Here is a 57,671-nt window from a genome sequence, read left to right as displayed (position 1 = left end):
ATTACCGCGGCAAGTCGCTGCAGATGTATGCCGTTCCGGTGGATGTCAGCACCCAGCTGCGGGAGCTGTTCTTCGACAAGAAGAGGAGTATCATCCTGACCTCGGCCACCTTGTCTGTGGATAAGTCATTCCAGTTCATGATAGATAATCTGGGTCTTGGCGAGGCAGCAGAGCAGGGGCGTCTGATGACAGCACTGCTTCCGTCTCCGTTCAAATACCGCGAACAGGCGCTGCTTGTCATTCCGCGTGATTTCCCGAGCGTCAAGGGAAGCATTGGGGATGCCCGCTTTGTAGATACGCTGGTCCATTCTCTGGCCGAAACTGCAGTGGCCACACGGGGGCGGATGCTCGTACTGTTCACATCCTACAAGATGCTGCGCCAGGTTTATGATCCGCTGAAAGAGGCGTTGGCTTCGCAGGATATCATGGTGCTAGGCCAGGGTGTAGAAGGCGGCAGCCGGAGCAAGCTGATCCGGCGGTTCCAGGACAGTTCGGCGTCTGTCTTGCTCGGTACGAGCAGCTTCTGGGAGGGTGTAGATATTCCCGGGGAGGCTTTGACCTGCCTGGCGATTGTCAGACTGCCCTTCCAGCCGCCAAATCATCCGCTGGCTGAAGCGAAATCAGAGCTGCTGCAGGCACAGAAGAAGAATCCTTTCATGAAGCTGTCTGTCCCGCAGGCCGTGATCCGATTCAAGCAAGGCTTCGGAAGGCTGGTCCGCACCGCACAGGACCGCGGAATTGTTATTGTATATGATACCAGAGTCATTGAATCTTATTATGGGAAGTATTTCCTGTATTCGCTGCCCGGTCCCAAGATGGAGCATATGCTGACTGATCAGATGGTGCCGCGGATTGCAGAGTGGCTGGAAGAAGGCGGGGTTTAATATCCGTTCCCCGGTTGATATTATGTATAAGTAATTATGGTTCTGAAGTCCCGCGCTCCACGGCTGCTGCCCAATTGGGCAGTACCGGAGCACGGTTCCTATAATCGGATTATCACATCAAACTTTTAGGAGGAGAAAACATGAAATCGGATAAAATATCGGAGGCCGTCGTCCGCAGACTCCCAGTGTACCTGCGTTTCCTGAACGATCTCCAAAAACGTGAAATCTCTACAGTTTCTTCTCAGGAGCTGGGACAGAAGCTTGATCTTAATCCCGCCCAGATCCGCAAGGACCTGGCTTATTTCGGTGATTTCGGCAGAAAGGGCATCGGTTATGACGTCTCTTATCTGATTGAGAAGATCCGTCATATTCTGAAGCTGGACCAGCAGATTAACGTAGCTCTAGTAGGTGCGGGTAATCTCGGCCACGCCTTGTCGAATTACAATGCCTACTTGAAGGATACGATGAAGATTACAGCTATATTTGATGCTTACGAGCCTAAGGTAGGCCAGCAGATCAACTCGTTGACTGTGCAGCCGATGAGTGAGCTGGGGGATACCATCCGTGCGCAGGGCATCCGTATCGGAATTATTACCGTTCCGGACAGTGAAGCACAGAACGTAGCGGATATTCTGGTGGATTCGGGCATTGAGGCCATCCTCAATTTTGCCCCTGTTATTCTTAAGACTCCGGCTAATATCCGGATTCATGCCGCCGATTTCACCACTGATCTGCAGAGTCTGGCTTATTATTTACATGACGGAAAGGACGAAGCTGAAGATGAGCAGCAATAAAACGATTATTAAAGACGGCCGTTTCCTGGTTCCAGGCAGCGACAAGCCGGTTCTGAACGGTTATATGACCATAGAGAATGATCTGATTACTTACATAGGTGAAGCGAAGCCTGTAATCGAAGAGGATGCCCGGGTTATTGACGGCAGCCGTCTGCTGTTTATGCCGGGTCTCGTCAACACCCACGGCCATGCAGCGATGTCCCTGCTGCGCGGGTACGGTGATGATATGGTGCTTCAGGCTTGGCTGCAGGAAAAAATGTGGCCGATGGAAGAGAAATTCACCGGTGAGGATGTGTACTGGGGAACCTCTCTGTCTGTTCTTGAGATGCTGAAGGGCGGCACTACGACCTTCCTTGATATGTATGATCACATGGACCGGGTTGCTGAGGTCACCGAGCAGTCCGGCATCCGCGGCGTGCTGATGCGCGGTGTCATCGGACTCTGTCCGGAAGAGGTCCAGAATCACAAGCTGGCTGAGGCAATTGCTTTTGCCCGTAACTGGCATGGTAAGGCTGACGGCCGAATTACTGCGATGCTCTCGCCGCATGCGCCTTACACCTGTCCTCCGGAGTTTTTCATGAAGTTTGTCCAGGCGGCTCATGATCTTGATCTGCCAATGCACACGCATATGTCCGAAACCCGCCATGAGGTGGAGCAGAATGTGGCCGATTACGGCCTGCGTCCGGTCGCTCATCTGGAGAAGCTGGGAATGTTCACCCGGCCGTCCCTGATCGCCCATGGCGTTCATCTGAATGATGAAGAGATTGAGATTCTGGCCCGCCACAATGTCGGTGTATCCCATAATCCAGGCAGCAACCTGAAGCTGGCCAGCGGAGTAGCCCGTGTTCCTGAGCTGCTCAGAGCAGGAGTTAAGGTCTCCCTGGGTACGGACGGTGCAGCAAGCAACAACAACCTGGATATGTTCGAAGAGATGCGTCTGGCCGCGCTGATTCACAAAGGCGTAAGCGGTGATCCGACAGCAGTACCGGCTCCAGAGGCGCTGCTGATGGCGACCGAATATGGTGCGCAGTCTATTTTCCTGAACCAGGTGGGCAGGCTTTCAGCAGGGATGAAGGCCGACTTCATCGCGATTGATATTGATCAGCCGCATTTGCTCCCGCATACCGATCTTTTGTCCCATGCAGTATATTCAGCCAGTGCCAAGGATGTCGAGCATGTCTGGGTGAACGGCAAACAGGTTGTGAAGCACGGACAATGCCTGACACTCGATGAAGAAGCCATCCGCCGCAAAGCACAGGAAACGTTCGAAGCTCTGCTTAAACGGTAATACAGGCTAAATGGAAAGGAAGCTGTATGTTGAAGAAGAGGAGAAAATGGCTTCCGCTGGGGATCTCCCTGGTTCTGCTCCTTCTGTTCGGACTAAGCCAGTTCTATGCCTACATTATGAAGGATCAGTGGAACGAGCGGAGTGAAGCCAAAGAGATTGCCAGAGCACGGGCCGGCTTAACTGAGATATCCAAAGCACAGAAATCCGTCTGGGATGAAAATGCGATTTACTGGGTGCTTACCGGAAAAAATGATGCAGGGACTGAAATGATGGTTTGGGTCCGCTTTACCAGGGAAGGCCAGCCTGCCGGAGGCGAAAATGATTTATACGCGGAGGAGCTCAGCAAAGGGACTTCTGAGGCGCAAATCCGTGATATTATAGCTGACCAGCTTCCGGGTATTACGATTAAGCGGCTGCTGCCCGGAGTATATAATGGAGAATATGCCTGGCAGCTGTTTTACAAAAAGGACGGCAGGTTCTATTACAGCTTCTATCGTTTCACAGACGGCAGTGCTATCGGTGAAGGGTATAGCCTGCCCAACCGGTAAGCGGCAGCCAGTATGGTTTACAGCAGGAGCGGGGGGACAGTTGAACTGTTCTCCCGCATTTTTTATGCATATAAGCCGGAATTTAAATGCTTCTTCAAGGGAGAGAACAGTCTATAGCCATTCTTGGACTTGTGACTCACCGGGAGCTATGGCTTAATAATACGGGAGGGGAAAATTCCAACCCGTTTCGATGGCTTGCCAGCTGGATAGCATCAATTAGTATATACGATGATACATACCGGATTGCCATATCGGAAGTATGTGTTCCCGGCATCTGTTTCAACCATAATTGACATTCAGGAGGATCATAAAGTTGGAAATTCTAGCCTATTTAGATCAGGCGGTAACGTTGTTCAAAGAGGAAATGGGGGCGAATTTGTCCGGGATTTATCTGCACGGTTCGCTGGCCATGGGCTGCTTTCATCCGGATAAAAGTGATATTGATCTGCTGATTGTCGTACACGACAAGCTTCCTGTAGAGGTTAGCCGGAAACTGGCCAAGAAAGTGATAGCTTATCACGACAGTCTGCCGAACCGGCGCGGGATTGAGCTAACTGTTGTACTGAAGAAATATCTGAAGAATTTTGTGCATCCGGCACCTTTTGAGTTTCATTTCTCGGACTTTCATCTGGACCGCTACAGAAATGATGAGAATTATTTATGCGGCGGTTATGAGGACAGGGATCTTGCGGCTCAATTTGCCGTCGTCTATCAGCGGGGATTTATTTTGTACGGTGAACCTATCCGCGAAGCGTTTCTGCCGGTAGACCGCCAATACTACCTGGATTCTATCCTAGGTGATATCGGAGATGCGGCTCAGCAAATCATAGATTCTCCTGTGTACTACACACTGAATTTGTGCCGGGTGCTGTATTTTGTGCGGGAAGAAGTAGTGTCTTCCAAAAAGGAAGGCGGGGAGTGGGGCCTGCAGCATTTGCCGTCCAGCTATCACGGGCTGCTGAAGCACTGCCTTGAAGAATATAGCGGTGTGGCGAGTGACAGTAGTTACGACCCGGAGTTATTAATTGATTTTGCAGAATATATGGCCGGCGAAATCAGACAGCACCAAGCCAAAGTGTAAATTCAAGCGGAGTGAAGCGGACTGAGAAGCCCTTATTTCTTCTAAAAAGCCTATTCTGGCATCGAAGCGGACTGAGATTCCGTTATCTTGTTCATTTGAGCCCGAAATGGGGTGTGATCGGTCAATTAACGGAATCTGAGTCCGAAACACTATGTCCACATCATCCAAAAGAGAGCGCCGCAGGCATTTATATGCTTAAGGGCGCTCTTTCTCTGTTATCCTTACGGCAAAGCTAATTCTGTACATATTTTTTGCCGATAAGAAAGATAATCTACTGAAACATCCAGAAATTAGTATCAAAAATTTTAAATATATTCACACTTTTATGTAAAATCGTATATACACCTATGATATACTACTACTTGTATCAAGACATGCTTAAGAGCATGTCAGTCTCGGATGGGCGCTAGACACGCTGGTTGGTCTTATTATAGATTTATGTTCGGTCATCATTGAGAGGAGGACGTTTCTTGAAACTGCGTCTTATGCCTGTACTGCTAACGTCTCTGCTGTCCGCTGCATTGTTATTCGGGGGCTGGTATTCCTATCGTCAGTTCGCCGTGCAGGAGCCGCTGCAAAAGCTCGTATCATCCTATGAGGGAGTGAAGGATTCCCATATTAGTATTAAACGCAATGAGGTTACTTTGAAACTTGATCTGCAGCCGGGAACGAAATTACGTGAGCTGGTGCAGTATGTATCCAAAGAGGGCAGCTCAGCTATCAATGGCCGGACACTAAAATTGGATGTTGAACAGAATTCCAGCGCTTTGCTGGATGAGTATTGGGATAAAGCCATGTTCTCTGTAGCAGAAGCTATGGAGAGCCGGAAGTATACATTAATCCCTGCCAAGCTGGATGGTCTGAAGGTGCAAGACAGCAAGTACAGCGGGGTTACAGCAACAACTGAAATTGATGACAACAACGTGTATGTGAGTCTGAGCAACGGGTCAGAGAGTAAGTTCATCATTCTGCCGCGTGCGGCGGCCACGATGGGAGTGTGGAACAATGCCTAAGTATTGGAAAGAAGTCCTGGCCGGATTTGTTCCGGTGATGCTGATTTTTATGGTTTTTGTCGGGATTAATATTTTCCCTGTAATTATTGCCTTCGGCATGGTTGTTGCCCTCCTGTTTATTGCCCACGCCCGCGGCGGTCTGACGGTGAATGCAGGCGCAGATAAGAAACGCAAGAAGAATGGCCCGTCCAAGCTTACTTTTGAAGAAATCGGCGGCCAGGACAACGCTAAGCAGGAGCTGCGGGAAGCACTGGACTTCCTGATCCGGCATGAAGAAATCAGTAAATTTGGGATTCGCCCGCTGAAGGGGATTCTGCTGACAGGCCCTCCGGGAACCGGGAAGACGCTGATGGCCAAGGCTGCCGCACATTATACCAACTCTGTTTTTGTGGCTGCATCAGGCAGTGAGTTTGTGGAAATGTATGTCGGTGTCGGTGCCGGACGTGTCCGCGACTTGTTCAAGGATGCCCGCACGCGTGCGCTTAAGGAAAATAAGCAAAGCGCCATTATTTTTATCGATGAGATTGATGTGATCGGCGGCAAGCGTGAAGGCGGACAGCAGCGGGAATATGACCAGACGCTTAATCAGCTGCTGACCGAGATGGACGGGATTTACAACAATGAAACCCCGCGCATTCTGCTGGTAGCGGCAACGAACCGCAAGGAAATGCTTGACTCTGCACTGCTGCGTCCGGGCCGGTTCGACCGTCACATCCAGGTTGACATGCCGGACAAGAAAGGCCGCAAGTCAATTCTCGATCTGCATGCCAAGAACAAACCGCTGCATGAAACGGTAAGTTTGGATAAAATCGCCGAGGAAGCTTATGGCTTCTCGGGTGCACAGCTGGAAAGCGTAATGAACGAAGCGGCGATTTACATGATGCGTGAGAATCTGACCCAGGTAGAGCAACGTCATCTGTCTATGGCCATTGACAAAGTGATGATGGGTGAGAAGACCGACCGGGAAACGAATCATGAGGAGAAACAGCGGGTAGCGATTCATGAGCTGGGACATGCTATTATGGCTGAACTGCTTCGTCCGGGAAGCGTTAGCCAGGTGACCCTGACTCCGCGCGGACAAGCTCTCGGGTATGTACGACATAATCCGCAGACCGAGCAGTATCTGTACACGAAGGATTATCTGGAGAATCAGATCATGATTGCCCTGGGCGGAGCAGCTGCCGAAGAGATGTATTACGGCGGACGCAGTACCGGTTCACGCGGAGACTTTGACCAGGCGCTGAATATAGTGGAGACGATGATGAAGTCAGGACTTACCTCCCTCGGGATCGCGAATCTGCAAATGGTAACCACTGAAGAGCTGATGAAAGAGAATAGTAAAATTCTGGATGAGCTGATGGTCCGCACGAATGACCTGCTTAATAAGCAAAGAAATGTATTTGATTACTCTCTTGACATTTTAATGAAGGAAGAAGTTCTCTCCGGAGAGCAATTTCGTTGTCAATTTCGTGACAGTGTCCTTTTACCGGCATAATTCTTTATGCCGGTTATTTTTTTTTACTTTTCAGACATGCTAAGATATTATTATATGTCGGGCTACATATTTTTTTCGACAGACAAGGTACAATACAAAAGTATAGATACCTGAAAGGATGGAGACTTTTAAATGAATTTTAAAAAGATCGGTGTCATCGGCGGTGGCACAATGGGACAAGGGATTGCTGAAATGCTGGCAGCCAAGGGCCTGGATGTAATGCTGGTGGAGAAAACTGCAGAAAGACTGAACTACTCCTACGAAATGATCGAGACGAGTCTCGACAAACAGCTGGAGAAATGGGCCATTACCCAAGCGGAGAAGAAACTGATTCTTAGCCGTATCCAAAAAGTGACACATTTTGCTGAACTGAGCTCCTGCGATATGGTTATTGAGACCATCGTAGAAGATCTGGAAGCGAAGCAGAAGGTATTCAATCAGCTCGATCAGGTGTGTCCGAGCCACATTATCCTTGCCAGCAACACGTCAACTTTAAGCTTGACTGAGCTTGCAAGCTCGACAATGTATCCGGAGCGCGTAATCGGCATGCACTTCATACATCCTGTAGGCAAGGTTGATCTGGTTGAAATCGTGCGCGGACTGAAAACTTCCGACAGCACTTTTGAAGACACCAAAACCTTTGTTGACGAGATCGTTGAGAAAAAAGGCGTAATGATCTATGAATCCCCGGGATTTGTAAGTTCACGTCTCATTTGTCTGTTCATCAACGAGGCAATGCACGTTCTACAGGAAGGTGTCGCTTCTCCTGAAGATATTGACGATGCTATGCGCATCGGCTACCAGTTCCAGAATGGGCCTCTGGAGATGGCAGACCGTTTCGGTCTGGATTCCGTTCTTGCTGCACTTGAGAATATGTTCCGTGAATACGGCGAACTCAAGTATCGTCCATCTACAATTCTTAAGAAGATGGTACGTGCAGGACAACTGGGTGCGAAATCAGGCGAAGGCTTCTTCAAGTATGACAAGGATGGTGACCGTGTATGAATATCTTAGTTATTAACTCCGGCAGTTCTTCATTGAAATACCAGCTGTACAATATGACAGATGAATCTGTACTTGCCAAAGGTCTGGTAGAACGTATCGGAATGGATTCCTCCATTCTGAACCACAAGCCAACCGGCAAACAGGAAGTAACCGAAGTAAGCGAAATTCTCGAACACAACACGGCAATCCGTAAAGTGCTTGCTTGTCTGACTGACAAGGAACATGGTGTAATTGCCTCCACCGACGAGATCAATGCCGTAGGACACCGAGTAGTACACGGGGGAGAATTCTTCAAGGCTTCCGCACTTGTAGATGCAGATGCGAAGACGAAGATCCGCCAGCTGTTTGACCTTGCGCCGCTGCATAACCCGGCTGCTATGATGGGGATTACAGCGACTGAAATTAATATGCCGGGTGTGCCTCAGGTAGTTGTATTCGACACTGCCTTCCACCAGACGATGCCTGAGAAGGCTTATATGTATGCCATTCCGAGAGTGCTGTACAACAAATATAAAGTCCGCCGCTATGGCGCGCATGGTACCTCCCATGATTTCGTCAGCAAAGCTGCTGCAGATTATCTGGACCGTCCGCTGGGTGAACTGAAGATTATCACTTGCCACATCGGTAACGGTGCCAGCGTGACTGCAGTTGCTGGCGGCGTGTCGGTGGATACTTCCATGGGTATGACTCCGCTGGAAGGCCTGATGATGGGTACACGCAGCGGTGACCTTGACCCGGCAATTGTTCCTTATGTGATGAACAAGGAAGAACTGTCTGTCGGTGAAGTGAACTCCATGCTGAACAAGCACAGCGGACTGCTGGCTATTTCTGGCGTTAGCAGTGACATGCGTGATATTATTGACGGTGCGGAGAAAGGCGAGGCTAATTCTACACTTGCTTTTGAAATGTATGAGTACCGTTTGCGTAAATACATCGGTTCTTACGCAGCTGCCATGAACGGCGTAGATGTAATCGTGTTTACTGCCGGTGTGGGCGAGAATGCTTCCCTGCTGCGTGAAAAAGTACTGAACAATCTTACGTTCCTCGGAATCGAACTGGATGCAGAAGCTAACAAGGTCCGCTCCGGCGATCCGCGCCGCATCTCTACGGCTGGTTCCAAGGTTCAGGTGCTTGTGGTTCCGACAAACGAAGAGCTTGTCATTGCACGTGATACTTACAGTATTGTGCAAGGAATTAACGGCTAAATTAGAGGAGAGATCTTAGGCATGGCTAACAAGAGTGTAATCAAGAACGTGAATGAGCATGTCGGAGAGAGTGTTGTCATCGGCTGTTGGGTTAACAACAAGCGCTCCAGCGGTAAAATTCAGTTCCTGCAGCTTCGGGATGGTACAGGCTATATCCAGGGTGTTGTGGTGAAATCGGAAGTGCCTGAGCAGGTCTGGGATGATGCCAAGAGCCTTACCCAGGAAAGCTCGCTGTATGTTACCGGAATCATCCGTGAAGAGCCCCGCAGCCAGTCAGGGTATGAAATGACGGTTACTGGTATAGAGGTATTGCATCTTACTGAGAATTATCCGATTACTCCGAAGGAGCATGGCGTCGATTTCCTGATGGACCACCGTCATCTCTGGCTGCGTTCTTCCAAGCAGCGGGCAGTAATGGTGATTCGTGCGGAGATTATCCGCGCGGTTCAGCAATTCTTCAATGAGAGTGGATTCACTAAGGTTGACCCGCCGATTCTGACACCAACGTCAGCTGAAGGAACAACCAACCTGTTCCATACGAAGTATTTCGAAGAGGATGCCTACCTGACCCAGAGCGGACAGCTGTATATGGAAGCTGCAGCAATGGCGCTCGGACGCGTCTATTCCTTCGGACCTACCTTCCGTGCGGAGAAATCCAAGACCCGCCGCCACTTAATTGAATTCTGGATGATCGAACCGGAAATGGCGTTCACGGATCATGAAGAAAGCCTGCGTGTGCAGGAAGATTTCATCAGCTTTGTGGTGCAGTCTGTGCTGACGAACTGCCGTGCCGAGCTGGAAGCGGTTGGCCGCGATGTCTCGAAGCTGGAGAACATCAAAGCGCCATTCCCGCGTATTTCCTATGACGATGCGATCAAGTTCCTGAATGAGAAAGGCTATGAAATCGCCTGGGGCGATGATTTCGGTGCACCTCATGAAACGGCAATTGCCGAAATGAGCGACAAGCCGGTCTTCATTACCCACTATCCGGCTTCGTTCAAGGCCTTCTACATGAAGCCGCATCCTGAGCGTCCTGAAGTGGTGCTGTGCGCGGATATGATCGCTCCTGAAGGGTACGGGGAGATTATCGGCGGATCGCAGCGTATCGACGATCCGGCGCTGCTGGAAGCCCGTTTCAAGGAACATAATCTTTCGATGGATACTTACAAATGGTATATGGATCTCCGCACTTACGGTTCCGTTCCTCACTCCGGCTTCGGTCTGGGGCTGGAGCGTACCGTGGCTTGGATTTGCGGGCTCGACCATGTGCGTGAAACGATTGCCTTCCCTCGTACACTGTACCGTCTTTACCCGTAAGGATGGGCAAAGGGGGCTTAAGTATGGACGGAAAAGGTTGGAATACCTGGGGCGAAGGCGTAGCTTTCGGCCTGGAGAACGGAATGGCCGTCATTCCTTATGCACTCTTGAAATATTACCGGAAGCTGAATCTGACCGGCAGCGAGGCGATGCTGCTGATTCATCTGCTCTCGTTCCGGCAAGTGGAGGGAATTGATTTCCCTTCACTTGAGGAGCTGCAGGCCGTAACCGGACGCAGTATCTCGGTTATTGCCGGAGAGCTGCAGAAGCTCATGAAGGAAGGCTTCATCAGCATCGACGGAGACAACGACGAGCTGCGCGATATCCATTATGAGCGCTACAACTTCTCCGGACTGTACGGCAAGCTCGGTGCTTATCTGGCCGAAGTCTCGCAGGAGAATTCGCAGGAGAAGCGCAGCCGTGCTGAGACTGAGCCGGGTTCCCGGGCTTCCGCCCATTATTCCGGTGCACCTGCTCCGGAGGGCGGTTATGGCCGGCCGGCCGCACCGGCAGGCAACGAAGCAGAGGATAGCCGTAATCTGTTCAGTATTTTCGAGAAGGAATTCGGCCGTCCGCTGTCTCCGATGGAATGTGAGTCTATTTCCGGCTGGGTGGATGAGGACCGGTATCCTGAAGAGCTGATTCTGCTGGCGCTGAAGGAATCTGTCTTCGCCGGGAAAGTTCATTTCCGCTATATTGACCGCATTCTGCTGGAATGGGCCCGTAACCGGGTGAAGAATGCCCAGGATGTCAAAGCCTATTCCCAGAAATTCCGCAGCGGCGGAAGATGAACTCATACCGTTACAATGCCTGTCATAGAATGAACTGAACTCAAGGGCACTGCTTTCCAGCTTACACCGGAGACAACCCCGCAGCTTACTGCGGGGTTGTCTTTTTGTATATATATGGAGTTCCAAGAAAAGGAGTGCAGAGCATGAATGAACATAAGGAAACAAGGCAGATCCTGACAAAGGAAGAACTGGCAGAACAGTTGAGAGCCTGCGGGATTAAAGAAGGGCAGCAATTGATTGTGCATGTATCACTCAGCAGTCTGGGGTTTGTCATTGGCGGGGCAGAGACATTAATCCGTGTGCTGCTGGAGCTTGTCGGCGGGAACGGTACCCTTATGATGCCTTCGCAGACCTGGAAGAATCTCGATCCCCAGACCGGGGTGCACTGGGAAGAGCCCGTGGAGTGGTGGCCGCTCATTCGTAAGCACTGGCCTGCGTACGACAAGGAAATTACTCCGGCTATCGGGATGGGGGTGGTAGCTGAAATGTTCCGGAAATGGCCGGGAGCCGCAAGGTCGGAGCATCCTGCCCGCTCTTTTGCAGCAGTAGGCAAACATGCGGAGTATTTGACAGCAAACCATGAGCTGAGCAATATCTTTGGCGCCGGTTCACCGCTGGATAAATTGTATCAGCTGAACGGGCATATTCTTCTGATTGGCGTTGGGCATGACAAGAATACATCTCTGCATCTGGCCGAGACCCGTTCCGATTATCCGGGAAAGCAGATGGTTAATGAGAGCAGTGCTCTTTTGGTGGATGGTGTCCGCAAGTGGGTAACTTACCCGACACAATCAGTGGATGACAGTGATTTCGTTCAGTTAGGACAGGAGTATGAGCAGGCGGTGAATCTGCAGGTCCACCGGGCGGGGAATGCGGAGGTCAGATTAATGGAACTCAGGTCATTGGCAGATTGGGCCAAGGTCTGGATGGAGCAGCACAGGAAGGGATAACGCATACAGCAAACAGCCCGCAGTTGCTTCGGGGAAGCAGCTGCGGGCTGTTTGCTGTGGAGTTGGGGATAATGGACATGTACTAATTCAAAAGAATTATTGCAGCTCTTTCTCCAGAGCCGAGCCCATTTCACGGGAACGCTCGGCACAGCGGCTAACTGCAGAGATGACCGTTTCGAAGAAATCTCCGCGCTCTAACACTTCAATCGCTGCCTGGGTAGAACCGTTTGGCGATGTGACCTTCTTGCGGAGCGCAGCCGGTTCTTCGCCTGTCTGCTGTACCATCCGCGCTGCTCCCAGCACGGTCTGAACCGTCAGCTCGCGGCTCTGCTCAAGCGGCAGTCCGCCGCGGATGCCGGCGGCGATCATGGCCTCCATCATGTAGTAGATATAAGCCGGTCCGCTGCCCGAAATCCCTGTTAAGGTTTCCATCCGCTCCTCATCGATAACGGCCGTTAACCCGACAGCCTCGAAGATATTAAGGGCTGTTCGGCGGCCCGGTTCGTCAACCTCCTTGGAGAAGGCTATGCCGGTTGCACCCAGGCCGATGGAGCTGGAGGTGTTAGGCATCGAGCGGACTACAGGCTGTTGTGTACCCAGCAGACCCTGCATAGTACGGATTGTCAGTCCGGCAATCACGGAAATCACGAGCTGATCCGGCGACAGCAGCGGGCCCAGATTACGTAATGCTTCTGCGGCATCCTTGGGTTTCATCGCAAGGACGATTACAGGTGCTGTACGCAGAGCTTCTGTTTTTTGTTCGGGATCATTGTAGCCCAGAACGCCGTAACGGCTGCGCAGCTCGGCCAGACGTTCGCTGCTGCTGCGGTTTAGCATGATGATTTTACCGGATTCAACTACGTTCCGGGCGATCATTCCGCGCACAATTGCCTCAGCCATCGAGCCTGCGCCATAAAAAACGATATTATGATTGATAAGTGGAATGGATGGTTGCTGACACATGGCTGGTAGTCCCCCTAAAAAGTTATGTTAGCATATGATTTACTGCAGTGAACTGCTGCGCAGAAAACCCGTAGCCGGAGCATAAATACTTGTTTATCCCCTAATTTGGCCGGAGCCATGGATAATATACTTGCATGAAGTCAATGCAGGCAGCCCCATCGGGCCGCGGGCGTGCAGCTTCTGGGTGCTGATGCCGATTTCGGCACCAAAGCCGAATTCGAATCCATCAGTGAACCGGGTGGAGGCATTATGATATACAGCGGCGGCATCCACTTCCTGCAGGAAGCGGGCAGCATTCGCGGCATCCTCTGTCACAATGCACTCAGAATGTTTGGTGCTGAACTCGGCAATATGGCCGAGAGCCGCTTCAAGAGTGTCCACGATTTTGACATTGAGAATATAATCATTGTATTCCGTGGCGAAATCCTGCGGTGTAACTGGCAGAGCCCAAGGGACAAGAGCGGTCGTATCCGGACAGCCGCGCAATTCCACTCGGACATCACGGAAGGCCTCTGCCAAAGCCAGCAGATGAGTGGCGGCAAAATCACGGTGGACAAGCAAGGTCTCCATGGAGTTACAGACGGAGGGCCGCTGCGCTTTCGCATTCAGACTGATGCGCTGAGCCATCCCGGGTTCGGCGCTTGCATCCAGATAAGTATGGCATACGCCTGCACCTGTTTCAATTACCGGTACAGTGGCATTAAGGACCACATTCTGTATCAGTGAGCTTCCGCCGCGCGGAATGATAACATCCAGCAGTCCGTTCAGCTTCAGCATTTCATCTACGGAGGAGCGGTTCGGATCTTCGATCAGCTGTAGGGCATCCGGCGGCACAGCTGTACCCGCCAGAGCGCGGTGCAGAACCTCTGCAATCGCGCGGTTTGAGGAAAGAGCGGATGAGCCGCCGCGCAGGACAACGGCATTGCCTGTTTTGAGGCATAAGCCGGCAGCATCAACGGTTACGTTCGGACGGGCTTCATAGATAATGCCGATAACGCCAAGCGGTACACGGACCTTCTCGATAAACAGGCCGTTCGGGCGTTCAATGGTTTCCAGATGATCACCAATCGGATCAGGCAGTACGGCGATTTGCTGCAAGCCCTCGGCGATGCTGTCAATCCGGCCTGTATCCAGTGCCAGCCGGTCGAGCATCGACTCCGGTGTTCCGTTGAGCCGCCCGCGCTCCAGGTCTTCGGCGTTGGCGGCAATAATGTAATCCGCTTCCGCGCGAAGCGCTGCGGCCATAACAAGCAGAGCTTCATTCTTCTGACCGGTAGTCAGGCTTGCGAGTACCCCGGTGGTTGCTTTCGCCAGCGTTGTTTTGTTTACCACTTCACTCATGACTATTCCCCCTAAAGGTTTATTGGCAATGCATCACTATACTGCTTCAGACAAAACATGCTTTGAAGGCGTTCGCTATAGTCTGGTGCGAACTTAGCGCAGTGTAATCCACTCATCGCGGTGGATAACCTCAAGCCGGTGCACTTCACCGAGCCTTGGAACAACCTCGCGGCTGGGTAATCCCTGGATGCTGCGGAGCTGGGTATCGTCATAATTGACGATACCCCGTCCAAGCAGCTTGGCATCCGGGCCGAGCACCTCTACGACGTCTCCGGAGTGGAAGCTGCCCTCGATCCGTCTGACCCCGACCGGCAGAAGGCTATGCCCGCCATGGAGCAGGGCTTCCACCGCGCCGTCGTCAACATACAGTGAACCCAGAGGGGTAGACATGAATCCAAGCCATTGTTTCTTGACGGGCAGGGAGGAGAGTGTTGTGGCAAAATATGTGCCTTTGCCTGTTCCTTCAGCCGCCAGTGAAAGATCACCAGGCTCCGTAACTCTGCCTACAAAGACCGGAACTCCTCCCCGTGTGGCAATCTTGGCAGCATCGATCTTCGAACGCATACCGCCCGTACCTACGCTGGAGCCTGCGCCGCCTGCAATGGCGTAGATCTCGGGTGTAATCTCCTCTATATGCTGATAGCGGACCGCATCCGGATGCTTGCGCGGATCTCCGCTGTAGACGCCGTCCATATCTGTCAGAACCAGCAGCCGTGAAGCCTTCAGGAGATTGGCGACCAGCGCCGACAAGGTATCATTATCACCGAATTTCAATTCGTCTACTGATACAGTGTCGTTCTCATTGAATACGGGTACAGCGCCCAGCCGGAGTAACTCCTCTACGGTCATCATGGCGTTGTTCATAGCCCGGCGGCTGCAGAAGTCCGTTCGGGTCAGAAGAATCTGTGCGGTAGGAATACCATGCTGCGCGAAGGCCTCCTGGTAAGCCTGCATCAGCATAACCTGTCCCACCGCTGCTGCGGCCTGCTTCTCGTGCAGCAGCTTGGGGCGGGACGGGTAGCCGATGGCACGGAATCCGGCTGCCACCGCTCCAGAGGTGACCAGCAGGACTTCACAGCCTTGCTTGCGGAGTGCAGCAATTTCGGCGGCGAAGAAGGCGACCGCAGCCCGGTTCAATCCGCCTTCAGGGCCGCTCAGTGAGCTGCTGCCGATTTTGACCACGATTCTTGTAGTCATTCTCTTTCACTTTCCTCTCAAAAATAAAATCGCTGTTCAATCGCTGCAAACCCGAAAATGACAAAAAGCCCCCATCCTTAGACTTAGCAAAGGACGAAAGCTTGGTTAACTTCCGCGGTACCACCTTCATTGATGAGGGTTCATCCGACTTCATTCTCATAACGGGAGTAACCGTCCTGCAGGGCAGGCCGCTCGGGGGTAGGATTCAGAATAGACATCCGCGGTAAATTCTCCCAGCCTTCCGGAATTTACTCTCTGCACGCGAATTATTGTCAATTCTTACTGGTCCCGTCTGCACGTTTCACTATTTGTCATTTAGAATACCATGGGATTGCCGGGTTTGCAAAGAGCCGGAGGGCGGATTTTTTTCTGATGGAGCGGGGAGCGAATTAGATGTTTACCCTTCATGAGAACGGGTAAAGTATTTATAATCTGTTACCAGGAGGTGGAGTGATTTGAGTAAGAACACTAATGTCCAACAGGAACAGAAACAGAATTCCAAAGAAGCCGCCGAATTCCAAAACAAGGCGATCAGAGAATTTGTCGAGGAGAAAGCCACGGATTCCCGTACTAAGGGGCCGGTTGATGAGAGCACGGGCCGTATGCCTGATGATCAGAACCGTCTGATCACACAGCATAATTTACGCAAATAAATAACCGCTACCCGCGACAATACAGCAAATGCCCATCCGGCTTCATGACAGCAGCCGGATGGGCATTTGCAATATTATGCTGCTTTTATTCATCTGCCAGTCCGGCAACCGTTGCCTTGAAGGTTTCAATGAAAGCTTCGGCGGCCCGGGACAAGTAGCGTCCGCGGCGGTAAGCGACAACCAGCGTACGGCTGGGTACCGGATCAGCTAAGAGCAGGTAGACAGGCACGAATTCACTGCGCGGAGCACGTGCGATGAAATGCGGAACTAGTGTAACGCCCATTCCGGTGGCAACAAGTGATTGTACTGTCTCCATATTGTTGCTCTCAAAGACAATCCGCGGCTCAAAACCGGCCTCCCGGCATAGCTCGACGGTCAATTTACGGAAGCCCTGACCTTCTTTAAGGACAATAAACGGTTCATCCTTAAGCTCGGCCAGTGAAGTACGGATGCCCAGAGCGCTCCGTGCTGCCAGCGGATGCTCAGGCGGGACCGCCAGATCGATTCGTTCCTCACCCAGTACTTCATAAGCGAGTGCGGGAATCTCCAGCGGCAGGGAGAGCAGGCTTAGATCCGTCTGGCCGCTGGCGGTCAGCTTCTCAAGATTCATGGAGGAGTCCTCAAGCAGGGCGATTTCAACCTCCGAGTATTTGCTTTTGAACACCGGCAGCACATGCGGCAGCAGATGCGCTCCAGTAATCGGCATGCTGCCTACCACAACCCGTCCGGTGCGCAGCTGGGAGATATCGGACATTTCCTGGCGCAGCAGTTCCACGGCATCAATGATGGCTTGAGCCTGATCCACAAACTTTTCCCCGGCATAGGTCAGTTCAACAGAGCTGGTATTACGCTGGAAGAGCAGAACACCCAGCTCCTTTTCCAGTTTGGACAGCTGCTGGCTCAGCGAGGGCTGGGCGATATGCAGCTTGTCTGCTGCACGTGAGAAGTTTCTTTCTGCAGCGATCTGAAGTGTATATTGCAATTGTCTGAGCTCCATGGACGGCTCCTTTATAATAAGAATAGAAAATCTGTCTATAAGTATAACCTATCAAGATTTAATTTAGTATAGGTTGATGATTTGCATGGATAAGATAGTGAGCTTAAGTAAGATAATGGGCTTACGGAATTTGCATACCGAAATATCTTTATATTAAAAATAAGTATATACTTAAGCCATTCATAAGGAGCCCTTCATGCATGGTTTGGGCATACGCTCTTCAAATAAACGGGGGTGTATTATATGGGCGTTCTGGCAAGGATAATGCATTCGTTTGACGAGATCGAAGAACAGCTGGAGTATTTTATTTATAATAATTCTGCAATTGAAGCTTTGGAGGAGCCGCAGGACTATCAGTACGGGGAGGCGGGCTTTTGGTCGAAACCGCAGCCTCACCAGGCTCATATGCAGAAGCATGTGCTGGCGGATTACTTGCGCTTAACCGCACTTTGCAGCCAAATGCTGGTCAATGTCAAAAGCGGACAATACCATAATTTTGAGCGAAGCACTGCTATCGTGCTCAATCATATCAGGCAGAACACACTGCTTCCGGAGAGTACACTGGAAGATGTTTTTAGTGAGATTAAGCTGGAAATGGACATTCAGCGCGGAATCATTGCTGGTACCTACCAGTAAGGAACGGCAGAAGCTTACATGGGCAAGGTCTCGGCCCCAGGCTATGTTTACTGTAGGAGTGTCTCATAGGCTGAACCTATAAGTGCTATAGAAATCATATCTTGGAATTATAAACGTACTGATGTTATATTTAGAACATTCAAGAGAGACTCCACGCTCTCTTCCAAATGGAACGATTCTACTATATGAGGTGAAATTCATGGGCAACAAGACAATGTTTGAAAAGATTTGGGATAATCACGTTATTCATCAAGAGGAAGGTAAGCCTAGCATCATTTATATCGATCTGCATCTCGTTCATGAGGTTACTTCTCCACAGGCCTTTGAAGGATTGCGTCTGAGCGGCCGTCCGGTCCGCCGTCCGGGACTTACTTTTGCAACTATGGATCACAACGTGCCTACCAAGGACCGATACAATATTACAGATCCTATCTCCAAGCAGCAGATTGATACCCTCTCACAGAACTGCCGTGATTTCGGGGTCAGACTGTTCGACCTGAATGATATTGACCAGGGTGTCGTACACGTTATGGGGCCGGAAATTGGCCTGACACATCCCGGCAAGACCATTGTCTGCGGGGACAGCCACACCTCCACACACGGAGCGTTCGGTGCGCTTGCCTTCGGTATCGGCACCAGCGAAGTTGAACATGTGCTTGCGACCCAGTGTCTGCAGCAGTCCAAGGCTAAGACTATGGAAGTGCGCTTCACAGGCAGCCGTAATCCGGGAGTAACCGCCAAAGATATGATCCTCGGCGTCATCGCCAAATACGGTACTGATTTTGCCACTGGCTATGTCATCGAATATACCGGCGAAGCTATCCGTGAACTGTCGATGGAAGAACGCATGACGGTCTGCAACATGTCGATCGAAGGCGGAGCAAGAGCCGGCCTGATCGCACCTGACGAGACTACCTTCGACTATCTGCGCGGTCGTCAATATGTGCCGCAAGGTGAAGCGTATGATACTGCTGTTGAAATCTGGAAAGGTCTCGTAAGCGATGAAGGCGCACAGTATGACACTGTTGTAGAATTCGATGTAGAGACACTGATTCCGCAGGTTACCTGGGGGACCAGCCCGGGGATGGGTACAGACATCAACTCAAGTGTGCCGAATCCTGCAGACTTCACCACTGAAAATGAACGTAAAGCCGCTGAAAAAGCGCTTGAATATATGGATTTGGCTCCAGGTACGCCTATCTCTGAGATCGGTATTGACTATGTCTTTATCGGTTCCTGCACCAACGGGCGGATTGAGGATTTGCGGGCTGCGGCTCAAGTAGCCAAAGGCCATAAGGTATCCGATAAGGTGACGGCAATTGTTGTGCCGGGCTCCGGCCGCGTTAAGCTGCAGGCTGAGAAGGAAGGGCTGGATAAGGTCTTCACAGAAGCCGGATTTGAATGGCGTGAAGCAGGCTGCAGTATGTGCCTCGCGATGAACCCGGATGTTCTCCAGCCTGGACAACGCTGCGCATCGACCTCTAACCGCAATTTCGAAGGGCGCCAGGGACGCGGCGGACGCACGCATCTGGTCTCCCCTGCAATGGCGGCTGCGGCTGCAATCAAAGGACGTTTCACTGACGTCCGCGACTGGAACTACAAGACGGAAGCCGTCAATTCATAGAATATTTGAGAGAGCAGGAGGACACAGCAAATGGAAGAATTTAAGAAATTAACAGGTATCGTAGCCCCGGTAGACCGGGTTAATGTAGATACGGATGCGATCATTCCGAAGCAATTCCTGAAACGGATCGAGCGCACCGGCTTTGGACAATTTCTTTTCTACGAATGGCGCTTTGATGAAGCGGGAAATGACAATGCAGCGTTTGAGATGAACAAACCGCGTTACAAGGGAGCATCCGTGCTGATCTCGCGTGCGAACTTCGGCTGCGGCTCCTCACGGGAGCATGCGCCTTGGGCCATCATGGATTACGGGTTCAGAGTAGTCATTGCACCATCCTATGCCGACATTTTCTATAACAACTGCTTTAAGAACGGCATTCTGCCGATCAAGCTGTCGGAAACACAGGTGGATGACCTGTTCAGCCGCACGGCAGAGCATGAAGGTTACACGCTGACAGTGGATCTTGAGAACAACAAGCTGAGCGATGACTACGGTCTAGACATCACTATCGAGCTGGATGAGCACCGCCGCCAGTTCCTGCTCCAAGGTCTGGATGATATCGGTCTGACGCTTCAGCATGCGGATGAGATTGCCGCCTACGAGGAACGTCATGCTGCTAAGCTGTTCGGCTAAGCGATTCCGGGATATTCAAGCAAGAGATTGAACAACCGGCGAAGATATTCGTAAACTTTACAAATTTTACACAAAACTTCTATTTCCGGGTGTCGGAAATAGAAGTTTTTTTGCTATAATCGATATATTCATTGCCTGAGAAGGCAACTTTTGGGGATTTCTGTCGTCTTAATCTTATCTATGGATCTATCAATTGACAAAAGGAGAGGAAAGGATGAAGAAAGCCGGACAACGGATGTTATTTCTACTGCTGCTGCCGCTCTTGTTACTATCATTCGCCGGCCATGAAGCTGCTGCAGCCGCAAGCGGCCAGGGAAGGATTGTAATGGACAGTAAGGAGCTTGCGCTGCCCAAAGGGGTCATCCTTGAGAACGTGAATGGAAGCGTTATGATTCCAATCCGCGTGGTGGTGGAGAACCTTGGTTTTGAAGTGCTCTGGGAGCAGACGACCCGCAAGGTAACCGTCCAGCAGGACGGCAAAACGGTACAGCTTGCAGTAGGAAGCAAGACGGCTGAAGCCGATGGCGTAAGTCTGCTGCTGAATGCCGCCCCGAAGCAGAACGGCGGGACCGTACTGGTGCCCATCCGTTTCGTCAGTGAACAGTTCGGACTCAGTGTCGGCTGGGATAATACCGACAAAACAGTCTACTTAAGCGGCGGTATCCCGCTTGAAACACCTGTAAGCGCAGATCCGCTGCCTTCAGCTACTGTGGCGCCTGCAGCGTCTGCAGGCCCTGTGGTGGCAGTGCAATCACCTGCTCCGACACCGCAGCCTCAGACCAATACAGAGATCACTGAAGAGGTCGAGGGCAGTATTACGTCCTCACCGACTCCGGCAGTTACATCCCCGACGGTTAAGGGGGCTGTGTTCAGCGAGAACCGCCTTATTGTAGCGGTTGCCGGAGGCGCCAAACCTACGGTTACCAAGATTACCGGACCTGACCGGATTGTGGTTGATTTCCAGGGAGCTGTCTTTGCCTCTGATTTCAGCGGCAGCTTTCCGGGTGTTTCCAGCAGCGGCAGTCCGCAGGGCAAACTGGACGTAAGCGGCTACCCGCTGGTATCTGAAATACGCTATGCGCTTTTCAGCACCAGTCCCTCTACAGTACGGTTCGTAATTCAAACCGCAGGCAGCCAGAATTACCAGCTGAGTACGGATGACAGCACCGGGCTGGTAACGATAGATCTCAATACGGTGAATAGCGGAACCGGCACGCCTGTGAATACGGGAATGACCGGCAAACCCGTCATCGCACTTGATGCGGGGCATGGCGGAACACAGCCGGGGGCCATCAGCCTCACAGGCAAGGCGGAAAAGGACTTCAATCTTGCGGTAATTCTTAAAGCCGGAACAATTCTGTCACAGGAAGGCTTAGTTGATGTTATTTATACACGTACAACAGATAGCACACTTGGACTGCAGGACCGTGTCAAAATCGCTGAGGCTGCAAAGGCTACGCTGTTTGTTTCCCTGCATGGTAATTCATTGGATGTAGGGTACCCCAACCGGGACAAAGTCAATGGCAGTGAAACCTATTACAGCCGCAGCGAAAGTCTTCCGCTTGCCCAAATTATGCAAAAGCATCTGGTGGCGGGGACAGGGTTCAAAGATAACGGGGTCAGATCAAAGAGTCTGCATGTCACCAGAGAGACAAGCATGCCGGCCGTTCTGCTTGAGGCAGGTTATCTGACTAATCCGGGCAATGAAGCAGCCATGTACAGCGAGCAGATGCAAAATAACCTGGCACGGGAAATTGTGGCGGGAATTAAGGAATATTTGGGGCTTTAAATACCGCGGCAAGGGAGCTGCGTGTGAACAGTCTTGATTTTAAATGGTATTTATTCGCAACTTTTAAGCTCATCAGGCGTCTAAACTATGTCGAAGGTTGTCAGTAGGGATGCATCAAGAACGCTCGTTTGGGGGCGGAATACTAGAGTCTTAGAGGTGAAGAATGAAGAAATTTGCTTGTATGCTGTTGCTGCTGCTGTTCTTTGTTGTGATTCTGCCGGGGCATGGACAAGCTGCCGCCGCTACCAACAAGATTTTCCTGGATGGACAGGAACTGACCGCAGGGCAGGATGTTCCGGTGGAAAATGTAAACAACTCCATTATGGTGCCGCTAAGAATGATCGCTGAGAACCTTGGATACAAGGTAGACTGGAATCAGACAAGCAAGACCGTTACGATTGAACAACAAGGAAAGACTATGCAGCTGATCGTTAATCAGACAGCAGCCTCCGTAGACGGCAAGACCGTGATCTTGACCACGTCACCGCTCCTGCGGAACGGTACAACCCTAGTGCCGATCAGATTCATCGGAGAGCAGTTTGGCCTTACAGTCAAATGGGACAATACGAAGAAGATTGTAGATCTTATTACCCCGGAAATCCCGGATTCTAACACCGAAACGGGTGGAAGTAGCGGAGACGGGGGGACCGTTGTAGTCCCGCCGGATGACGCGGCAAACGGCCTAAGCATGATTAACGGAATCAGCTTCAATGAGAACCGGCTAACCATTGCCCTTGAGGGCAACACCCAGCCGAAGGTTTCCAAAGTGACCGGACCGGACCGGATTGTGATTGACCTGCCGAATGCCACTTTCTCTGATGTATTCGGTACAGGACAACAGCTGGATCCCAATCTGAACGGTATGCTTACGGTTACGGATTATCCGGAAGTATCCGGTATACGCTATTCGCTGTATAGTACCAATCCGTATACAGTCCGTTTTGTAATTGACCTTAATACCTCCAAAAATTATAGCGTTGAAGTTTCAGGCGATGTCTCCAAGCTGATTGTCATTGATTTGAATGCGCAGAGCACCGGGGATACTTCTACACAGCCTGGCAACAGCGGGCGTAAACTGGTGGTGCTCGATGCCGGGCATGGAGCCAAAGATTCTGGGGCCGTGGGTGTTACGGGTAAATACGAGAAGAATTTCAACCTCGCTGTTATTCTGAAGGCGGCAGAGCTGCTGAAGCAGGAGAACAAAATTGACGTGGTTCTGACCCGCAGTGATGATACCTTCCTTGAACTGAAGGACAGGGCGGCAATTGCCAATAACCTCAAAGCTGATTTATTCATTTCCGTCCATGCCAACAGCAGCGGCTCGTCCGCAGCAAGCGGAACGGAGACCTATTACCAGCGCGAAGCCAGTAAGGCTCTGGCTAATGTGATGCACAAGTATCTTGTACAGGCTACCGGACTTAGTGACCGGGGTGTACGTTACGGCAACTTCCACGTTATACGCGAGACAACAATGCCTGCGGTACTGCTTGAAGTTGGCTACCTCAGCAACAAGAATGATGAGGCACTTCTGTTCACGGAATCACTTCAGAACAAAGTTGCTGCATCTATGGTCAGCGGGATTAAGGAATATCTCGGGGTTCAATAACAGCGGGCGGCAGCAGGGCCGCAAAGTCGTCTTTCGGCCATAGATTCGGGTCTGAGGACTTTGCGGCCCTGTCCTGCCCGTATTCATATGGAGGGGGTTATTTAGTGATGAACAAGAAATTGACATATGCAGGTATAGCAGTATTGCTGCTCGCAGTAATTTCGGGATGCGGTGACAAACCAACTGCATCGCCGGCGGATGCAGCGGGACAGGATTCATCCTCCGTTTCGAGCGGAGCTGAAGGAAACGCAGGAAACGACAGCAGTGCTAATAGCACTAATGCACCTCAGGCAACAAGTACGACAGAGCCTGCGGCCACAGAAGCTCCTGCAGCTACTGAACAGCCGGCAGCACCAGAGAAGCAGAACCAGAATATCCAAATTTATTATACGGATCCTCAGCAGACAGATCTGGTGGCGGCCGAAGTCTCCATCAGCTTCACGGATGCCAAAGAAAAATATACAGAAGCCTTCAAGGCTCTGCAAACCAGCAAGAATGCTGATCAGATTCCGCTTTGGAACAAAATTGAGCTGAAATCTCTGGAATTCACGAATGGACAGATTGTCCTGGATATTCATAAGCCGGATGAAGCGCAGCTTGGTGCAGGCGGTGAGGCCCTGGCAATTAGCGCGTTGTCCCAGACCTTCTTCCAGTTTGAAGAAGTGAAGAATATCGATGTGCTGGTAGACGGAGAGCAGGTAGAGAGCCTGATGGGGCATGTGGATCTCGTGCATCCGATTACACGTGAGAACAACGGATTGTAGGCATTGCGCAGGAAAAGGGCCAATGGCTGACGAAATAGCCAACATAGAAATTCATATGAGCCATAGAGAGGGGAATATCGAATTGTCCGGTCAAAAAAGATTAAAGCGTAGCGTTCAATCCTATTCTGCCAAAGCGGTGTCAGCTGTATTGGCCGGCGCTATGGTGCTTAGCGGTGCGGGAGCGGCTTTTGCCGACAGTACCACCGCCGGAACATCCACAGCAGCCGTAACTACCCAGACAGCAGCAGCTGCTGCAGGGATATTCAGTGATGTCAAAACGGGCTTCTGGGCCGAGAAACATATTTACAAGCTGGCAACCCAAGGGATCGTTGTCGGCAATAACGGTTTATTCCGTCCGGGAGACTCGGTTACCCAGCAAGAGGCTGTTCTCATGGCACTGCGCTTTATGAAGCTGCAGGGCAACGTGAACACCAGCACAGATGTGGTTCTGCCTGCTGATTTCCTTGTAACTAACTATTATAAGCCTTACGTTGTGTTGGCCTTCCAGCAGGGGCTGCTGGATAAAACGGTAGAAATGGCTGCAGATAACCTGAAGACCTCCTGGGGAGAGCGCAAGGCAAGCCGCGAATGGGTTGCAGAATTGCTGGTCCGGGCGCTGGGCAAGAGTGCATCTGCAGTAGCGGCAGCGGGTGAACCGACCGGTTTTGCCGACGATTCCAAGGTATCTGCCAATAAGCGCGGCTATATTAACACCGCAGTTGATTTGGGGCTGGCCAACGGATTGGACGGCAACCGCTTCGACCCGCAGGGTGCTGTTACCCGTGCCCAGCTGGCAACCTTCTTCAGCCGTGCTGAGGCACACAACACGCTTGACTACGACAATACATTCAAAGGCACAGTTAGTTCGTTGAATGACGGCAAGCTGACATTATTTAGTAATGGCAACACAGCGGACTTCACTTTGAATGCGAACACTGCTTATTTCACAAGTGCTTCCGAAACCCGTATCTCTTTGAATGAGATTCAGCCTTACACCAAGGTGACCGTTATCGGTGCAACGTATAACGCAGCTTATGTAGAGCTGACTGACCCGACACAACAAATCGATCAGGCGGAGGGGACTTTAACGAAGGTCTCTTCGGGTATAGTCTGGGTTGATTCAGCTTTGGGTTATGATCAATATGACTATGATGCCGGTACTGTATTCACCGATGTGAATGGAACAGTGATCCAGCCGTCATCGATTACTGCAGGCAGCAAAATTAGATTAACACGTGAAACGTACAGCGGTTCCCATAAAGTGGTGAAGGTTCAAGTGACCTCTGGCATAGTAAATAAGACCGCAACCGGCACGATCCAAAGTGTGGATACGGCTTCCAAGAGCATAACGTTCAAGAATGCAGACGGAACTACAGAAAGCTTCAAATGGGAAGATGGGGTTTCCCTATTCAGCTCCCAGAATTCCATTCTTCTGCCGGCTGATTTGAAGGCAGGTGCTGCTGCCTCCTACACGATCAAGGATAACGTGATCCGTTCTGTAGAAGTTACTTCAGGTGTAGAGCGTACTGTTAAGGGCTTTATCTATGAACTGACGAATTCTACAATTGTCTATCAAAAGACGGATGGAAGCCGTGAAGTGAAGCTGCTGGCTGCGAAGCCTGTAATTATTATTCCCAATATTACTAATCCTGTTATGAGTGATTTGATTGCTGACACAGTAGGCGGTGACAATGTTCAGCTCACACTGAACAGCAGTGATCAGGTAACCCAAATTGAGGTAGTCAGCCGGCAAATCAATCAGTTTACCGGAGCAACGGTGGTTGATTTCAATGCGAAGACACAATTCCTTACCTTCACTGATAATGTTGGCAAAGCACATGTAATCAAGCTGGATACAAGTACTAAAATGTCTTATGATGGTACCCCGACAACATCGATTACCAGTATGGGTGCAAGGCTTGCCGAAAACCGGAAAGTAGATGTGACTGCTATTAATGAGCGGGCATTGTCTGTTGAGCTGTCAACTAAATATTCCGGTACACTCACTGCGATCAATGCTGCGACGAAGACCATCATTTTCAAAATGAGTAATGGACAGCTGATGACCATGAGTTATCCACTCGCCGTCGATATCTTCGGCAAAACCGGTGCGACCATGGCAGATGTTTCGGTGAATGTGCCTGTAACTGCAGTACTATCGGGCAATCAAGAGGTAATTTCGGTTCTGCGGGTAGCCTCATCTGCACAGCTTGAGGTTGCAGGAGTGAATGCCAATACCAACAAAGTCACTGTCAAGACAAGCAGTGGAACCAGCGATATTTATGTAGCGGCAGTTCCTCTTACCAATGAAGCCGGCCAGACAACCACTCTTAGTGAGATTAAGACGGGCGATTATGTGAACATTAACTTTGACGGGACTACAGTATTATCGCTGCAGTCGGTTAAGCAGTATTCCGGTCAAGTCTCAGCAGTGGATGCTGCAGCGAAAACCTTCACCGTGAAGGATTATTCCGGAGTGCCACAGATCTTCACCGCCAGCGCAGGGGTAAGAATTACCCGTGACGGTGTGACTACCACAGATCTGAGCGGCCTTACTACAGCGGATCGGGTATTAGCGCGTAAGGATGCCAGCGGAGTAATCATTATTTCCGTATTCAGTCAGCTCAGCCGCACCTTCTCGCGTTATGAGACTGCGACCAATGAAATTATGACCAAACGCGCCACACTTAATGAAAATTATAAATTTGCGCTTGCTGCAAATGCATATATTCATCAAGGTGACACGACTTTATCCGTGCAATCTCTCAAAGAAAATGATAATATTATAATGTATTTTAATAACGACAAGATCGTGGAAATAGTGAAACAATAATCGTTTTGGTGATTTTCCGTGTGAAACACCGTCTTGATCCAGGCTTCAGCCCTGAATCAAGACGTTTTTTTGAAATATAAGGTCAGCACTGTGTTCGCTTGAACGCTATGGAAGTATACGATATAATGTATTCTTTGCTTATATTTCTTTTAACTAGAGAAATTATGCCCGTGTGATCTGCTGCGGGTGTAAGGACTCCGTGGAGGGGACACTATGAAAGTCGCAGAAGTCCGCCACATCCTGGATACCATCGGAGGCATGTTCCCTGATGCGCATTGCGAGCTGAATCACAGTAACGCTTTTGAGCTAACCATTGCGGTGCTGCTCTCGGCCCAATGTACGGACGCAACAGTGAACAAAGTGACCGAGGACCTGTTTCAGAAGTACAAAGCTCCCATCGACTACATTTCAGTGCCGCTTGAAGAGCTCGAGCGGGATATCCGGCGGATTGGCTTATTTCGCAACAAGGCCAAGCATATTCAGAACCTCTGCTCCATTCTTATTGAGCAGTATGGCGGAGAAGTGCCTCAGGCCCATGATTTGCTGGTAACCTTACCGGGTGTCGGCCGCAAGACTGCGAATGTGGTCATATCGAACGCTTTCGGCGTACCGGCCATTGCCGTGGATACTCATGTGGAACGGGTAGCCAAACGGCTCGCGCTTGCGGGCTGGAAAGATTCGGTGCTGGAAGTGGAGAAGAAGCTGATGAAGGCGGTGCCGCGTGACGAATGGACGCTAACGCACCACCGGCTGATCTTTTTCGGGCGTTATCACTGTAAGTCGCAGAATCCGCAATGCCAGGTCTGCCCGCTGCTGGATGTATGCCGGGAAGGCAAAAAACGTATGAAAACCGCTGTAATCAGGAAAGATAAGGTTCATACGAAACCAAACAAAGATTTAGAGATGAAGAAGAGGATGGGATAGAGATGAAGTGCATTTCTGTATACACCGATAATTTTGAAGCTTTCTCCGATATTTTTGACCGTGTGGTCGACAGCCCGATGGAAGAAAATGAAGAGCAGGAAGTAGAAGGTATTACAATCAGCCATTCCGGCGACGTACCTGAGTTTTACCTGGAACGTATGTCCGTGAAACCTGAAGTGGTTGTAATGAAGGACAAAGCCCGCGGCCTCACTATTCTGCAGCACGGCAAAGTGTTCGAAATCCTGCTTCCAGTTCTGGAAACAGCTTAATAGCACTCTACAAGTATAAAGAGCCGGCCCTTGTGGCCGGCTCTTTTTGAGCTATGTTGGTGTGAAACCAATTTTTATAAAAATCCTGCACTAAGTACAACAATTTGCTCATTTTCACGGCGTTATTTCGAAATTGTTGTAGGAAAAGCAGCTTTTCTCCTCCTCCAGGCGGTTTAGCCGGACAATTCTTGTATTTTATACAACAATCCTTCCGAGTACGCAGGGATCGCTGAATCAAAGTTGTAATACGTACAACAAGGATGAAGCATAACAGTTAATATAGCCGGAGTGAATTAATTTGAATGGGCACGCAGCCTTAAAGAGAAGGCGATGTATACCATCATTGCAGGCAGGAAGAACATGGCACATAGCAACAGGGAAACTTGTGTTAGATTATATGGCAGCTCATGACCCCAGACCTGGCTCGACAGGTACATCAAGGTCATGGTGAGAATTGTCAGCACCATCACTACGATGGCGAAAAGTTTGCTGGTGCGGGTAATTTTGCGGTATTTCTCATAGAGTGTTGAGCGGTCCGTATGAATGGGAACGGTTCCCGGTTCAGCAGTGAATATGTGCATATCCCCGGCGGAACAAACATAACCCCAGCCGCTGTCAGCGAACATTTCATGGTACTCCTTCTCGTCCTTCTGCGGCACATGCTGGATATCCAGACAGTAAATTTGCTTATGCGCAGGACCTCTGCGGACAATGAAACCAGAACCAAACCGGGAGAAACGCTCCAGCACCCAGCCATTCTCCGACAACCTGCTTAATTTATTCATTTCACTCTGTTCTGCAAAAGCCAGTCCCTTAGACAGAATGTACCGTGTCTGCTTATTAATTTTCATAAGTCAACGCCTCCTTAGCATTTAGCTGTGCTATATTCCCGTGCCTCGACATACGTAGTCTCCGTTCGATCTCAGCTTCCACCAGAGCCGTTCCGCTTGAGGTGATCTGATAGGTCTTGCGCCGCTCATCCTCATCCTCGTTCAATAGAATGTAGCCGGATTTCTGCAGTTTCTTTATTAGTGTGTAGAGTGTGGCAGGCCCCATCTTGACCTCCCCCTCGGTTAGCTCTTCGATGTACTTCATGATTGCATAGCCGTGCTTCGGAGTGAGCAAAGCGAGCAGAATATAATAAGCCGAGTCAGATAATTGCTCCGTTGGCAATGGGTTGTTCTTAGACATTACACACCTCCTGTCCGATAATTTGATATCATGATTATATATCCACATTGGCTATATCCAAAAGTGATATATCCGTTATGGATATATTAATGAATCTGGAATCATCTGTCAAGGTGCGATTTCAGCGGTCAAGGTGTGATTTTCGTGAGGGATTATAGCTGATTTTGTAAAAGCGGATAGTTGATTTGTGACAAACTGATGATAAAATGTAATTATTCTATTCTTGCTGACAAGATAAACATATAAATGTAATGGCTTCACACAAACGGCTTTGCCTTGGGAATGATGCAGATAATGGTTAGCATGAAGCATATAAATTCTTATTCTTACATATAGGCGGATTCACAAGTTACAGATTGCAGCGAAGGTGGGGTTGTCGTGGGAGCAGAACAGGGCAGGCTGGAACGGGAAATGGTAATATCCGGTGAATCTCCGCTCACGCTGCTCAAGCAGCGGATGGAGGACTGGGAAGAACAGGAGAGTACAGGAATTATTGCGGATCTTATAGTCAAGGAACAGGCGGGTGAACTTACGCTTGCGTTCTGCGGTCATTTCTCGGCCGGCAAATCAAGTATGATCAATGGACTATGCGGAAAAGCAGTGCTGCCCTCAGGTCCGGTTCCAACCAGCGCCAACATCGTATCGATCCGAAGCGGTGCTCCGCGGGTATTGCTTCATCCTCAAGCCGGGGCTCCCGGTGTATACCAAGTTATTGAGACTACACCGGACCGGCTGCAGGAGTACTGCCGCCAGGGTGCAGAATATTCAGCGATTGAGGTCTGGGAGGAAGTTCCGCTGCTGGGGATACACGGCGTACTCATGGATACTCCCGGGGTGGATTCTACAGATGAGGGGCATCAGGCTGCAACTCATTCGGCGCTGCACCTGGCGGATGCCGTGTTCTATGTCATGGATTACAATCATGTGCAGTCAGAGAATAACCTGGCATTTGCCAAAAGCCTCAGCGACTGGGGCAAGCCGCTGTACCTCATCATCAATCAGATTGATAAGCACAGGGAACATGAAATCCCCATAGCGGAATACCGGCAGCAAGTCGAAAGCGCTTTCCATGAATGGGGGATTCATTCCGCAGGCCTGTTGTTCACTTCCCTCAAAGTGAAGGATCACCCACTGAACCAATGGAATGACCTGCTGAATATCATTGCAGGTCTGCTGGAGCAGCGGGGAGAACTGCTCGGCTACAGTTTATCCCGTTCCCTGCACCATACAGCGGCCGCGGTGCTTGCGGCTTACCGCGAGGAGCAGCAGGAGGAGCGGTCTCAGCTGCTGGAAGAGACCGGCGGTACCGGTGAGGAAGTTGTTGCAGCAGAGCTCCAGGCGGTTTCGCAGGGAGAGGATCTGCTCGTGCAGCTGCCGGAGCAGATGCGGCTGGAGCTGCGCAGTAAGCTGGATGGCCTGCTTGGCAACAGCAATCTGATGCCAGCCGATGTACGGGATGCTGCTGGAGCTTATATCGAGAGCAGCAGCCCGGGTTTCCGGCGCGGGTTATTGTTCACCGCGGCGAAGCGGGAGAAGGAGCAGGCAACGCGACTTCTCCACTGGCATGGGCTTCAGCAGAGAGAGATCACAGCTCAGCTGGAGTGGCATATACTCCAGCTCGTGCGTGACTGGGCTGAAGGCGCAGGGCTGTGGCAGGAAGGGGCGGAGCCGCTGCTGAAGCAGGCGTTCCCGGCGCTGAGCCAGCAGTGGCTGGCGGATCAGGCTAAGCCGGGAACCGGGTCTTCCGGCGAGGCGCTGCTTAATTTCTGCCGCGCGCTTGCGGCAGAAATTAAGGGACAGTTCCGCCGCGCGGCCCTGGCCTTCGGCGAGCAGCTGCTGGCCCAGCTGCCGCCGCTGCTGGACGAGCGGCGCGCGGAGCTCTCGCGCCGCGAGGCGGCCCTGCGGCGGCAGGCGCACGCGCACGCCGCGCTGGCCGCCCTGGACCGCGCGGCTGCCGCCCGCGCGGACGAACTCGCGGCGCTGCTGCCGCCGCGCCGTACCCTCACCCCCGGCGTCCTGCCGGAGGTGAGGGCCCTAACGGCTGGCGCGCTGCGCGCCGCCAGCCCGGAGCAGCCGCCGCGCAGCGCAGCGGCTTCGCACCCCGCCGCCGCACCGTGGGCGGCGGGTACTGCACAGCCGTCGGGCGGGCGCCGCCGGCTGAATGAGGCCGCAGCAGCGCTGCACGCTGCGGCCGGGCTGCTGCGCCGCGAGCCGGCCATGGCCTCGGCCGCGCGCAGCCTGGCGGCGCGGGCGGAGGACCTCGCCGGCGGCCGCTTCACGATGGCGCTGTTCGGAGCGTTCAGCGCCGGCAAGTCCTCCTTCGCCAACGCCCTGCTGGGCGAAGAGGTGATGCCCGTGTCTCCGCATCCCGCCACGGCCGCCGTCGGCCGCATTCTGGCTCCGGAGGGCGGATTCGCCCACGCGACTGCGACCGTAACGATGAAGTCGGCGGAGGATTTCTGGGAGGATATCCTCCATTCCTTCAGTGTGCTGCAGCTGGCACCGCCGCAGCGGGAGTCTTGGACCGCAGCGGCGTCCCGCCTGCAGACCAGCGGGCTTCATCCGTCCTCGCTGCCGCATGCCGGATTCCTGCGCGCGGCGGCAGCGGGCTGGGAGGAATCCGGCCCGCTGCTCGGAACAGAGCGCATAGTGAGCCTGCAGGAATACCGCAGTCTGGTGGCTGATGAGAAACGGGCCTGCTTCGTGCAGAATACGGACCTCTATTATGACAGCCCCCTGACACGGAGCGGCATCGTACTGGTTGACACCCCCGGAGCGGATTCCTTACATGCCCGGCATACCGGTGTGACCTTTGGCTACATGAAGAATGCGGATGCCATCTGTTTCGTGACCTATTATAATCATGCCTTTTCCAAAGCCGACCGCAGTCTTCTAGCCCAGCTGGGCAGAATTAAGGACAGCTTCGCCCTTGATAAAATGTTCTTTATCATCAACGCGTCAGACCTCGCTTCAGACGAGGCAGAGCTCGAAGAAGTGAAGATGCATGTATTGCAGAATCTGCGTGCCGGCGGCCTGACTTCTCCACGGATCTATACCTTGTCCAGTCTGCTTGCGCTGGAGGGCAAGTCCCGCGGGGTCCGGGAAGCGTATGAGGCTTCCGGGTTCAGCAGCTTCGAAGCGGCGCTCTCTGAATTTGCAGGCGAGGAGCTGCCGCGGTTGTCACTGGCGGCGGCGAGGGACAGTCTTCGTTCGGTCCGTCTCCGCGCGGAGGAGTGGCAGCAAATGGCGCTTATGGCAGCGGACCAGCGGGAGGAAGGGCTGCGTCAGTTCCGGCAGCACCGGGATGACGCCGGCCTCCGGCTGGCACAGCTGGAGCGCGAAGAGCGGCCCATCCGGGATCTGCGCCGCGAGGGTGAAGAGCTGCTCTATCATGTCCGGCAGCGCCTGGCCTTCTCCTTTGGCCGTTCCTTTCAGGAATCGTTCCATCCCTCTATCCTCCGGGAGGATGGGGGCAATCTGAAAGACATCTTCACTGCCTGCGGCCGGGAGCTGGAACGCAGTATCCTGCGTGAACTGGAGCAGGAGCTGTGGGCGACCACTTTGCGGCTGGAGGCAGCCGGGCGCAGGTTCGTTACCCGGGCGGCTGAAGCCGCAGCAGCGGATCTTTCCATCCCGGGGCAGGACATTCAGCTTCTCGATAATCCGGACGAGCGCTGGCCCGCCCCTTCGAGGCTGGATTGCTCCCTTGCCCCGCTGGATTGGGCGGGGCTGTGGAGCCGCTTCAAATCACCGCGTCATTTCTTTGAGGGCCCTGGACGGGCTGAAATCCGCGCAGCTGCAGAGCCCTGGCTCAAAGATGCGGTTGCTGCTGCAGCTGCGAGCCAGGAAGAACAGTTGCTGTCCTTCTATACCGGTGCGGCAGCTGCCGCACTTTCACGTGCGGCGGATCAGCTGCGTGAAGGTCTGGCCGAGCGGGAAGCGGCCATGTCGGAACTCCTGAAAGGGGGTGATTCAGCGCAGCACTGGAGCCAAATTGCCGGGGAATTATCGCTCCTTGAACAATCTTTCGACGATATGGTGGACAGTTATCTGTGAAGTTTGTAGGAAAATGTCGAAGAACACTTGCAATCTGGTGGTTGATGGATGAAAATAAAGAAGCCTGAAAATTTACAATGAAACTGCGACATTTTACAGAAATAGAGAAGTCGGCAGTCAAATTTGCGAAAAGAGGTTGGAGTCGACAATGTGGGGAGCTCCTTTTTCAGCCCGGAGCAAGAAGCTGCTGCTGCTCGGCAGCGGTGAACTGGGTAAGGAAGTCATTATCGAAGCTCAGCGCCTTGGCGTAGAGACCGTAGCTGTGGATCGTTATGAAGATGCACCTGCGATGGGTGTAGCCCACCGCTCTTATGTACTGGATATGCTGGATGCAGAGGCACTGAAGCAGTTAATCCGTTCAGAGAAACCGGATTTGATTGTGCCCGAGATCGAAGCCATTGCTACCGGGGCACTGGTGGAGCTGGAGGAGGAAGGCTTCCTCGTAGTGCCAACTGCCCGCGCTGCACGGCTGACGATGGACCGGGAAGGCATCCGCCGCCTTGCGGCTGAGGAACTGGGTCTGCCGACCGCCGGCTACCGGTTCGCTGACAGTCTGGAAGAACTTCGCCAGGCCGTAAGTGAGCTTGGAACACCGTGTGTGATCAAGCCGATCATGAGCTCTTCCGGCAAGGGACAGAGTATTTGCAGGACACCTGAGGATGCCGCAGAATGCTGGAATACGGCTCTGGAAGGAGCGCGTGCCAAAGGTACGCGCGTCATTGTAGAGGCTTTCGTTACTTTTGAGAGCGAGATTACATTACTTACCGTCCGTTCGGTTAGCGGAACCGTATTTTGTCCGCCGATCGGCCACATCCAGAAGGATGGCGATTATGTGGAGTCCTGGCAGCCGCATCAGATGAGTGAAGCGCTGCTTGCCGAAGCACAGTCGGTGGCCCGGGCCGTGACGGATCAGCTTGGCGGTTATGGAATTTTTGGAGTGGAGCTGTTTCTGACCCCGGAGGGGGTACTGTTCAGCGAAGTATCACCCAGACCGCATGATACAGGTATGGTTACAATGATTACGCAGGATTTGTCGGAATTTGCTCTGCATGTCAGAGCCATTCTTGGATTTCCGCTGGAATCGGTTCGTTTGTTGACACCGGGAGCTTCAGCAACCCTGAAGGCCGAAGAGGCTGGACAAGCTTTTGCGGTAAGCGGGATCGATGAGGCGCTTGCCCTTCCCCGTACGCAAGTCCGGGTATTCGGCAAGCCGGAGATCCGCCCTGGACGGCGGATGGCAGTAACACTCAGTTCAGCGGAAGATGTGGAAATCGCGCGGACGACGGCCAAGCAGGCAGCGTCTATGCTAAAAGTGGAGGTATACGAGGATGAACAGTAGTACTCAGGAGCAGGTACTGCAAATTCGCAAATGTGGCATGAATGATCTGGAGAGAGTTACAGCCCTTCTGCGGGAATTCGGCTATCCGACAACGCTTAGCGTGATGAAAGAGAGAATGGAAGGCATGGAGCATGATCCGCTCCACTGCACAATGGTCGCAGAACTCAATAACGAAGTTGTGGGAATGATCGGACTCCGGCAGGTGAAGTCCTATTACAAACATGCAGATTGTATTACGGAAATTACCGCGCTGATCGTATCAGAGGAACTTAGAGGACAAGGCCTTGGCAAAAGACTCGTATCCGCAGCGGAAGAATGGGCACGCCATCAAGGCTGCTGCCAGCTGTTCCTGCGAAGCGGCAACCGCGTCGAACGTGCACCGGCGCATGCCTTTTACCGCCATATCGGATTCGAAAAGACAGCAGGCTACCGCTTCAACAAAGCATTGCTATAATTCCTATACGTAACCGAACATCCCCATCCCGGCGTAAGCGGGATGGTTTTTTTTATCTTCCCGGCAGAATGAGGACTTCTTAGTAAGCACTGTAGACATAAATGTTGTACGTTGTGCAACCTTGATTCCCGGATACCGGGGTGTTTGGACAGATTGTTGTACGAAATACAAGAATTATCGTGCTAACCCGTCCGGAGGAGGAGAAATGCTGCGTTTTATACAACAATTTTGGATTATGGACGTAATCTTGAGCAAAACGTTGTATTATGAGCAAGATTTGCCTGTGACAGCCTATGTATGTACATAATATTCTCTTGCAATAAATGCAGTCAGCCTATATAGTAAATTGCTCCCCGCATTTGACATGATCCGCTACAGCAGCTTTATTTATATAAACATAGATTGAGCTTGCCGAATCAGCTATTATAATTCTGTAAAACTCCAAAACCATATCCGAAGAGGGATGAAGCATGTATAAATTAATTCTCGCCGAAGACGAGGAAGATGTAAGAGAAGGCATTATCGCACAGATCGACTGGGAGAAATACGGATTCGAAGTGGTAGAGCAGGCGGAGAACGGCCGTGAAGCAGCCGATGCGATAGACCGTCTGCTGCCGGATGTGGTAGTTACCGATATCCAGATGCCTTTCATGAACGGACTTCAGCTGGCGGAATGGATCCGCAGCCGTCACCCTAATACGAAGATAATCATTCTGACCGGCTATGATGAATTCGAATATGCCCAGAAGGCGATTAAGCTGCAGATTGATGAATATATTCTTAAGCCCTTCTCTTCCCAGGAGCTGATTGATGTCCTGATGAAGGTTAGAGCGGCGATTGAGACCGAGATTGCCGAGAAGGAAAATGTATTCGTGCTCAGTGAGCATTACCGCAAGAGCCTGCCGGTGCTGCGTGAACAGTTCCTGTCCTCCCTGGTGTCGCGCCGTTTGCGTTCCGCGGAAATTGCCGAGAAAAGTGCGGAATATGGCATTAATCTGAGCGGGGAGTTATTCCAATCCTCTGTAATCAGTATTGATTATATCCGTCCGGACAGAAGCTCCGGCGTTCCTGAGGCGGGGCCGGTATCCTTGCGGGACACCGGTGACCGTAATCTGCAGCTCTTTGCCGTGCTGAACATTGCCGAGGAGATCTGCCAGAAGCACAGCTTCGGCAAGGTGTTCATCCACCGTGATGATGTTGTGCTGCTCTCGGTCAGCCAGGGAACCGATGAGAGCGATATCACTGGCAGAACCTTCGCTATTCTTGAAGAAATCCGCCAGAATGTACAGCGTTTCCTGAAATTGACGGTAACAGCAGGTGCCGGTACAGTATGCCGGATGCCGTCCCTGCTGTTCAATTCCTTCGGGGATGCGCTGCAGGCACTGGATTACCGGCTGATTCTCGGCAACAACCGGGTGATCTGGATCGAGGATGTGGAATCGAGATCCAGCCAGATGCTGGCCTATGATGAGCTAACCCAGCAGTCGCTGATCCGCACGATCAAGCTGGGCACAGTCCAGGAACTGCGCGAAGTGGTCGATGAGCTGTTCGGGGGACTGGATACGGCGCAGGTCTCGACACAGGACTATCAGATTTTCCTGCTGGAGATCATTACGTCCATTCTGCGTGTAGCCAAGGAAGCGGGCAGTGAAACGAATGACTTTATCGGCTCCGGCATTTCATCGCTGACTGAGCTCAATAAGTTCAACAATATGGGTGAAGCCAAGCAGTGGATTATCACGGTGTGCAGCCGGCTGATGGATACCATTGCTTCCGAGCGGCAGTCGAGCTATAAGCAGCTGATTGACCAGGCCAAGGATTATATCCGGGCCCATTATGAGGAATCTGACATTTCCATCGGCAGGGTATGCCAGCATCTGCATATCAGCACCGGCTATTTCAGCAGTATTTTCAAGAAAGAAATGAAGATGACCTTTGTCAGCTATCTGCTGCAGATCCGGCTGGAGGCGGCGAAGGAAATGCTGCGCTCGACCGAGCTGAAGGCATTTGAAATTGCCGAGCGGATTGGTTTTGCCGATCCGAACTATTTCAGCTTCTGCTTCCGCAAGAAATACGGACAATCTCCCAAAGAGTATAAGAACAGCTCGCGGGGAGGATAACCCATGACCAAGCCGAAAGGTACTTTCTTCCCGCTCCGCCCGCAGTCCCGCAAGAGAGGCAAAATCCGCCTGTCTTCCAAGCTGCGGAGTATCCAGCTCATTATTACCCTGACCTTTACGGCGGTCACTGTAGCCGTTGCAGTGATCGTCAGCATTATGCTGTACGGCAAGTTCGCCAATACGGCGGAGGAGAATGCCAATCTCAACATGCAGCAGATTATCGAGCAGGTGAATTATAATCTGGAGCTCTATGTTAAGGGGATGGGCAGCATTTTTGCGACAGCGGAGAAGCAGATCACAACGAGTCAATCGATTGACTCTCCGCTGCTCTACGAACGTATGGACACACTTATGAGCAGCCGCGAGGATCTCGTATCCGTGGCTGTTTTTACACCCCAGGGCAAATATGTGGTGGGTACACCGGGACAAAGCATGCGCCTGAACACACAGCTGGAGAGCCAGAGCTGGTTCACCACAGCCAAGCGGACCTCGGAGATATCCTACTCTGCCCCGCATATTCAGAATTTGTTCAAAGGACGGTATACCTGGGTCGTATCGATCAGCAAAATGATTCAATACAGGGAGAACGGGGAGCTGAAAACCGGTGTTCTGCTGCTGGATTTCAATTTCAGGACAATCGATGAGCTAAGCCGGCAAGTGAAGCTCGGTAAAAGAGGATACGCTTACATTCTCGATCCGCTGGGGAATATCGTCTACCATCCGCAGCAGCAGCTGATCTATGCCGGACTTAAATATGAGAATGTGGAGCCGGTGCTGGAATATGCCTTCCGCAGCTATCTGGATGAATCGACCGGAGAGAAGCGGTTTATTACCGTGCGTACATTGGCCCAGACCGGCTGGAAGATAGTCGGAGTCGCCTATTACGATGAGATTGTCACGACCAAACGCGATCTGAATCAATTTCTCTCCTGGTTCCTCGCAGTTGTCCTGGTGTGTGTAATTGCGGTGTCGGTGTTCCTGTCCTGGCTGATTGCCAGTCCGATCCGCAAGCTGGAGCGCACCGTCAAGCAGGTGGGAGAGGGAGATCTCAATACCCCGATCAATGTGAGCGGCGCTTATGAGGTGGAGCAGCTGTCCAAACGCTTCAATATGATGCTCCAGCGCATCCGCCAGCTGATGGATCAGATCATCTATGAGCAGGAGACCAAGCGCAAAGGCGAGCTTGAAGTGCTGCAGTCGCAGATCAACCCTCATTTTCTATATAATACGCTGAATTCGGTGATACGGCTGGCAGAGCGCGGCAAAACAGATGAGGTCGTCACGATGATTCAGTCGCTTTCAAAATTTTTCCGGATCAGTCTGAGCAAAGGCAAGAATATCATTACTATCCAGGAGGAGCTGGATCATATCCGCCATTACCTGGTGATTCAGAGCTTCCGTTTCAAAAATAAGTTCCGTTATGAGATCACGGCCCAGGATGAAGTATTGCAGTACCAGACGGTTAAGCTGATCCTGCAGCCTATTGTAGAGAATGCGCTCTACCATGGGATCGAAATGATGCCGGATGAAGGACTGATCTCCATCAGCGCAGAGCTTAAGGATGGACTCATCATTATCACGGTCAGTGACAACGGCCTCGGGATGTCCAAAGAAACGATGAACGTCATTCTGAGCGGAGGCGTCAAAAGCGGAAGCGGCTCAGGCGTAGGCGTACGGAATGTTCATGAGCGGATCGGCTTATATTATGGACGTGAATATGGACTAACCTTTCAAAGTGAAATTGAAGAAGGTACAATCGTCACCATTGTGTTCCCGGCCCGGCTGGCCGGAGAAGGCATGGAAGAGCAGAAGGAGGAGACCAACCGGTGAGAAACATACGTTTTTGGCTGACCCTGCTGCTGTGCGGGGTGCTCTGGATCTCCGTGTCCTCCTGCTTCAATTCGTCGCCTGCTTATATCAGTACGAACAAGACACGTAATATCCATCTTATCGTCAAGATGAACAAAGGGGACTACTGGAACACGGTGAAGCTGGGGGCGGATGCTGCAGCGAAGGAATTCAATGTCAAGCTGACGTTCAAAGCGCCGGATTCGGAGAGTGATATCGATGAGCAGGTGGGGATGGTGGAGGACTCCATTAAGGAGAAAGCGGATGTTATTATTCTCGCTGCCAGCAGTTACATGGGGCTTGCCCAGGTCGTAGACCAGGCTGCATATTACAAAATTCCGGTGATCTCAGTCGATGCGGAAGTCGGATCGGCCAGAGTACAGGCCTATGTGGGCTCGAACGGTTATGAAGCCGGACAGAAGTCTGCGGAGCGGCTGATTCAGCTTTTGCAGGGATATGGCGAGATCGGGATTATTAACTTCACCAATTCCTCCTTGAATGTTGCGCCGGACTCCAGCGGCAGCATTGATTACGGTGCACGGGATGCGGATGAGCGCGAGAAAGGGTTCCTGAACTACGCAGCCCGTTATCCGAATGTCAAGGTAGTGCAGATCGCCTACACTTCCTCAAGTACGGTGGAGGCGGAAGCCCTGACCCGGGAGATGCTGAAGAAGCATCCTAATCTGCGCGGGATTGCCACGTTGAATGAAATTGCTTCCCAGGGTGCAGCCAAAGTCATACAAAGCTTAAGTTTGGACAATATAAAGATGGTTGCGTTTGACAGCTCACCCTCTATGATGGAATCGCTGCAGGATGGCACTGTGCAGGCGACCGTCATCCAGAACCCTTTCAGCAACGGGTATTTAGCCGTGAAATACGCCGTAGAAGCGCTTGAAGGTGTGGCTATCCCGGAACGGGTGGACACAGGCACCAAGCTGATTGATCTGGAAAATATGCTGTGGCCTGAGAACCAGAAGCTGCTTTTCCCTTTTGTCAGATAGGAGAAAATCAGATTTTAAAAGATAAGTCTTTATATGTCTTACGCCATAAAGGTTCCTTATCTTTCCCGCTGAAACGGTTACCGTCCCTTGAAGGACGGATAGTCGTTTCTGCTTGGACATTAGAATTTTCATGGAATTGAGTAGTATTTTATATTCGCAACCGTTTTCATGTAGGGCATAATAGGGATGTACCCGGGACACACCGGGATAACAAAAAGAAATATCCTCAGGAGGTCAATTGATTATGAAAAAAATCACTTCCGTTTTACTTGCTAGTGCATTGCTGGGTGCTGCTCTCGCAGGCTGCGGCGGCAATAACAACAACGCTGCTGACACTGGTAACAAAGCTAACACAGGCAACGCTGCTGCAACTGCAAACTCCGGTTCCGCTGCTGAAACTCCAAAGGTTGGCGTAGCGATCTACAAATTCGACGATACTTTCATGACGGGTGTCCGTAACGCAATCGATACTGCTGCCAAAGGCATCGCTACTGTAGATATCGTAGACAGCCAGAACTCCCAGCCTACACAAAATGATAAGGTGGATTTGTTCGTCACCAAAAAATATGACGGCATGCTGATCAACCCGGTTGACCGCACAGCTGCAGGCGTTATCATCGACAAAGCAAAAACAGCTGACATTCCGGTTGTCTTCCTGAACCGCGAACCGCTTCCTGAAGATATGAAGAAATGGGATAAAGTTTACTATGTAGGCGCCAAAGCAGAAGAGTCCGGCACGATGTCCGGCCAGCTGATCGTTGACTACTGGAAAGCTCACCCTGAAGCTGACAAGAACGGCGACGGCGTGCTGCAATACGTAATGCTCAAAGGCGAACCGGGACACCAGGATGCTGAGCTGCGTACCACTTACTCCATCCAGGCTATCGAAGATGCAGGCATCAAGGTTGAGAAACTCGCTGAAGATACTGCAATGTGGGATCGCGTAAAAGGACAAGAAAAAATGGCAGCCTTCCTCGGCTCCCACGGCGACAAGATTGAAGCCGTTCTTGCCAACAACGATGACATGGCTCTTGGTGCAATCGAAGCTCTGAAAGCTCAAGGCTACTTCACTGGCGACAAATACATGCCGGTAGTAGGTGTTGATGCAACTGCTCCAGCGGTTCAGGCACTGCAAGACGGAACGATGCTCGGTACTGTATTGAACGATGCCAACAACCAGGGTAAAGCGGCAATCGTCCTGGCTTCACTGCTGGCTAAAGGCGAAACCCCTACCAAAGAAAACGTAGGCTTCGACATCACTGACAACCAATACGTATGGATCTCCTACAAAAAGATCACTAAAGACAACGTAGCTGACGCTCAATAATAGTTAGATTGCTCCAGATACAGATAAGCTTCATAAACAAAAATCCCGGAGGGCGGTTACCCGCTCTCCGGAATTCCTTTCGGGTAGGGAACAGGATGGAACCGCTGTGCCTCTCATGGAAAAAGAAAAAAAGCGTAGGGGGCGTAACAACATGGCAAATGCTGAGTTTTTGCTGGAAATGAACGGAATTACTAAAGAATTTCCCGGCGTTAAGGCGCTGGACGGAGTCAGCATAAAGGTTAGACCGGGTTCGGTTCATGCACTTATGGGCGAGAACGGGGCAGGCAAGTCGACACTGATGAAATGTCTCTTTGGAATCTATTCACCGGATGCCGGTGAGATCTTCTTGGAAGGCCAAAAAGCAACAATCACCAACTCTAACGATGCACTTAAGCATGGAATCTCGATGATTCACCAGGAGCTGCACCCAGTACCTTTCCGCAGTGTCATGGAGAACATCTGGCTAGGACGTTTTCCGACCAAGGGCATCGGGCCGATTCAGTTCATTGACCACAAAAAAATGTTCACGGACACGGAAAATTTATTTAAAGATCTGGATATCGATCTGAATCCCGAAACTTTGGTGGGCAAGCTGTCCGTATCCAAGGTCCAATCCATTGAAATCGCGAAGGCTGTCTCTTTTCATTCACGCGTTATTGTCATGGATGAACCAACCTCTTCCTTAACCAGTGTAGAAGTTGAGCATTTGTTCCGGATTATCCGCGATCTGCAAAAAAGAGGCGTAGCTATTATCTATATATCTCACAAGATGGAAGAAATTCTTGAAATCTCTGATGAAGTAACCATCATGCGCGACGGCAAAAAGATCGGTACCTGGCCTTCGGCTGAGCTTACGACCGATTTGATTATCTCCAAAATGGTCGGCCGCGATCTTACTAACCGCTTCCCTGAACGCTCGAATGTTCCTGGCGAAGTCTATATGAAGGTGGAAGGCTTGACTTCACCGGAGCCGAGATCGTTCAAGGATGTATCGTTTGAGCTCAGACGTGGTGAAATTCTCGGTGTCGGCGGTCTCGTCGGTGCGCAGAGAACAGAGGTTATTGAAGCATTGTTCGGACTCCGCGCCATTAAATCCGGTTCCATCTCGATTGAAGGCAAGAAGGTGAAGATCAACTCGCCGCAGGATGCCAAGAAACATGGCCTGGCTCTATTGACTGAGGAACGCCGTGTAACCGGTATCTTCCCGGTACTGTCCGTTCATGAGAACGGCGCTATTGCCAACCTTGACCATTATAAGACGCCTTATTTCCTGCTGAACGGCAGAAAGAAGAAGGCTGAAGTCGATAAAATGATCGAGAAGCTGCGCACCAAGACACCAACCACCAAAACGCAGATTATGAATCTCTCCGGCGGTAACCAGCAGAAAGTGCTGCTGGCCAGATGGCTGCTAACAGAGCCTGAAGTCCTGCTGCTGGATGAGCCGACACGCGGGATTGACGTCGGTGCCAAATTTGAAATCTATACCATCATTGCCGACCTGGCGAAGCAGGGGAAGAGCATTATCATGATTTCTTCGGAAATGCCTGAGCTGCTGGGGATGTCTGACCGTGTAATGGTCATGTCGGAAGGACGGCTTACAGGAATACTAGAAGGCGAGCAAGCTACGGAAACCGAAGTTATGCGTCTCGCTGCACAGCATTAAGGAGTACGGGTAGGAGAATATGTTCGTGTAATTTTAAGGGGGATCACTACTAATGAACGTTAAAAAAGCTCAGTCCTTTGTGACTCAAAACGCAATTTACATCGTGCTGGTACTGCTGATTATGGGAATCATCATATATGAACCAAGCTTCATGTCCATCAACACCCTGCGTGACGTACTGATTCAGTCGTCAACACGCGTTATCATCGCACTTGGGGTTGCCTTTATCCTCATCACTGCCGGTACCGACTTGTCCGCAGGCCGTGTGGTAGGGTTCACAGCGGTTATCTCAGCTTCGATGCTGCAGATACCGGATTACTCACGCCGCTTCTTCCCTGATCTGCCGCAAGTGCAGGTTTGGCTTCCCATCCTGATCGCCATCGTTGCCGGTCTGCTCTGCGGGCTCATCAACGGGGTCATCGTCTCCAAGCTTAACGTTCCGCCATTTATCGCAACCCTGGGTACCATGCTCATCGTGTACGGTTTGAACTCCCTGTACTTCGATATGGACCCTAACCAATCGCAGCCTATCGGCGGTCTGCGTCCTGACTTCACCAAAATCGGCTCCGGCTTTATCGGCAGCGGCCAATATTCAATACCTTACATCGTTCTCATAGCCCTGGCGGTCGCGGCCGTCGTGTGGGTACTCTTTAACAAAACTAAGCTGGGCAAAAACATGTACGCTATCGGCGGCAACATGCAGGCTGCCAAGGTTTCCGGTATCAACGTGTCCAAGAACCTGATCTACATCTATGCTATCGCTGGTGCCCTCTACGGTCTGGCGGGTGTGCTTGAAGCTGCAAGAACAGGCGGAGCTACTAACAACTATGGTAACATGTACGAGCTTGACGCCATCGCGGCTTGCGTAGTCGGCGGCGTATCCACTACAGGCGGTATCGGTACCGTTCCGGGCGTCCTGGTCGGTGTTATCATCTTCACCCTGATCAACTACGGTCTGACCTTCATCGGAATCAGCCCTTACTACCAGCTGATCATCAAAGGCCTCATCATCATCGCCGCTGTATCGTTCGATATGCGTAAATATTCTTCGAAGAAATAATTGTGGTCCGGTGATTAGCCGTAACTGCGAATGTTTGGACTTCCGGGTGCTGGTGCACCCGGAGTTTTTGCGTTCAATGCTCTTGAAAGATGAACTGCCAGGCTTGGGTAAAAGGTAAAACCGTAACTGCGGTGAGTTTTGGACTTTCGGCCGCTGCCCGTCTGCAGATTTCTTGATTTAAACCGCTCATCGCGGTAGAAATCCGCAGACAGCCTGTGCTTCCGAAGCGAGCTTTCCTACGGAAAGCTTTCAGGCGGACGCTATCGCTCCTACAGTTCCAAAATCCCCTCCGTTACTCTCCCTTTTTATCAGCTTAACAGTTCATAGTTCATCTTGCATTTCGATTGAATGCAAGAACTCTCCGGGTGCTGTCGCTGCTTCAGTTCCAAACTTTACCTTCGTTACTCCCATCACCTCCCACAGGTTGGGGTGGTACAAATTAAGCGTTTGCGGTATTTCGCAAACGCTTTTTGCTTTGGGCGTGTTGATTTTGTCGCAACGTTGCTCCAAAACCATGCCCAATATCTCCACCCTTAAGTGTGTAGCAAACCCCAAAAGTAACCAGTTGTATAAATTGTTGTACACAGTACAACTCGGAAGCATAAATATATAGCTGTTCGGGCGGATTGTTGTACGAAATACAAGAATTTTCTTGAAAATCGCCTTGGAGAAGGTGAAATGCTGCATTCTATACAACAATCGTGGATTAGGGACGGTATAATGATGAGAATGTTGTATTTAGTGCAGGATTTTAATAATAACGAGCGGGTTACTCATTTAGAAATCTTAAATTTAGGCATTAACTTAGGATAAATCGTTGAACAGGGTGAAGCGCATGGGTCAAGAATCTTATAATTTTCTGATTTTCGATAAAAGAAATCAGGCGATTGTGGCACCAGAGGAATACGGGGACAATATATTAGAGATCGTTGGCGGATTTGCTGTAGGCAATTCATTCCTTCAAACCGCTGAAGTAATCTCCTCCATTACGGGTGTCTCACCTTATTCACCAGCAGATTTATTTAGCTACCAGAGTCCACAGTGTTATTACACTCTTGATGATGATAATTGCATTATAGAAATTGAAATGAATTGCGGTGAATTAGCGGAGCAGGTCGAAGAGATTTCAATCAGATTTGCTGTTAGCAATCCTATTGAAACCTATGAGAAAACAATTGGACTCTGCAAATTATTATGTGAGAAGCTAAATGTCGATGTTTATAAAGTTAGTTGGTAATTTTCAACGAAATAGCCAGCAAGCGCAGCTGCTATACCGTATTCACCAGTGAAAGGGCAGGCGAAGCAACCCTTGAATACCCGGCTAACACCCTCTGAAAGGGTGTTTTTGTGCTGCTCTTAGGGTGTAATCTGTGCTCTGTGATGTAGCCTGTGATGTAGTGTGTGCTTTTGATCTGGGTTTTTGCTGAAGAAAGGTGGAGAGTAACGGAGGGGAAGTTTGAACTGGAGGAGCGGGAGCGTCCGCCTTTGTCTCCGGATTTCTACCGCGATGAGCGGTTTAAATCAAGAAATCTGGAGACAACAGCGGCCGGAAGTCCAAACATTCACCGCAGTTACGGCATCACCTTTCCAAATCTTTAAACGCATTTATGCCCTCACGCTCATAACGCATTCCACGCTCATAACGCATTCCACGCTCATAACGCATTCCACGCTCATAACGCATTCCACGCTCATAACGCATTCCACGCTCATAACGCATTCCACGCTCATAACGCATTCCACGCTCATAACGCATTCCATGTTCTTAACACATTCGCGCTCATGCTCACACTCATACTCAAGCACCTCGGCAGCCCCAGCCACATAAACACCCTTTCCCCCTCACTCTCATATTCTATAGGCAAATGCCTTTGTAAGGGAGAGCGACTGAATGCTGAGGATTAAGCTGAACGAGCTGGGAAAAGGGAATGACAATGGTCTGATTCAGACAGAGGTATGGCGGTGGGACGGGATCGGCTGGAACGAATGTATCCCGCAGCAGGAGGAGGATTTCATCCGTGCGGATGATGATCTGTTCGTGACGATCCCGGCAGAGGCGGGATTATACCGTGTAGACTACTCCAAAAAGCCGCTGGAGGCGCTTATCGTGCTTCCGGAGGTAGATGCCAGCGGGCTGCGGGCGGAGCTGCTGCATCCGGCTCCTTTTAGGCTTAAAGAGGGAACGTTGTGGGGCTATATCAATAACGACGGACGGACTGTGATCGAGCCCAGATATGACTATGCGGAGGATTTTCAGGAGAACGGCCTGGCGGTAGTGCAGCGCAAGAATTACAGCGGTCTGATTGACAGCTCCGGGCGGGAGAAGGTCAAACCGTTATATTCCTTTATTGCCCCGTTTGCCGAAGGGCGGGCTGTGGTTTCGGATGCCAAAGGCTACACTTTTATCGATGAGAAAGGCAAAGAGGTTACGTCTGCGCGCTATGACTATCTGAATTCGCTGCATGAAGGCCGCGCGCTGTTCTCCAAGCAGAATACAACGGGGGGGAACTCCCTCTACGGTTACCTGGACGCTCAGGGCAAAGAGGTGCTGCCGGCGGTGTATCTGGATGCCGGGGATTTCAAGGACGGAACGGCTCTGGTCAAAATAGCAGAAGGAGAGTACGCGCTGATCGATCTCCAGGGAACAGTGCTGCATACTTACAAATATCCGTTCGTGGGATATCCGGGGGAAGGTCTGCTGGCTTTTCAGGCTACGGAGAACGGGAAATACGGTTACCTCCATACAGACGGCAGCATTGCCATCCAGCCGCAGTTTACGGCAGCCTTGCCTTTCTCGGAAGGACGGGCGGTGATCAACACAGCTGAGGATTACGGCAATGCTTACGGCCTGATTGACAAGCAGGGCAAAGCCATTATTCCGGCGACTTACTATGAAGTCCAGCAGCTGGGTGAGAACCGGGTTGCGCTTGGAACACCGGTCTATGCCGATCAGCCGTACCGGGGTTCGCGCTATGTGATTGCCGATGCGCTTACAGGAAGAATTCTCAGCACCCATCCGCTGCTCGGGGTGAACAATTATCAGAACGGGCTCGCGTCGGTGTATGATGCCAAGGATACGTACTTCATCGATAAAAGCGGCAAAAAAGCCGCTCAGCCGCCGGTCATTGCAGGCTCCGGATCTCTATCCTTCAGCGGCGATCTGATCCGTGCGGATGTGGACCAGCGTACTGCCTACTATGACCGCAGAGGCAAGCAGGTATGGCGGCAGAATGGTGTAATACCGCTCAGACCGCCGTACTCCGTGCTGGAGAAGAAATATAAACCGAACAGGGATTACCTGGTTTACTATCCGGTAGTAGAAGGAATTGCTGTCGCTGAGATATCCAAATCAGTAAATGATAAGCTGCGCAGTCTCTCTCTCGCAGAAGGAGCAGGAACTGGCGGAGCGGGGCAGGATTTCAGCTATACGGGGGATTTTGCCGTATCCTACTTCCGCAAGAACCTGCTGGTGCTGGAGCTCAGCGGATACCGCTTTCCGTTTGGAGCGGCACATGGGATGCCGACTATGATCTATGAGCACATCAATTTGCGCACCGGCAAATTTTACACACTGAGTGATCTGTTCAAGCCCGGCAGCAAATATGTGCAGAAGCTCAGTGAAATTGTCGGGAAGCAGATTGCGAATGATCCGCAGTACTCCTATGTTTTTCCGGATACGTACAAGGGCATTACGGCTGACCAGCCTTTTTATGTGGATGGCGAAGCGCTGTATCTCTATTTTGCCCCTTATGAAATTGCTCCGTATGCTGCGGGCTTTCCTACATTCCGGATTCCGTATGCCGAAATTATGGGCCTGATCTCGACCGAGGGAGAATTCTGGCAGTCCTTTCATTAAGCGAGAACCGGTGAAATGCCGATATTTATTGTAAGAACAAGAGACCGTTCTGAAGAGGACGGTTTCTTAAAATATAAGAATTTATATGCTTCGCGCTATAAATTATCCTTCTATTTCTCGCTGAAACGGTACCGTCCTTATTAAAGGACGGCAAAGCCGCTTCTACTTGTTTGTACAGAAATGGACAAGCCTCAGCTGTGATGAAAAATGTCATAATTTAGAAGCGCACAGCCGGAATATTTATGTTACAATGACTGAGGAACAAATTACAACTTTGTAACATTTGATGTACGCAACTCGGCAGCCAGGTAATAAAACAACAAGAATAAGGAGATGGCAGAATGAAAAGCAAGACTTTAAGAGCAATGATAGGTGGAAGCGTAGCCGCTGTTATGGCACTTAGCATTTCACTTCCATTACAGGCAAGCGCAGCAGCTGGAGCCACTACGGCAACCGCTTCAGATACGAATTTCGCAAAATTTATGGAATATTTCACACAGTACAATTCGAAGACATTTGTATTTGACGGGAATACGTTCACCGTATCCAAGACCGTTATTTATAAGAATCCGGTAGCAACAGTTCCAGTAGCAACAGTTCCAGTAGCGACGGCTAAGCCGGTGGCTTCGGCTGTACCGGTAGCAACCGCTAGACCGATAGCCACAGCCGCACCAGTAGCAACAGCTAAGCCTGTTGTTACACCTGCACCGACAGCTGCCCCTGTTGCCACAGCTACACCAGCAGCTACTGCAGCTCCAGCTGTTGCAGACAGCGCTTCAAGCTACATTCAGCAGGTTGTAGCCCTGGTGAACAAAGAGCGCTCAGCAGCAGGACTGGCTCCTGTCTCGGCACTGGACAGCCTGAACAAGGTGGCTGCGGCCAAGGCTACTGATATGCGTACGAACAACTATTTCTCCCACACTTCTCCGACCTATGGATCGCCTTTTGATATGATGTCCGCGTTCGGCATTACTTATCAGGCAGCCGGCGAGAATATTGCGATGGGCCAGAAAACGCCGCAGGAAGTTATGACAGCCTGGATGAACAGCCCGGGCCATAAAGCTAACATTCTGAGCACGAACTTCAACTACATCGGCGTAGGCTTCGACAATAATTACTGGGTTCAGGAATTCATCGGCAAATAATATAACGCAGAGCTTAAGCTTCACTCGTCCTCCGGCATTGCCGGAGGGCTTTTTTTGAGGTTTAGTAAATTAAGATAGTCTTCTCTTGTGGATATTATGAGGAGAGGAAACGGGAGTAGTTGGATTTCATCCACTTACAGTTGAACGACTGGACCCTGGTAAAACAACAGTTGGATAAACAGCAGTTAAATCATCCCAATTCACCCAATGTAGCGAGTAACCACCAATAATAGTTGTTGTTTTTCCGCTTGCTTATGCGTATTCCTCAGAAATCGACGAACTAAGATACATTTTTCCACTTTTTTTGCAGCGGCCGGAAGTCCAAAATCACTGCAGCCGCGCCTTTCACCAAAACCCCGCTTTATTTGCAAATTAAGCAAAGAAGAATTATGTTTATCTACATAGTTAAGAAGTTTGTAAAATGTGGAACAATGGAGAATAGAACGGCATACGGAGGGATAGCATTGAACGATTCCAAATGGACCTGGAGGGCAGTGGGCCTGGTATCCATCCTGGCAACTTTACTTTTAATTACAGGTTTTGTGTATGCGGTAAGCGATATTATCAACCCCAAGGGGGAAACTCTTCTGACTTCCCTCCCCCAGGAAACAGCTGAACCTACAGCTGCGGCAAGTGATGAATTAAAGATTCTGGCGCTGGGGGATTCCTTGGCCAAAGGGACGGGCGACAATTCCGGGCAAGGGTTTGTGAAGCGTACGCTTGAGGCGTTGTCGGAAGACGGAGGCAAGGCGGAGCTGCTTGGCAATATGGGGATTAACGGCTTAACTACAGCCGGACTGCAGAGCAAGCTTCAGGAGGAAGGTGTGCAGTATGCGCTGCGCCAGGCGAATGTAATCCTGATCTCCATCGGCGGGAATGACCTGTTCCGGGGCTCGGATATTCTGGGGACAGGCAGCAGCAGCGGACAAGCGGCATCGCCTGCAGATACATCGATTCCTGCGGACGGAGTAGCGCCGCCGGGAACTGGATCAGCTGCGAATAACACGGTAGAAGGTTCGGCACCCGTGCCTACAGCCTCCACCGACGAATTAACCCCTGAGTCCCTGCTCTCGGCTCTGCCTGATGCATCCAAGCGTCTGGGCAGCATCCTCGACACCATTGCCGGGATTAATCCGCAGGCACAGATTTATTACGTGGGATTGTATAATCCCTTCGGAGATATCGAAGATCTGCTGGTTCCGGGGAATCAGGCAGTAACTGCCTGGAATAATGCAGCGATGGATATCATCAACACCCACAGCAACATGACACTCGTTCCAACCTTTGATTTGTTCAACCGGCATCTGGACAAGTATCTCTCCAACGATCATTTTCACCCCAACGGGGACGGTTATCAGCGGATGAGTGAACGGATTGTACAGGCTGTACATTAATTTGGGACAGGCAGAGCAGGAACATTCTGAGCAGAAATGACCGCAGCAAGGAGTTGTATAGAGATGGCTAAACAAATGCACGAAGCCTCCGGGGAAGTCGTCCTGTCCGTAGAAGGGGTCCGCAAAAAAATCGGCCGCAAATGGATCATAAACGATGTTACGTTTGACGTCCGGAAAGGCGAGATATTCGGTTTCCTGGGTCCCAATGGTGCCGGCAAAACAACGACAATCCGCATGCTGGTAGACCTGATCCGGCCAAGTGAGGGCACGATCACCGTCTGCGGCTATAATGTGAACCGTGACCCGGAAAAAGCGCTGCAATATGTCGGCTCCATCGTCGAGAATCCCGAGGTGTATACCTATCTGACAGGCTGGGAGAACCTGCAGCATTTCGCCCGCATGCAGCCCGGGGTAGATAAGGCGAGGATTGCCGAAGTGGTTGATATCGTGCGGCTGGATCAGCGTATTCATGACAAAGTCAGCACGTATTCACTGGGAATGCGCCAGCGGCTGGGCATAGCCCAGGCACTGCTGGGCCGTCCCCGGCTGCTGATTCTGGATGAGCCGACGAACGGACTGGATCCGAAGGGGATCAAGGAGCTGCGCGAATTCATCCGCAAGCTGGCGGATGAAGGTCTTGCCGTGTTTGTCTCCAGCCATCTGCTGAGCGAGATTCAGCTGCTGTGTGACCGGGTGGCGATCATCAGCAAAGGTCGGGTACTCGCTGTGGGCGGCGTAGATGAGCTGGTTGCCCGCAATTCTCCTTATGTTCTGTGGGAGCTGGAGCCGCTCAGCAGGGCGAAGCAAATACTCGGCAGCCGTTCCGATATCGGGCTGTTAGAGCTGGATGAGGTAACCCTGGACGACTCGATTATCGCAGGCATGGGCACGAATTCCCTGATTACGGTTATGGAAGAGGATCTAATCCCGGAAATTGTCGCCGTTCTGGTTACAGACGAGGTGGAAGTACGGGCTGTGCATAAAATCAACCCTACACTGGAACAGCTATTCTTGAAGCTAACGGAAGGTGAAACTATTGACTAACCTGCTGCCGCTCATCCGTAATGAGTGTCTCAAAATCATAAAAAAGAAACGTTTTTATGTCATCCTGCTGATTCTGCTGGTGCTTGTGCCTATGTTTACCTACGCACAGATGCGCATAGCGGAACGCAGCCGGGACAAGTTTAACTCTGACTGGAGGCTGGAGGTCCAGCAGCAGATTACCGACAACCAGAACTCCCTCGGCAGCGACCGGATTCCGGAAGAATGGAAGTCGTACCGGCGGATTTTTGTCCAGCAGCTGCAGTATTATCTCGATCACGATGTGAACCCGAACGAGCCGAGCGGCGTGACCTTTACCCGTGAGTTTCTGGACAATTCCGTATCCCTGTTCATTCCGCTGCTGATTATGGCGGTTGCCTCGGATCTGGTCTCCGGAGAGAGGACAACTGGAACGATCAAAATGCTGCTGACGCGTCCGGTCAAACGCTGGAAGGTACTGTTCAGTAAGATGACGGCCCTCTTGATGTTCGTCTCCTTAATCGTTCTGTCTGCTTTTATCATCAGCTATCTGGTGTCGGGTCTGGCATTCGGATATAAAGGATTCAATGTTCCGGTGTTCACAGGTTTCCAGCTAAGCGGGGATACGGTCGATATGACCACAGTTCACGCCGTTCCGCAATGGAAATACCTGCTGATGCAGGGCGGATTGATCTGGTTCGTCAGCGTAGTTGTTGCCCTGCTGGCCTTCATGGTGTCCGTTCTGGTGCGCAGCACGGCAGCCAGTATAGTGGTGATGATGGCAGCGCTGATTGCAGGCACGATCCTGACGAATATGGCTTCAGCCTGGACTGCGGCCAAATATTTATTTATGGTTAATATGGAGCTTACCGGGTATTTAGCAGGTACTCCTGCACCGATTGAGGGCATGACACTGGCATTTTCGATGGCGGTATTGGCGATTTGGGGACTGGCTGCAGTAATCATTTCATTCGCCGTCTTTACGAAACGGGATATTTTGAATTAGAATGTACAAAGTGAACGAAAACGTTTGTTTGCATTTTATAGAGATAGTAAGACAAAAGAAGGAGGAGCATGAATGCTCGAACAGATCGATATGTTTGCAAAAGTCTCTAAGAACGCCGAAGTCGGCCGGACTGGATACGATGCTGACGACATTCAGGTGCTCGAAGGTCTGGTTGCGGTCCGCAAACGGCCCGGCATGTATATTGGCAGTACGAGTTCCTCGGGACTGCACCATTTGGTATGGGAAATAGTGGACAATGCCGTAGATGAGCATTTGGCCAAGTTTTGCTCGAAGATTGATATTACACTCCGCAAGGACGGATCGGTCACCGTAATTGACAACGGCCGGGGAATTCCGACCGGGATGCACAAGACGGGAGTGCCGACTCCGCAGGTTGTTTTCACCATTCTGCATGCAGGTGGTAAATTCGGAGGCTCCGGCTACAAGAAATCGGGCGGTCTGCACGGCGTAGGCGCATCAGTAACAAACGCTTTGTCCGAATGGCTGGAAGTGGAGATTTACCGTGAAGGCAAGATCCACCGGCAACGCTTCGAATATTGGGTCGACAAAAGCGGGAAAGAACATGTCGGCGAGCCTGTGACTGGCCTTGAGGTACTGGGGAATACGAATAAGACCGGTTCGAAGATCACCTTCAAGCCGGATATTCGCGTCTTCCCGGCAGGCATTTCACTGAGTTATGATACACTCGCGGAACGGGTGCAGGAGATTGCCTTCCTGAACTCGGGCCTGCGGATCAACCTCAGCGACGAGCGGAACGGACGGCAGGATGAGTTCTTTTATGAGGGCGGCGCCAGCCAGTTTGTACAGTTCCTCAACGAGGGCAAGGATGTGCTGCATGATGTAATTCATTTCAGCTCCGAGAAGGACGAGATTGAAGTGGAAATCGCGCTGCAGTACAACGCGGGTTATACAGAGACTATCGCTTCTTTCGTTAACTCCATTCCAACGCGCAGCGGGGGAACGCACGAGACCGGCTTCAAGACAGCGTATACCCGTGTGCTGAACGACTATGCCCGCCGGACGCAGCTGCTTAAGGAGAAGGATAAGAATCTGGAGGGCAATGATCTCCGTGAGGGAATGATGGCGGTCATCAGCGTGAAGATGTCGGATGTAGAATTTGTCGGACAGACGAAGGATCAGCTGGGAAGTGCTTCGGCCCGCAGTGCCGTGGACTTTATTGTCTCTGAGAAAATGGCGCGCTTCCTTGAGGAGAATCCCCAGGTCGCGCAGAGCCTGCTGAAGAAATCCATCCAGGCCTCCAAGGCCCGTGAAGCGGCGCGCAAAGCCCGCGATGAAATCCGCAGCGGCAAGAAACGCAGCGAGAGCTCTAATCTTGGCGGCAAGCTGTCGCCTGCTCAGTCCAAGGATGTTACGCGTACCGAAATCTTCATCGTAGAAGGTGATTCCGCCGGAGGTTCGGCCAAGCAGGGACGTGATTCCAAGATTCAGGCCATTCTTCCGCTGAAGGGTAAGCCGATGAATCCGGAGAAGGCCAAGCTGCTGGATATCCTGAAGAACGATGAATATAAGGCGATTATTTCGGCAATCGGCGCGGGAATCGGGCCTGATTTCGCCGTGGAAGACAGCAATTATTCCAAGATTATCATTATGACCGATGCCGATACGGATGGTGCGCATATTCAGGTGCTGCTGCTGACCTTCTTCTATCGCTATATGAAGCCTCTGATCGATGCCGGCAAGGTCTTCATTGCCCAGCCGCCGCTGTATAAGCTGACGCGCAAATCGGGCAAGCTGGAAACCGTCCGCTATGCCTGGAGCGATGAGGAGCTGCAGAATTACCTGAAGGAATTCGGCAAGAATTTCGAGCTGCAGCGTTATAAGGGACTCGGTGAGATGAACCCGGATCAGCTGTGGGAAACAACGATGAATCCGGATTCCCGCACGCTGCTGCAGGTGCAGATCGAGGATGCCGCCAAGGCGGAACGCCGCGTCTCCACACTGATGGGCGACAAGGTTGATCCGCGCAAGCGCTGGATTGTCGAGAACGTCGACTTTACAGAAATAGTGGAGTAATGGTAGTGGAAAGTGACGATAACTTCCGCGGTTTTTAATTTTTTGATGATCGCTTTAAGCGCAGCGATTGGGATTTTCACAGGTTGCCGCCAGAACTTTAGAATAAAGGGAAGCTAAATAAGTGGTTAGTAACGGAGTGGGAGTTTGGAACTGCAGGAGCGCCAGCGTCCACTTTGATATTTAGATTTCATCCGCTATAACTTGAACTGAATAAGAGAATAACAGATGAGAATAACGGAGGGGGATTTTGGAGCTGTAGGAGCGCCAGCGTCCGCCTTTGTCTCCGGATTGCCACAGCTATAAGCTGTCATAATCAAGAAATCTGGAGACAACAGCGGCCGAAAGTCCAAATATCCACCGCAGTTATGAACAACATCCCATTGGAATCATGTTTAGTTCAATCTATTTTAAGCGTATGAATTAGAAATCTAACTATAACAGCGGCCGGGAGTCCAAGCGTTCACCGCAGTTACGGCTTAACACTGATTCGTTTAGTTTTATTCTTAAGATCCTTGAGGCAATATGGATTGCAAATCTCAAGCGCGCAGCGATCAGATCATCAATCATTACAAACGTGGACAGATTGAGGAACAGAAGGTGAAAAGTGAATGAGCAGTTTATCAGAGCAGTTTTTGCCGGCATTTCTGGAAGAGGTCGTGGGTGACCGATTTGGCCGGTATTCCAAATATATCATTCAGGACCGGGCGATTCCGGACGTCCGTGACGGGCTGAAGCCCGTGCAGCGCCGGATTCTGTACGCGATGTACGACTCGGGCAATACGCCGGACAAGCCATACCGCAAGTCGGCCAAAACGGTCGGCGACGTAATGGGTAACTACCATCCCCACGGAGATTCCTCGATCTACGACGGGATGGTGCGGATGGCCCAGCCCTGGAAGATGGGGCATGTGCTTGTCGACGGACACGGCAACTGGGGTTCGATGGATGATGACCCTGCAGCAGCTATGCGTTATACAGAAGCGCGCTTGTCTCCGATCGCTTTGGAGATGATGCGTGATATTGAGAAACGCACCGTACTTTTCAAGGACAATTTCGATAATACGGCGAAGGAGCCGGTCGTGGTTCCCTCCCGCTATCCGAATCTGCTTGTTAACGGGACAAGCGGGATCTCAGCCGGGTTCGCTACGGAAATTCCGCCGCATAACCTGCGTGAAGTCATCGATGCCTGTATTGCTGTCATGCAGAAGCCGGACATCGCGCTGGAGGACATCATGACCTTCATCAAAGGTCCTGACTTCCCTACAGGCGGAACAATTATGGGCGGCGACGGCATTATGGACGCGTACCGTAATGGCAAAGGCCGTATCTACCTGCGCTCAAAGACCGAGATTGAGAACCTGCGCGGCGGCAAGCAGCAGATCGTCATTACCGAGGTGCCTTTTCAGATAGTGAAGTCGCGGCTCGTAACCTCCATGGAGAATATCCGCCTTGAGAAGAAGATCGAAGGCATTGCCGAAGTCCGCGACGAGAGCGGTCGTGAAGGACTGCGGATTGTGGTCGAGCTGAAGAAGGAAGCAGATGCTAACGGCATTCTGGCCTATTTGCTCAAAAAAACCGATCTGCAGATTACCTACAACTTCAACATGGTGGCGATCGTCAACAAGGCTCCGCAGCAGCTCGGCCTGAAGGCAATCCTTGAAGCGTATATCGCCCATCAGCGTGAAGTGGTCACCCACCGCACCCAGTTTGATCTGGAGCGGGCAGAGGACCGGGCCCATGTCCTGGAAGGACTGGTTAAGGCACTGAACATTCTGGATGAAGTGATCGCCGCGATCAAAGCGTCGAAGAACCGCCAGGATGCCCAGAATAATCTGGTATGGATGTTCGGCTTCAGCGAGCGCCAGGCCGATTCCATCCTTACCCTGCAGCTGTACCGTTTAACCAATCTGGAGATTCATTCGCTCCAGAAGGAGCTTGATGAGATGCATGCCAAGATTGCTGTCCTGCAGGGCATTCTGGACAGCGACAAGAAGCTGGTTGCGGTCATCCGCAAAGAGCTGCTGGAGATCCGTGATAAATACGGGATCGACCGCCGCTCACTCATTCAGGGTGAGGTTGAGGAACTGAAGGTCAGCATGGAAGTTCTCGTCAATGCCGAGGATGTTCTGGTTGCCCTTTCAGCTGACGGCTATATCAAACGGACCGGCATGCCGTCCTTCACCCGCTCAGGCGGGGAGCGTCACTCCTCGGGCGTTAAGGAAGGCGACCATATCGTTAAGCTGCTGGATCTGAATACCCGGGACAGCCTGCTGGTGTTCACCCGCAAGGGTCAATACTTCCTGCTTCCGGTTCATCAGATACCGGAGTTCAAATGGAAGGAGCCCGGTACGGCGATCGTGAACGTGATCGGCCTTGCCAAGGGCGATGGAATTGTCAGTGTGCTGCCGGTCGGCAACCTGGAGGACCCGCTGGCAAGTCTGGTCTTCGTCACCCGTAAGGGGCAGGTGAAGCGTACAGAGCTCAAGGAGTACTCTACAAGCCGTTCCGGAGCTGTTGCCGCCTGTAAGGTAGCGGA

46 protein-coding genes (2 of these 46 running past the window's edge) are annotated in these 57,671 nt (G+C 51.4%); 39 read left to right on the top strand and 7 right to left on the bottom strand.

Going from position 1 to position 57,671, the window contains the following annotated elements; translation table 11 throughout:
- The 12 genes from dinG to PBOR_RS22170 form a co-directional block, all read left to right on the top strand.
- Positions 1–884 carry the 3' portion of an ATP-dependent DNA helicase DinG gene (gene dinG, locus PBOR_RS22225; RefSeq protein ID WP_042215461.1) on the top strand. Its footprint begins 1,975 nt before the window's first position, so the window shows 884 of its 2,859 coding nt (coding positions 1,976–2,859); its start codon lies off the left edge, out of view; it ends in the stop codon at positions 882–884.
- A 140-nt stretch (positions 885–1,024) separates the two neighbouring features.
- Positions 1,025–1,678 (top strand): redox-sensing transcriptional repressor Rex, encoded by a 654-nt coding sequence (locus PBOR_RS22220; RefSeq protein ID WP_042215458.1) that lies wholly within the window; start codon positions 1,025–1,027, stop codon positions 1,676–1,678.
- On the top strand, positions 1,665–2,966 hold the full coding sequence (locus PBOR_RS22215) for an amidohydrolase (protein WP_042215455.1): 1,302 nt from the start codon (positions 1,665–1,667) through the stop codon (positions 2,964–2,966). The genes PBOR_RS22220 and PBOR_RS22215 overlap by 14 nt, the downstream gene beginning before the upstream one ends.
- Positions 2,967–2,992: 26 nt before the next feature.
- Positions 2,993–3,514, top strand: coding sequence for a cell wall elongation regulator TseB-like domain-containing protein (locus tag PBOR_RS22210; protein WP_245647865.1), 522 nt, complete (start codon positions 2,993–2,995; stop codon positions 3,512–3,514).
- 313 nt (positions 3,515–3,827) lie between these two features.
- A complete protein-coding gene (locus tag PBOR_RS22205) occupies positions 3,828–4,595 on the top strand; it encodes an aminoglycoside adenylyltransferase domain-containing protein (RefSeq protein WP_042215452.1) in 768 nt (255 codons plus the stop codon).
- A 470-nt stretch (positions 4,596–5,065) separates the two neighbouring features.
- A complete protein-coding gene (locus PBOR_RS22200) occupies positions 5,066–5,608 on the top strand; it encodes a hypothetical protein (RefSeq protein WP_042215449.1) in 543 nt (180 codons plus the stop codon).
- A complete protein-coding gene (locus PBOR_RS22195) occupies positions 5,601–7,103 on the top strand; it encodes an AAA family ATPase (protein WP_042215447.1) in 1,503 nt (500 codons plus the stop codon). Before PBOR_RS22200 ends, PBOR_RS22195 begins: the two co-directional genes overlap by 8 nt.
- Positions 7,104–7,235: 132 nt before the next feature.
- Positions 7,236–8,108, top strand: coding sequence for a 3-hydroxyacyl-CoA dehydrogenase family protein (locus tag PBOR_RS22190; protein ID WP_042215446.1), 873 nt, complete (start codon positions 7,236–7,238; stop codon positions 8,106–8,108).
- Positions 8,105–9,313, top strand: coding sequence for an acetate/propionate family kinase (locus tag PBOR_RS22185; protein WP_042215445.1), 1,209 nt, complete (start codon positions 8,105–8,107; stop codon positions 9,311–9,313). Before PBOR_RS22190 ends, PBOR_RS22185 begins: the two co-directional genes overlap by 4 nt.
- Positions 9,314–9,334: 21 nt before the next feature.
- Entirely contained in the window at positions 9,335–10,630 is a 1,296-nt protein-coding gene (asnS, locus tag PBOR_RS22180; RefSeq protein ID WP_042138584.1) for an asparagine--tRNA ligase, read from the top strand.
- A 23-nt stretch (positions 10,631–10,653) separates the two neighbouring features.
- On the top strand, positions 10,654–11,421 hold the full coding sequence (locus tag PBOR_RS22175) for a DnaD domain-containing protein (protein ID WP_042215444.1): 768 nt from the start codon (positions 10,654–10,656) through the stop codon (positions 11,419–11,421).
- Between the two features lie 143 nt (positions 11,422–11,564).
- The gene (locus tag PBOR_RS22170; protein WP_042215442.1) at positions 11,565–12,371 is read left to right on the top strand and encodes an AAC(3) family N-acetyltransferase; all 807 of its coding nucleotides are present in this window, start codon (positions 11,565–11,567) and stop codon (positions 12,369–12,371) included.
- A gap of 96 nt (positions 12,372–12,467) precedes the next feature.
- On the opposite strand, the gene proC is transcribed toward PBOR_RS22170, so the two are convergent.
- The 3 genes from proC to proB all read right to left on the bottom strand — a co-directional run bounded on the left by proC (position 12,468) and on the right by proB (position 15,872).
- The gene (gene proC / locus PBOR_RS22165) at positions 12,468–13,334 is read right to left on the bottom strand and encodes a pyrroline-5-carboxylate reductase (protein ID WP_042215439.1); all 867 of its coding nucleotides are present in this window, start codon (positions 13,332–13,334) and stop codon (positions 12,468–12,470) included.
- A gap of 93 nt (positions 13,335–13,427) precedes the next feature.
- On the bottom strand, positions 13,428–14,675 hold the full coding sequence (locus PBOR_RS22160) for a glutamate-5-semialdehyde dehydrogenase (protein WP_042215437.1): 1,248 nt from the start codon (positions 14,673–14,675) through the stop codon (positions 13,428–13,430).
- Between the two features lie 93 nt (positions 14,676–14,768).
- On the bottom strand, positions 14,769–15,872 hold the full coding sequence (gene proB, locus PBOR_RS22155; protein ID WP_042215435.1) for a glutamate 5-kinase: 1,104 nt from the start codon (positions 15,870–15,872) through the stop codon (positions 14,769–14,771).
- A gap of 455 nt (positions 15,873–16,327) precedes the next feature.
- Here proB and PBOR_RS22150 point away from each other — a divergent pair, with 455 nt between their 5' ends.
- Complete coding sequence (locus tag PBOR_RS22150) at positions 16,328–16,525, top strand: hypothetical protein (protein ID WP_042215433.1); 198 nt, start codon at positions 16,328–16,330, stop codon at positions 16,523–16,525.
- Positions 16,526–16,610: 85 nt separating this feature from the next.
- On the opposite strand, the gene PBOR_RS22145 is transcribed toward PBOR_RS22150, so the two are convergent.
- Positions 16,611–17,522, bottom strand: coding sequence for a LysR family transcriptional regulator (locus PBOR_RS22145; RefSeq protein ID WP_042215430.1), 912 nt, complete (start codon positions 17,520–17,522; stop codon positions 16,611–16,613).
- A 243-nt stretch (positions 17,523–17,765) separates the two neighbouring features.
- Between PBOR_RS22145 and PBOR_RS22140 the strand changes: the two genes are divergently transcribed.
- The 9 genes from PBOR_RS22140 to PBOR_RS22100 all read left to right on the top strand — a co-directional run bounded on the left by PBOR_RS22140 (position 17,766) and on the right by PBOR_RS22100 (position 28,600).
- Complete coding sequence (locus tag PBOR_RS22140) at positions 17,766–18,158, top strand: hypothetical protein (protein ID WP_042215427.1); 393 nt, start codon at positions 17,766–17,768, stop codon at positions 18,156–18,158.
- A 199-nt stretch (positions 18,159–18,357) separates the two neighbouring features.
- A complete protein-coding gene (gene leuC / locus PBOR_RS22135) occupies positions 18,358–19,782 on the top strand; it encodes a 3-isopropylmalate dehydratase large subunit (protein WP_042215425.1) in 1,425 nt (474 codons plus the stop codon).
- A 30-nt stretch (positions 19,783–19,812) separates the two neighbouring features.
- The gene (leuD, locus tag PBOR_RS22130) at positions 19,813–20,415 is read left to right on the top strand and encodes a 3-isopropylmalate dehydratase small subunit (RefSeq protein WP_042215423.1); all 603 of its coding nucleotides are present in this window, start codon (positions 19,813–19,815) and stop codon (positions 20,413–20,415) included.
- 214 nt (positions 20,416–20,629) lie between these two features.
- The gene (locus PBOR_RS22125) at positions 20,630–22,204 is read left to right on the top strand and encodes an N-acetylmuramoyl-L-alanine amidase family protein (RefSeq protein WP_042215420.1); all 1,575 of its coding nucleotides are present in this window, start codon (positions 20,630–20,632) and stop codon (positions 22,202–22,204) included.
- Positions 22,205–22,367: 163 nt separating this feature from the next.
- A complete protein-coding gene (locus tag PBOR_RS22120; protein ID WP_042215417.1) occupies positions 22,368–23,810 on the top strand; it encodes an N-acetylmuramoyl-L-alanine amidase family protein in 1,443 nt (480 codons plus the stop codon).
- A gap of 107 nt (positions 23,811–23,917) precedes the next feature.
- The gene (locus PBOR_RS22115) at positions 23,918–24,574 is read left to right on the top strand and encodes a GerMN domain-containing protein (RefSeq protein ID WP_042215415.1); all 657 of its coding nucleotides are present in this window, start codon (positions 23,918–23,920) and stop codon (positions 24,572–24,574) included.
- Between the two features lie 22 nt (positions 24,575–24,596).
- Positions 24,597–27,407 (top strand): S-layer homology domain-containing protein, encoded by a 2,811-nt coding sequence (locus PBOR_RS22110; protein ID WP_052429600.1) that lies wholly within the window; start codon positions 24,597–24,599, stop codon positions 27,405–27,407.
- A gap of 213 nt (positions 27,408–27,620) precedes the next feature.
- A complete protein-coding gene (gene nth, locus PBOR_RS22105; protein ID WP_042215412.1) occupies positions 27,621–28,331 on the top strand; it encodes an endonuclease III in 711 nt (236 codons plus the stop codon).
- A gap of 2 nt (positions 28,332–28,333) precedes the next feature.
- Positions 28,334–28,600, top strand: a complete 267-nt coding sequence (locus PBOR_RS22100; RefSeq protein ID WP_039308864.1) for a hypothetical protein — start codon at positions 28,334–28,336, stop codon at positions 28,598–28,600.
- Between the two features lie 293 nt (positions 28,601–28,893).
- Here the strand turns inward: PBOR_RS22100 and PBOR_RS35640 are convergent, their stop codons facing one another.
- Positions 28,894–29,451 carry a DUF2812 domain-containing protein gene (locus tag PBOR_RS35640; protein ID WP_052429599.1) on the bottom strand — a complete coding sequence of 186 codons (558 nt, stop codon included), beginning with the start codon at positions 29,449–29,451 and terminating at the stop codon, positions 28,894–28,896.
- A complete protein-coding gene (locus tag PBOR_RS22090; RefSeq protein ID WP_042215410.1) occupies positions 29,441–29,791 on the bottom strand; it encodes a PadR family transcriptional regulator in 351 nt (116 codons plus the stop codon). Before PBOR_RS22090 ends, PBOR_RS35640 begins: the two co-directional genes overlap by 11 nt.
- A gap of 378 nt (positions 29,792–30,169) precedes the next feature.
- On the opposite strand from PBOR_RS22090, the gene PBOR_RS22085 reads away from it, so the two are divergent.
- The 9 genes from PBOR_RS22085 to mglC all read left to right on the top strand — a co-directional run bounded on the left by PBOR_RS22085 (position 30,170) and on the right by mglC (position 44,659).
- Positions 30,170–33,847, top strand: coding sequence for a dynamin family protein (locus tag PBOR_RS22085; protein ID WP_245647864.1), 3,678 nt, complete (start codon positions 30,170–30,172; stop codon positions 33,845–33,847).
- Positions 33,848–33,995: 148 nt separating this feature from the next.
- Positions 33,996–35,186: a formate-dependent phosphoribosylglycinamide formyltransferase gene (gene purT, locus PBOR_RS22080; protein ID WP_042215408.1), complete on the top strand. Its 1,191-nt coding sequence runs from the start codon at positions 33,996–33,998 to the stop codon at positions 35,184–35,186.
- Positions 35,176–35,640: a GNAT family N-acetyltransferase gene (locus PBOR_RS22075; protein WP_042138559.1), complete on the top strand. Its 465-nt coding sequence runs from the start codon at positions 35,176–35,178 to the stop codon at positions 35,638–35,640. Before purT ends, PBOR_RS22075 begins: the two co-directional genes overlap by 11 nt.
- 470 nt (positions 35,641–36,110) lie before the next feature.
- Positions 36,111–37,760 carry a response regulator transcription factor gene (locus PBOR_RS22070; protein ID WP_042215405.1) on the top strand — a complete coding sequence of 550 codons (1,650 nt, stop codon included), beginning with the start codon at positions 36,111–36,113 and terminating at the stop codon, positions 37,758–37,760.
- Positions 37,761–37,763: 3 nt separating this feature from the next.
- The gene (locus PBOR_RS22065) at positions 37,764–39,590 is read left to right on the top strand and encodes a sensor histidine kinase (protein ID WP_081972144.1); all 1,827 of its coding nucleotides are present in this window, start codon (positions 37,764–37,766) and stop codon (positions 39,588–39,590) included.
- A complete protein-coding gene (locus PBOR_RS22060) occupies positions 39,587–40,609 on the top strand; it encodes a substrate-binding domain-containing protein (protein WP_052429598.1) in 1,023 nt (340 codons plus the stop codon). The genes PBOR_RS22065 and PBOR_RS22060 overlap by 4 nt, the downstream gene beginning before the upstream one ends.
- 244 nt (positions 40,610–40,853) lie before the next feature.
- On the top strand, positions 40,854–41,936 hold the full coding sequence (locus PBOR_RS22055; protein WP_099052481.1) for a galactose ABC transporter substrate-binding protein: 1,083 nt from the start codon (positions 40,854–40,856) through the stop codon (positions 41,934–41,936).
- A 151-nt stretch (positions 41,937–42,087) separates the two neighbouring features.
- Entirely contained in the window at positions 42,088–43,599 is a 1,512-nt protein-coding gene (locus PBOR_RS22050; protein ID WP_042215402.1) for a sugar ABC transporter ATP-binding protein, read from the top strand.
- 52 nt (positions 43,600–43,651) lie between these two features.
- On the top strand, positions 43,652–44,659 hold the full coding sequence (gene mglC, locus PBOR_RS22045) for a galactose/methyl galactoside ABC transporter permease MglC (RefSeq protein ID WP_039307739.1): 1,008 nt from the start codon (positions 43,652–43,654) through the stop codon (positions 44,657–44,659).
- 321 nt (positions 44,660–44,980) lie between these two features.
- On the opposite strand, the gene PBOR_RS37755 is transcribed toward mglC, so the two are convergent.
- On the bottom strand, positions 44,981–45,346 hold the full coding sequence (locus PBOR_RS37755) for a hypothetical protein (protein WP_218918850.1): 366 nt from the start codon (positions 45,344–45,346) through the stop codon (positions 44,981–44,983).
- Positions 45,347–45,494: 148 nt separating this feature from the next.
- Between PBOR_RS37755 and PBOR_RS22035 the strand changes: the two genes are divergently transcribed.
- The 8 genes from PBOR_RS22035 to gyrA form a co-directional block, all read left to right on the top strand.
- Positions 45,495–45,896, top strand: coding sequence for a hypothetical protein (locus tag PBOR_RS22035; RefSeq protein ID WP_042215396.1), 402 nt, complete (start codon positions 45,495–45,497; stop codon positions 45,894–45,896).
- Between the two features lie 654 nt (positions 45,897–46,550).
- Entirely contained in the window at positions 46,551–48,515 is a 1,965-nt protein-coding gene (locus PBOR_RS22025) for a WG repeat-containing protein (protein ID WP_042215392.1), read from the top strand.
- Between the two features lie 341 nt (positions 48,516–48,856).
- Positions 48,857–49,660: a CAP domain-containing protein gene (locus PBOR_RS22020; protein WP_042215389.1), complete on the top strand. Its 804-nt coding sequence runs from the start codon at positions 48,857–48,859 to the stop codon at positions 49,658–49,660.
- Between the two features lie 464 nt (positions 49,661–50,124).
- On the top strand, positions 50,125–51,054 hold the full coding sequence (locus PBOR_RS22015) for a GDSL-type esterase/lipase family protein (RefSeq protein WP_052429597.1): 930 nt from the start codon (positions 50,125–50,127) through the stop codon (positions 51,052–51,054).
- A 63-nt stretch (positions 51,055–51,117) separates the two neighbouring features.
- Complete coding sequence (locus PBOR_RS22010; RefSeq protein WP_245647863.1) at positions 51,118–52,098, top strand: ABC transporter ATP-binding protein; 981 nt, start codon at positions 51,118–51,120, stop codon at positions 52,096–52,098.
- Entirely contained in the window at positions 52,091–53,080 is a 990-nt protein-coding gene (locus PBOR_RS22005; protein WP_042215384.1) for an ABC transporter permease, read from the top strand. Before PBOR_RS22010 ends, PBOR_RS22005 begins: the two co-directional genes overlap by 8 nt.
- A gap of 72 nt (positions 53,081–53,152) precedes the next feature.
- Positions 53,153–55,135 carry a DNA topoisomerase IV subunit B gene (gene parE, locus PBOR_RS22000; RefSeq protein WP_042215381.1) on the top strand — a complete coding sequence of 661 codons (1,983 nt, stop codon included), beginning with the start codon at positions 53,153–53,155 and terminating at the stop codon, positions 55,133–55,135.
- 608 nt (positions 55,136–55,743) lie between these two features.
- A protein-coding gene (gyrA, locus tag PBOR_RS21995; protein WP_042215379.1) for a DNA gyrase subunit A crosses the window boundary here: on the top strand, positions 55,744–57,671 show its 5' portion. The gene runs 514 nt beyond the window's last position; the window shows 1,928 of its 2,442 coding nt (coding positions 1–1,928); its start codon is at positions 55,744–55,746; the stop codon falls past the right edge of the window.

Source organism: Paenibacillus borealis (assembly GCF_000758665.1).
GTDB lineage: Bacteria > Bacillota > Bacilli > Paenibacillales > Paenibacillaceae > Paenibacillus_AQ > Paenibacillus_AQ borealis.
This window is presented reverse-complemented; position numbering and strand designations above follow the sequence as displayed.

What these genes read in the sequence shown, in the direction of transcription:
- PBOR_RS22010 (WP_245647863.1), top strand. Translation starts at nt 51,118, where the DNA reads ATGGCTAAACAAATGCACGAAGCCTCCGGGGAAGTCGTCCTGTCCGTA.
- PBOR_RS22050 (WP_042215402.1), top strand. Translation starts at nt 42,088, where the DNA reads ATGGCAAATGCTGAGTTTTTGCTGGAAATGAACGGAATTACTAAAGAA.
- PBOR_RS22140 (WP_042215427.1), top strand. Translation starts at nt 17,766, where the DNA reads ATGGGCGTTCTGGCAAGGATAATGCATTCGTTTGACGAGATCGAAGAA.
- PBOR_RS22025 (WP_042215392.1), top strand. Translation starts at nt 46,551, where the DNA reads ATGCTGAGGATTAAGCTGAACGAGCTGGGAAAAGGGAATGACAATGGT.
- PBOR_RS22125 (WP_042215420.1), top strand. Translation starts at nt 20,630, where the DNA reads ATGAAGAAAGCCGGACAACGGATGTTATTTCTACTGCTGCTGCCGCTC.
- PBOR_RS22075 (WP_042138559.1), top strand. Translation starts at nt 35,176, where the DNA reads ATGAACAGTAGTACTCAGGAGCAGGTACTGCAAATTCGCAAATGTGGC.
- PBOR_RS22090 (WP_042215410.1), bottom strand. Translation starts at nt 29,791, where the DNA reads ATGTCTAAGAACAACCCATTGCCAACGGAGCAATTATCTGACTCGGCT.
- parE (WP_042215381.1), top strand. Translation starts at nt 53,153, where the DNA reads ATGCTCGAACAGATCGATATGTTTGCAAAAGTCTCTAAGAACGCCGAA.
- mglC (WP_039307739.1), top strand. Translation starts at nt 43,652, where the DNA reads ATGAACGTTAAAAAAGCTCAGTCCTTTGTGACTCAAAACGCAATTTAC.
- PBOR_RS22035 (WP_042215396.1), top strand. Translation starts at nt 45,495, where the DNA reads ATGGGTCAAGAATCTTATAATTTTCTGATTTTCGATAAAAGAAATCAG.
- proB (WP_042215435.1), bottom strand. Translation starts at nt 15,872, where the DNA reads ATGACTACAAGAATCGTGGTCAAAATCGGCAGCAGCTCACTGAGCGGC.
- PBOR_RS22100 (WP_039308864.1), top strand. Translation starts at nt 28,334, where the DNA reads ATGAAGTGCATTTCTGTATACACCGATAATTTTGAAGCTTTCTCCGAT.
- PBOR_RS37755 (WP_218918850.1), bottom strand. Translation starts at nt 45,346, where the DNA reads ATGCAGCATTTCACCTTCTCCAAGGCGATTTTCAAGAAAATTCTTGTA.
- proC (WP_042215439.1), bottom strand. Translation starts at nt 13,334, where the DNA reads ATGTGTCAGCAACCATCCATTCCACTTATCAATCATAATATCGTTTTT.
- PBOR_RS22170 (WP_042215442.1), top strand. Translation starts at nt 11,565, where the DNA reads ATGAATGAACATAAGGAAACAAGGCAGATCCTGACAAAGGAAGAACTG.
- PBOR_RS22160 (WP_042215437.1), bottom strand. Translation starts at nt 14,675, where the DNA reads ATGAGTGAAGTGGTAAACAAAACAACGCTGGCGAAAGCAACCACCGGG.
- PBOR_RS22070 (WP_042215405.1), top strand. Translation starts at nt 36,111, where the DNA reads ATGTATAAATTAATTCTCGCCGAAGACGAGGAAGATGTAAGAGAAGGC.
- leuC (WP_042215425.1), top strand. Translation starts at nt 18,358, where the DNA reads ATGGGCAACAAGACAATGTTTGAAAAGATTTGGGATAATCACGTTATT.
- purT (WP_042215408.1), top strand. Translation starts at nt 33,996, where the DNA reads ATGTGGGGAGCTCCTTTTTCAGCCCGGAGCAAGAAGCTGCTGCTGCTC.
- PBOR_RS22185 (WP_042215445.1), top strand. Translation starts at nt 8,105, where the DNA reads ATGAATATCTTAGTTATTAACTCCGGCAGTTCTTCATTGAAATACCAG.
- PBOR_RS22145 (WP_042215430.1), bottom strand. Translation starts at nt 17,522, where the DNA reads ATGGAGCTCAGACAATTGCAATATACACTTCAGATCGCTGCAGAAAGA.
- PBOR_RS22020 (WP_042215389.1), top strand. Translation starts at nt 48,857, where the DNA reads ATGAAAAGCAAGACTTTAAGAGCAATGATAGGTGGAAGCGTAGCCGCT.
- PBOR_RS22065 (WP_081972144.1), top strand. Translation starts at nt 37,764, where the DNA reads ATGACCAAGCCGAAAGGTACTTTCTTCCCGCTCCGCCCGCAGTCCCGC.
- PBOR_RS22120 (WP_042215417.1), top strand. Translation starts at nt 22,368, where the DNA reads ATGAAGAAATTTGCTTGTATGCTGTTGCTGCTGCTGTTCTTTGTTGTG.
- nth (WP_042215412.1), top strand. Translation starts at nt 27,621, where the DNA reads ATGAAAGTCGCAGAAGTCCGCCACATCCTGGATACCATCGGAGGCATG.
- PBOR_RS22195 (WP_042215447.1), top strand. Translation starts at nt 5,601, where the DNA reads ATGCCTAAGTATTGGAAAGAAGTCCTGGCCGGATTTGTTCCGGTGATG.
- asnS (WP_042138584.1), top strand. Translation starts at nt 9,335, where the DNA reads ATGGCTAACAAGAGTGTAATCAAGAACGTGAATGAGCATGTCGGAGAG.
- PBOR_RS22215 (WP_042215455.1), top strand. Translation starts at nt 1,665, where the DNA reads ATGAGCAGCAATAAAACGATTATTAAAGACGGCCGTTTCCTGGTTCCA.
- PBOR_RS22055 (WP_099052481.1), top strand. Translation starts at nt 40,854, where the DNA reads ATGAAAAAAATCACTTCCGTTTTACTTGCTAGTGCATTGCTGGGTGCT.
- leuD (WP_042215423.1), top strand. Translation starts at nt 19,813, where the DNA reads ATGGAAGAATTTAAGAAATTAACAGGTATCGTAGCCCCGGTAGACCGG.
- PBOR_RS22220 (WP_042215458.1), top strand. Translation starts at nt 1,025, where the DNA reads ATGAAATCGGATAAAATATCGGAGGCCGTCGTCCGCAGACTCCCAGTG.
- PBOR_RS22115 (WP_042215415.1), top strand. Translation starts at nt 23,918, where the DNA reads ATGAACAAGAAATTGACATATGCAGGTATAGCAGTATTGCTGCTCGCA.
- PBOR_RS22190 (WP_042215446.1), top strand. Translation starts at nt 7,236, where the DNA reads ATGAATTTTAAAAAGATCGGTGTCATCGGCGGTGGCACAATGGGACAA.
- PBOR_RS35640 (WP_052429599.1), bottom strand. Translation starts at nt 29,451, where the DNA reads ATGAAAATTAATAAGCAGACACGGTACATTCTGTCTAAGGGACTGGCT.
- PBOR_RS22110 (WP_052429600.1), top strand. Translation starts at nt 24,597, where the DNA reads ATGGCTGACGAAATAGCCAACATAGAAATTCATATGAGCCATAGAGAG.
- PBOR_RS22210 (WP_245647865.1), top strand. Translation starts at nt 2,993, where the DNA reads ATGTTGAAGAAGAGGAGAAAATGGCTTCCGCTGGGGATCTCCCTGGTT.
- PBOR_RS22175 (WP_042215444.1), top strand. Translation starts at nt 10,654, where the DNA reads ATGGACGGAAAAGGTTGGAATACCTGGGGCGAAGGCGTAGCTTTCGGC.